Below are 57,671 nucleotides of genomic sequence, written 5' to 3' on the forward strand. Positions count from 1 at the left end.
ACCCTTGCCCCAGGTCTCCTCCAGCACCGCCGACGCCACCGAGGTGGAGGCGATGTCCTGCGGGTCCGTCATCCGGTGCCAGTCGATGACACCGAGCGTGCCGATCTGGAGCAGCAGGTAGATCGCCATGATGCCGAGGATCGAGAAGAGGATGGAGCGCGGCAGCGTACGGCCGGGATCCTTGATCTCGGCGCCCATGTAGGCGGTGGTGTTGTAGCCGAGGTAGTCGTAGATGCCGATGGTCAGGCCCGCGGCGAAGCCGAGCCAGAAGTGGTCGCTCGTGAGGTCGAAGGCGTGCGCGGGGTAGGTGAAGGCGAGGTGCGGGCTGAAGTCGGTGGCCGCCGCGACGATCACCAGCAGGACCGAGGCGATCATCACGGTCCACATCACGGCGGTGATGCGGGCGATGTGCTCGATGCCGCGCCAGAGCAGGAGCACCACCAGGGCGATGATCCCGAGGCCGATCACATCGCCGGCGGTCTGCCCCAGGTCGGGCGCCAGATAGCCGAGGTACTGGACGAAGCCGACCACGCCTGTGGACATGATCAGCGGGATGAAGAGCATCGCCGTCCACACGAACAGGAACGGCATCAGCCGCCCGGTGCGGTACTGGAAGGCCTGCCGCAGATAGACGTAGCTGCCGCCGGAACCGGGCATGGCGGCGCCCAGTTCGGCCCAGACGAGTCCGTCGCACAGTGCCAGCACGGCGCCCGCGACGAAGCCGATGGCGGCCTGCGGACCGCCGAACGCGGCGACCATCAAGGGGATCGTCACGAACGGACCGATGCCGCACATCTGGCTCATGTTGATGGCGGTGGCCTGGAACAGGCCGACGCGGCGGACGAAGCCACCCGAGGGTGGCGGGCTACCGGACATGGGGACTCCTGACGCGCGACAGGGACAGGTGCTCGCCCGGCGGGACCGAGTGGCCGAGTGGCCGATATAGTTAAGGAGACTTACTAGAGACGTCAAGTATGCGCGGGGAATGAACGAGAATGGTCCGATGTCCGCAAGTGACGCCGTAGAGCGAGCCGTAGAGCGGCCGGAGCCCTGGAACCGGCAACGCCTGCGCAGCACGAACGAGCGGCTCCTCCTCGACCGGCTGCGCGGCCTCGGCGCCGCGTCACGCGCCCAGCTGGCCCGCGAGACCGGGCTCTCCAAACCGACCGTGTCCAGCGCGCTCGCCTCGCTGAGGAGCGCGGGGCTGGTCCGCGAGGTCGGCACCCACGCTCCCGAGCGCGGCCGTACGGCGGTGCTCTACGCCCCCGACCCGGCCGCCGGGTACGCGCTGGGCGTGGACGTCGGGCGCGGCTGGCTGCGGGTGGCCGTCGCCGACCTGGACGGCACGCTGGTCGCCCGCGCCGACGTGCGCAACCGGGCCCGCGGTTCCGGCGCCCTGGCGGACCTGATCGTCTCCGCCGCCCGGCAGGTGGTGGCCAACTCCGGCGTGGAACCGGCCGACGTGGTGCACGGGGTGGTGGGCACACCCGGGGTGTACGACGAGAAGCAGCGCCGGGTGCGGTACGCGATGCATCTGCCGGGCTGGGGACGCGCCGGACTGCTGGACCGGCTGCGCGCGGACCTGGGCGTTCCGCTGGAGCTGCACAACGACGCCAACCTGGCCGCGCTGGGCGAGTACACCTACGGGGTCGGGGCGGGCAGCCGGCTGTTCGCGTACATCCTGATCGGCACCGGTCTGGGCATGGGGGTCGTCAGCGAGGGACGGCTGTTCACCGGCGCGCACGGGCTCGCCGGTGAGATCGGGTTCCTGCCCTGGCCGGGGCGGCGCGAGCCGGAACGGCTGGAGGACGCGGTGTCGGGGGAGGCCGTCGTGGAGGCGGCACGCGGGTTCGGGATGAGCGGGCAGCTCACCGCGAAAGCGGTGTTCGACGCGGCGCGGCACGGCAACCCGGCCGCGCGGCGGGCGGTGCAGCAGGAGGCCGAGCGGATCGCGCACACGGTGGCGGCGGCGGCCGCCGTGCTCGACCCGGACCTGGTGGTGCTCGGCGGGGGCGTCGGCCACAGCGTGGACCTGCTGCTGGGTCCGGTCCGGGACCATCTGCGCACGCTCACGCCGTTGCGCCCGAAGATATCCCCGAGCCGGCTGGGCGAGGACGCGGTGCTGCTCGGCGCGGTGGCGACGGCACTGGGGACGGCGCGTGACACGGTGTTCGAGCGCAGGTCGTCCGCCACGGCGTGAACCGTGTGGGCCCTGGTGGCGCGAACACGTCCGCCCACGGGCGGTGGTCATTGACACACCCCACCCGGCGTCCTAGCTTGAGCCGAGTTAGTAAAGTTTCCTAACTTTACTAGGCTTCCTGACTTTACGAGGCTGGAGACCGCCGTGTTCCCTCGCCCCGCCGCCCGCCACCGCCTCGCCACGTCCGCCGTGGCTCTGGCCCTGGTCTGCTCGCTCGACCCGGGCGCATGGGCCGGGGCCCGGCCTCCGGTGCCGCCGCCCGGGTCGTCCCGCGCCACCCGCGTCCCGGCCGCCGCGGGCACCGCCACCCCGCTCTCCGGCTGGGCGATCCAGTCGACGGCGAAGGTGGGCGACACACCGGCGGCCGTCTCCTCCCCCGGCTACCCGGCGACCGGCTGGCACCCCGCCGGGCCCCGTTCCACCGTCCTGGCAGCCCTGCTCGCCGACGGCGTGTACGCCGACCCGTTCTACTCGACCAACCAGCAGAAGATCCCGAAGGCCGACTTCCAGGTCCCGTGGTGGTACCGCTCCGACTTCACGGTCGCCGACCTCCGGCAGCGCACGTACCTCGACTTCAGCGGGGTGATCTCGGCGGCGGACGTGTACGTCAACGGTCGGCGGGTGGCCGGGGCCGCGGACGTCACCGGCGCCTACACCCACCACGAACTGGACGTCACCTCCCTCATCCGGGCGGGCACGAACACGGTCGCCCTCCGCGTCCGGCCCAACGAACCGAGCAGGATGCTGACCATGGGCTGGCTCGACTGGCTCCAGCCGCCGCCCGACCAGAACATGGGCATCGTGCGTGACGTCCTGGTCCGCCGCGGCGGCCCGGTCGCGCTGCGCGACGCGCACGTGGTGACGAAGCCCGCCGTGCCGTCGCTGGCGTCGGCCGACCTGACGGTGAAGGCGCGGGCCCGCAACGACTCCGCCGAAGCCGTCACGGCCGAGGTCGCCGGCCGCATCGGCGAGACGTCCTTCAGCAGGACCGTCACACTCGCCGCCCACGAGACGAGGACCGTCACCTTCACCCCCGCCGACGTGCCCGGCCTCCGGCTGACGGCGCCGAGGATCTGGTGGCCGGCGGCCATGGGCGAACAGCCCCTGTACGACCTGGACCTGACCGCTTCCGTCGCGGGCACGGTGTCGGACGGCACGCACGAGAGCTTCGGCATCCGCGACGTCCAGGCGACGCTGAACTCCGACGGCGCCCGCCAGTACCGGATCAACGGCCGCAAACTGCTGATCAAGGGCGGCGGCTGGTCACCGGACGAGTTCCTGCGCTGGGACTCCACCTACGTCGAGGACCGCCTGAAGTACGCCCTCGACCTCGGCCTCAACACCATCCGGCTGGAGGGTCACATCGAGCCGGACGAGTTCTTCGACCTCGCCGACCGGCTCGGCGTCCTCACCCTGCCGGGGTGGGAGTGCTGCGACAAGTGGGAGGGGCAGGTCAACGGGACCGAGAACGGCGAGAAGTGGGCCTCCGCCGACTACCCCGTCGCCAAGGCCTCGATGGCCGCCGAGGCGGCCCGGCTGCGCGACCACCCGAGCGTCATCTCCTTCCTGATCGGCAGCGACTTCGCGCCCGACGCCACGATCGAGAAGAACTACCTGGACGCCCTGGCGGCCGCCGACTGGCCGACCCCCGTGATCGCCGCCGCCTCCGACAAGTCCGCGCCACGGTCGGGGAGTTCCGGCATGAAGATGACCGGGCCCTACGACTGGATCCCGCCGCACTACTGGTACGCCAAGCGGGAAGGCGGCGCCACCGGCTTCAACTCCGAGACCAGCGCGGGCCCCGACATCCCCACCCTGGACACCCTGCGCCGGATGATGACCCCCGCCGAGCTGGACACCCTCTGGAAGAACCCGGACGCCAGGCAGTACCACCGCTCCCCGTCCGCCACCTTCGGCACGCTCAAGCTCTACGACAACGCCCTCACCGGCCGCTACGGCGCCCCGAGCAGCCTCACCGACTATGTGCGCAAGGCGCAGCTCGCCCAGTACGAGGCGGTGCGCGCCCAGTTCGAGGCCTACGGGCGCAACTCCACCGACTCCGCGAAGCCGTCCACCGGAGTGATCTACTGGATGTTCAACAGCGGATGGACGTCCCTGCACTGGCAACTGATGGATCGTTACCTCGACCAGGGCGGCGCCTACTTCGGCGCGAAGAAGGCGAACGAGCCGCTGCACGTCCAGTACTCGTACGACGACCGCTCGGTGGTCGTCGTGGACAACCGGCACGCCCCCGCCGAGGGACTCACCGTGCGGGCCACGCTCTTCGACCCCGACGGCACGCAGAGGTACGACACGACGGTCGAGGACGTGGCGGTCGACGGCGACGGCGCGCACACCACCGCACTGACGCTGCCGTCGTCGGTGGACGGACTGCCCGCCACGTACCTGGCCCGCCTGGTCCTGACCGACTCGGCCGGCACCGAGCTGAGCCGGAATGTGTACTGGCTCTCCACCAGGCCGGACACCCTCGACTGGGCCCGCACCGACTGGTACTACACACCGACGACCGCCTACGCGGACCTGAAGGGGCTCGCCTCGATGGCGCAGGCGCCGGTGTCGGCCACCGCGTCGACACGGTCCTCGGGCGACCTGTCGACCACGACGGTGACCGTGCGGGCCACGGGGAGCGCGAAGACCCCGTCGCTGATGACCGATGTCCATCTCGTGGACGCGGCGGGCCGGCCGGTCCTGCCGGTGCGGTGGTCGGACAACGACGTGAGCCTCTGGCCCGGTGAGTCGATGACACTGACCGCCACCTATCGCACGGCCGATCTGCACGGCTCCGCGCCGCGGGTACGGATCTCCGGCTGGAACACACCGGAGCGGACCGTCCCGGCGCCGTGACCGGACGGGGCCCGGCGCGGGCCGGGCCCCGGGATGCCAGCTCACCATCAGCGCCATGTCGACGACGACGAGCGACGTCCGAGGCGAACGGCGTCCGAGGGGGGGGAGCCCCTCCGTCGAACCTCCGTGAAGGGTGGGGACATCGCGGGTGCGTGTGCCAAGTCTTCGCGCGTAGAACGGACATGGGGGGGCTACACGCGTGGCGCGATCGAGGGCACATGGCGAATCTGTGCGTGAGCCATGGAGAACGGGCGACAACCGGAAGGGACTGCACCAGGCTCCAGCGGGCAGATGCAGTGCAGCGAGGGTCCGACACAGAGGGGCGGAAATGGAGATCTCCGGCATCGTCAGTGCCATCATCATCGGCATCATCATCGGTGTGCTGGGACGGCTCGTCGTTCCGGGGCGTCAGCGCATCGGCATCCTGTGGACGATCGGCGTCGGCATTCTGGCCGCGTTCGTCGGAGCGGCGATAGCCGCCGCGTTCGACGTGGCCGACACCGACGGCGTCGACTGGATCGAGTGGCTCATCCAGATCGGCCTCGCCGCACTGGGCGTGGCCGCGCTGGACCGGTCCCGGGCCCGGAGGTGAGGCGGGGCGCGACCGGCGCCACGCCGCGGTAGCCCGCGAGAGCCACGGCGGTCTCCCCGGGGAGACACGAAGGGGCGGCCCCCGCACCGGGGGCCGCCCCTTGCCACGCCTCGCCTCCCGCCGGGGCGGTGCGTCGCGGACCGGCCCCTCCCGGCCCGGGCCGCCGTAAATCCCGTTGCGGACGGCGGTCGTGTTGCAGTTGGCTGCTGCGGCTCGACCCGCCCACCGCGCCCACCGTGACGGAGCCGCCTTGTTCCCGCGCATCACCCCGCTCACCGACCCCGAACCCGGGCCGTCCAGCCGCCGCCTGGCCTGGCTGGCCTCCGAGGGGGACGGGGAGCCGGTCGGATCCGCGTTCCTGCGGCTGTTCACCCGGGCCGGACAGGAGCACCTGGCCGAGCTGGAGCTCGCGGTGCACCGTGCGCAGCGGCGGACGGGCGTCGGCACCCTCCTGCTGGACGCGGCCCTGGCCGCGGCGCGGTCGGAGGGCCGGCGGGCGGTGCTCTCCCAGGCCCGGCAGGGCTGCCCCGCCGACCTGTTCCTGGCCGCGCGGGGCTTCCGGCCGGTGCTGTCCCTGACGTACGCCCGGCTGCCGCTGGCCGACGCCGACCCCGCCGCGCTCGACGCGCTCGTCGGCCGCCCCCACCCGGGCTACCGGCTGACGGCGTGGGACGGCACCGTGCCGGCCGAGCTGGCGCGGACGTACGCCGACTCGCGGCGCGCCATGGACGACATGCCGACGCAGGACACCGACTACGGCACGGTCGTCTGGGACGTGGACCGGGTGGTCGCGGCCGCCGAGGCGGTCGCCCGGCGCGGCGATCTGCTGCACACCGTCGCCGCGGTGGACACGGCGGACGGCCGCGTCGTCGGCTTCAGCGAACTGGTCGTGCCCGGCGACGGCCTGGGCGACGGACAGCACTACGGCACGGCGGTGCTGCCGGAGCACCGCGGCCACGGCCTCGCCCGGTGGATGAAGGCGGAGTCGATCCGCCGGGCGCGCGAGCGGCATCCAGGACTGGGCGGGCTGCTCACCGACACGGCGGACGACAACGCGCCCATGCTCGCGGTCAACGACGCGCTCGGTTACGTCCCCACGCACAGGTCGGTGGAGTACCAGCACGATCTGTGAGCCGCCGGGGCACGGTCCTCACCTGGCCGCGAGCCACTCGCCGTACCAGGCCACCGTCGTGTCGACGGTCTGCGGGAGCGGTGTCGCGGTGACGCCGAAGGCCTCCTCGAAGGCGGTGGAGTCCATGATCTGCGGCTCCGTGTGCTGGTAGAACATCTCCGCGTACTCGGCCATGAACTGCTCGTCGAACGGGCCGACGGGGCGGGCCTCTTCGAGGATCGCGAGGTCCAGCGTGGCGCCCACCCGCTTCTCGATCATGGCGTGTATCTCCCGTGTGGTGACGGCGGGCGCGGTCGGCAGGTGCCAGACCCGGCCGTCGCCCTCCGGGTGCGCGCCGAGGGTGGCCAGGCCCGCGGCCACGTCCGCGATGTTCGTGTAGCTGTGCGGCAGGTCGATGTCCCCGAAGGCCATCACCTGTCCGCCGGTGAGCGCGCCGGGGAACACCGCGGCGCCCAGCGAGGAGTTGAGCACGCCCGGGCCGACGAAGTCGGCGGACCGGCCCAGGACCACCCTGGCGCGTCCCTCACGGTGCGCGTCGAGGTACTTCTCGTCGAGCTCGGCGCGCATCCGGCCCTTGCGGCTCGTGGCCCGCCACGGGGAGTCCTCCGTCATGACCGCTCCCCCGGTCTCGCCGTACGGGTAGAGCGTGTCCAGCACGACCAGCCGCGCGCCGGACGCCTCGACGGCGCTCAGGACGGCCTCCTGGATACGGGGCATCACCTCCACCTGGAGGTGATAGGCGACGTTCACGCAGTGGTACACGACCGCGGCGCCGGCCACGGCCGCCCGCGCCCCCTCGGCGGTGCTCACGTCGGCGGCGAACCGCTCCACGCCGTCGAGCGCCGGGCCCTCGCCCTTGCGGTCGACGAGGCGTACGGCGTGGCCCCGGCGGACCAGTTCGCCGGCGAGCGTGGTGCCGGCGGGACCGGCGCCGAGGACGGCGTGCAGGTCCTGCCCCTGGTTCCGGTTCACGTCGGTGACAGCAGACATGGCGATCTCCTCGGTCCGTGGTTCTCGGCTTCCGGCCCTGATGGCCAGTCGCTACAGTTAGAGACTGTAACTGTTGTGATGATGGCTAGCAAGTGTGGGGCATCCCGGCCTTCGTTAGGGTGTGTCGCGCACAGGAGAGAGGAGTCGCCGTGACCGGCACGGGGCAGAGCCCGAGGGCGCGCTATCGCGAGCAGACGCGCGCGGAGATCAAGGAGATCGCCCTGCGGCAGCTCGCCGAGGGCGGGACCGGGGCGGTGGCCCTGACCCGCATCGCCAAGGAGGTCGGGCTGTCGGGGCCCGCCCTCTACCGGTACTTCGACAGCCGCGACGCGCTGCTGACGGACCTGATCCGCGACGCCTACGCGGACCTGGCCACGGCCGTCGCCGAGGCCGCGGGCACCCTCGCCGAGGGCGGCGGGGCCCGCGCCCGGCTCCAGACACTCGCGGACGTCTGCCGTAAGTGGGCGGTGGCCCAGCCGCACCGCTATCTGCTGATCGAGGGAACCCCGGTGCCCGGCTACACCGCGCCCCCGGACACGCTGGACAGCGCGCGGGCGGTGCTCGGCCCGTTCCTGCCGGCCTTCGCCGGGGCCCGGCCGTCGGCTGCGGTGCGCCCCGTCGTGGCGCAGATGTCGGTGTGGGCGGAGCAGGACGCGGCGGTCGGCGAGTGGGCCCGCGGCGCGGTGCCCGCCGGGGACGAGGGGGTCGCGCTGGCCGGTGGGGTGCTCGTCTGGGCACAGCTGCACGGGGCGATCGGCCTGGAGGTGTCCGGCCAGTTCAAGGGCATGGGCCATGACGGGGGCACCCTGCTCACGGCCCAGGTCGACGCCCTGGCGGACACGTTCGACCTGGCCTGACCGTCACGGCACCACGGCGCGCGCCTCCGCGGCCCGATGTCCGCGTGCGCGCCCGTACCCCGGGCCTCGGCGGCCGGGGCGCGGCCCGCACCCGGTCCGGCCCCCGCCGGGCCGGGGCCGGCCGCCCTCCGCGCACACAGCGCCGCGGTGCGTCGACGGCTCGGGGCGCGAGGGCCGGTCGGGGCGGTGCCCCCTCCTGGTCCGGACCGGCGGGCTCGGCAGTCGGCCGGGTGAGGGACGGCACGGCCGTATCCGCGGGGTGCGCCATGTTCCGGCGGCGGCAGCCGGTCGGGGCGCGGCCGCTGGCCAGGCCGCTCCGGCGGGTCTCGGCGGCCGGGCGCATCGCCTCGGAGCGTCACGACACCGGCTCCGCCCCGACCGGCCGGCGGCCCGGACGCGGCCGCCCCTCCGCGCGAGCGTCGGGTGAGGGACGGCTCGGCCCTGACGCGGGCGCGCCCTCCGCGCGAGGCGGTCGTCACCGGACGACCGGCGAGGCCCGACCCGGTCGGTTCGTGAACAGGCCTCGCCCCGACCCGTCGGCGCGTCCGGGTGCTACGGCGCGTACATGTACGGCGTCGTCGTGCTCAGGGGTGTGAAGCCGAGGCGTTCCAGGATGGGGCGGCTGTCGGCGGAGGCGTCGACCTGGAGGTAGCGGTAGCCGAGGCCGGCGGCGATGCGGGCGCGGTGGGCGACCAGGGCGCGGTAGACGCCCTGGCCGCGCCAGGCCTCGACGGTGCCGCCGCCCCACAGTCCGGCGAACGGCGTGCCGGGGACCAGTTCCATGCGGGCCGAGCTCACCGGCTCGTCACCGGCGACGGCGACCACCGCCACGAGGGAGTCCGGGTCGGCGCCCAGGCGGGCGACCAATTGGTGGCGCAGCCGGGTGCCGTCCGTGCCGAACGCCTTCTCGTGCGCCTCGACCATCAGGTCGACGCCCGAGGCGTCGGTGACGGGGAGGAGGCGGACTCCGGCGGGCGGCTCGGCGTCGAGGGACAGGCTCGCCGTCTCGGCCACCACCAGCGTCTCCTCCGGCTCGGGCGTGAACCCGGCCGCCAGGAGCCGCCGCCCGAGGTCGGCCGGCAGGTCGTGGGCGTAGAGCTTCCACTCGAAGGCGCGGCCCAGCCCGGTGAAGTACGCGATCTGCTCGGCGATCGCCGCGTCCGCGCCCGCCGCGTCCAGCGCCGACCAGATGATGCCGTTCCAGCCCTGCGCGGAGGAGGCGACGTGACGGACCACCTGACCGGTGTGCTCGACGCGGGCGTCGGGGCCGTCGGGGCGGACTCCTTCGCGCATGACCCGGTCGTAGAGGGCGAGTACTGCCGCGTGATCCAAGTGACTCATGGGTCGACTTCAGCAGTCTGGACCGGCCGCCTCAACGCATTTACGACCGGCACGCCCTCGCGCCGTCCCCGGATGAGCCCCGGCGGGCCGCCCGCGGCACGTAGCCTGCGGCTCCGGATCACGGGACGGACGACGAGAGGTGTGCGCCATGGTGAAGGACGCCGAACTGCCGTATCTGCGGCGGTGCGTGGAACTGGCCGCCGAGGCGCTGGCGGCGGGCGACGAACCGTTCGGGTCGGTCCTGGTGGGCGCGGACGGCTCCGTACTGGCGGAGGACCACAACCGGGTGGCCTCCGGCGACCGTACCCGGCACCCGGAGTTCGAGCTGGCCCGCTGGGCGGCGGCGCGGATGACCGTCGGGGAGCGGGCGGCGGCGACCGTCTACACGTCCGGCGAGCACTGCCCCATGTGCGCGGCCGCGCACGCCTGGGTGGGCCTCGGGCGCATCGTGTACGTGGCCTCGTCCGAGCAGCTGGCGGGCTGGCTCGGCGGATGGGGGGTGCCCGCGCCGCCGGTGCGGAGCCTGCCGGTCGGCGAGATCGCTCCCGGGGTGGCCGTGGACGGGCCGGTGGACGCGCTGGTCGAGGAGGTACGCGCCCTGCACCGGCGCTTCCACCGCGGCGACGCCTGACGGAGGGCCCCGCCCGTGAGGCCCTCCGCCGGGCACGCCGAACCGGGGGAAACGGTTCGGTCAGCGCTCCGCGCCCGGCCGGTTACGCCGGTAGAGGGCGGCTCCGCCCAGGACCAGGGCGGCGCTGGCGGCCAGGGCGGGCAGCGCCTGGTCCGCTCCCGTGTGGGCGAGGGAGCCTTCACCGGAGTCGTACGACATGGCCCGCGGCTTCTCGGGCGCCGGCGGGATGACCCGGTCCACCGGCTTCGGGGTGACGGGCCGCACGGGCTCGGCAGGGGATTCCCCGGAGGTGTTCGTGGACACGTTGCCGACGGACGCGTTGCCCGCGCCGACCACGGTCACGGCGTTCCCGCTGACGTTCACCGGCAGGTGAACGGGGAGCTCCAGGCCGTTGCCGGAGAGGAGGCCGGGCGAATCCGCCGCCTCACCGTGCGCGACAGCGCCGCCCTTCGTCGCGGACCCGCCGGGCGCCGCCGCTCGGCCCGACGCCGCTCGGCCGGACACCGTTCGACCGGGGGCCCCGGCGCGGACCGCCCCGGCCTCGGCGGAGTCACGGTTCGCGCAGGTGTTGCCCGCGGCCGGGTTCAGCAGCCCCACCACGTTCACCGTGTTGCCGCACACGTTCACCGGCACGTGTACCGGCAGCTGAATCGCGTTGCCGGAGATCACACCCGGCGAACCGGCCGCGGAACCGTCCGCCGCGGAACCGGCGTAAGCGGGAATCGTGACCGCCATCGCGCCGGAGGCGGCGGCTACGGCGATCACACCGTTTCGGGTAACCCGTCTCATAGCTTCCCTGCCTTCCAGACATCGTCGCGGGCGCTCGCCCGCACCGGGTAGAACGCGGCTCGAACCACCGGAGTTATGGCTGATCGCCCCTTCACCCCATCGAGCGTCACGACACTCGAACTGGCTGCAATACGGTCATACCGGCGTCAACGGCGGCAGGGGGGCGAAAAGAGGATTGTTCGCCCGGAGGCGAGGATTCCGGGGTCCGCCTATCGTGAGCGGAAGTACGCGCCCCGGACCGTTGTGGGGCGCCCTGGAGGCACCGATGCCGGCAAAGCTGTCCACGCGTCCCCCGGTACGGCGCCGTGCGCTGGTCGGGGCCGTCGGGCTGGCCCTGCTGGGTGCCGGGCTGCCGACGGCGGTCGCGGACGGGGTCGAGAACGGCCTGTCCCGGTTCTACCACCAGAAGATCACCTGGTCGGCGTGTCCGGGGCACGGCATCCCCGCGGATCTGCGGTGCGGGAAGGTCACGGTCCCCCTCGACTACGCGCGCCCCGCCTCCGGCGCGCTCGACCTGGCCCTGGCCCGCTACGGGACGACGGGGAAGTCGCACGGTTCGGTGCTGCTCAACTTCGGTGGCCCGGGCGGCTCCGGGGTCGACGAACTGGCTTCCGGCGGCAAGGACTTCATGGGCCTGACGAACGGCTACGACGTGGTCTCCTTCGACCCCCGCGGCGTCGGCCGGTCCTCGCCCGTCAGCTGCGGTGCGGGCCGGCCGGATGCCCCGACGGCCACGAAGGAGACACCCAGCGGTCTGGAGGACCCCCAGGCCGCCCTCGGGCAGCTGCAACGCGCGGCGCAGGCGTGCGCCCGCTACTCCGGGCCCGTGCTGCCCCACATAGGCACGGTGAACTCCGCGCGGGACCTGGACGTCATCCGCCAGGCCCTCGGCGACAAGAAGCTCAACTACCTCGGGTTCTCCTACGGAACCCGGCTGGGCGCGGTGTACGCGGCGCAGTTCCCGGACCGGGTGGGCCGGATGGCGCTCGACGGGGTGGACACCCTGACCGAGTCGCTGGCCGAGCAGGGGGTGGCGGCGGCCGCGGGTCAGCAGGTCGCGCTGGAGGACTTCCTCCGCTGGTGCGTGAAGGACCTCTCCTGTCCGTTCGGGCAGGACGCGCGCAAGGCCAGGGAACAGATCGTGCAGGTGGTCCGCTCGCTCGACGTGGAACCGGCGCCGACCGGCTTCGGGCCGCCGTTCTCCGGCCAGGATCTCGTGAGCGCGCTCGGCACGGGGCTCTACAGCAAGAAGCTCTGGCCCCTGCTGGAACGGGCCCTGGCCGAACTCGTCGAGGACGGCGAGCCGCACGCGATCATGGGGTTCTCCTCCGGCGGCCTGAGCCTCCGAGCGCGGCACGAGAGCGGTGAGCCGCCCTCCGGGCACCGGCCCGACGGCGGCCTCGTCGACCAGGCCGACATCCCCGTCGACAACCTGTCGGCGGCACTGGTGGCGATCAACTGCGCGGACGATCCCGACCGCCCCTCCGCCGCGCAGGTCACCAAGGACCTCGACCGGCTGCGCGGCGCGTACGACCAGGCGTCTCCCGTGTTCGGCAGGTACCGGCTCGCCCAGGTGCTGATGTGCTACGGCCGCCCCAGGGGCACGGACTACATCCGCGACGACGTCAAGAACGTGGACACGCCGAAGATGCTCCTGGTCGGCACCCGCGGCGACCCGGCGACGCCGTACCGCTGGGCTCTGGAGACGGCGAAGCGGCTGGGCCCGTCGGCCGTGGTGCTCGACAACAAGGGCGACGGGCACACCGGGTACACGTCGTCGAAGTGCGTGCACGGGAAGGTCGACGCGTTCCTGCTGTACGGCTCCCTGCCGGCCGACGGCAGCTCCTGCGGCGCCGACGACGACTGACCCGGGCACACGATCCGCGCGAGACCCCACAGCGCGGATCCGTCACGGCGTCCCGCCGCTCGTCCCTGCCGGACGGGGAAGTGCCGCCTCCCGCATGCCGACCCCTACATGCCCATGACCAGGGAGCACCGCAGATGCACCGCCGACTCCGCGCGCGTAGGGCGTCACCGTCCCGGCCGCCGCGCTCCTGCTGTCCGCTGCCGCCGCCGTCCTCGGCCCGATCCCGGCCGCACCGCAGAGCCGGGCCGTCGCCGGGCCCAGCGGGTGCCCTGAGCGGGCCCTCACGCCGCGGGCCGTGTCCCGGCCCGGGAATCCGGCGGTCGTGCGCGTGAGCGTGACCGACCACGGCCGGTCCGTGTGCGCCGTGCACCGGATCCGCACGGTCGTCTTCGCCGGCCTGGACGGCGCGGCGCTGCCCCTGGCCTCCACGGCGGGCGGGACGTTCCGGCCGGCTCCGGGCCGGACGGCGTACGCGGCCGTCCGCACGATCGCCGGGCCGGCCGACCCCGGGGCCCGCGCGGTGGACACGCTGACCGTGGCCGCGTGTTCGCGGCGGCGCGGCTCGGGGCGGGCGGCGCGATCCGGGTGTGGGAGCCGGTGGCGACGTCCTGGCAGCGCTCGGCCGCGGCGGCGGACCGGGGGCTGGACCACGGCTGACGGATCACCCCGTCGCCGCTCCCCGTCCGCCGGGCCACGCGCCGGGGACGCCCACGGCGACGTCCCCGGCCGAGCCCCTTCCCCCCGCGAGACCGCCGCCCCCTCGTCGGCGAACTCGGCCCTGCCGCGCGGGCACATCCTGACCCAAAGTCAGTCGGATCTGCCACATCCTTCAATCTCCATGGAAGTTGCCTGGTCCGTACCGGAACGGGAAGGCTAGATTGCGGAGGGAAGCCGAGGGGAGGAGTCGGCGTGCTGCGGCTGCATTTCTCGGGTCACGATCTGGCCCGCACACGTATCGCCGCCGGGCCCGATCCGTTGTGGGAGGTCGTCCTCAGCACCCACCTGCTCGGCAACCGGGACGGGCCCGCCATGTTCGACCCGTGGCGCGCCCAGGCACGTGAGGCACTGCGCCCGCTGCCCGGCTGGATGCCCCGTCTGCTGCGCACGGTGGCCCCCGCCCACGGCGACTTCCCGGACTTCCTCACCCCGCAGGAGGGCCAACAGGGCCTGACCGAGGGCATCGAGGCCGTACTGAGGACACCGCGCGGCCGGCTGCGCCGGGAACTGCTGGCCCTGGGCCCGCTGTCGGATCACGCGTCGGACCTGGTGCGCGGGGACACCGAGGCGCTACGGGCCCTGGGCGCCGCGCTGCGCACGTATCACGACACGGCCCTGCGGCCGCACTGGGCCCGCCTGGCCACGCAGGCGGAGGCCGACCGGTCGGTGCGCGCCCGGGCCTTCATGCGGGGCGGCGTCGAGGCCGTCCTGAACAGCTTCCGGCCGCTGCTGCGCTGGCGTCCGCCGGTGCTGGAGGCCGACTACCCGCTGGACCGGGACCTTCATCTGGGCGGCCGCGGACTGCTCCTGATCCCCTCGGTGTTCTGCTGGCGCCGGCCGGTCACCCTGGTCGACCCGCGGCTGCCGCCCGTGCTGGTGTATCCCGTGGCCCGCACCGCCGACTGGTGGAGCGGGCCCACGCCGGAACCCGGACGGGACCGGCTGGCCGGACTGCTGGGCGTGAGCCGGGCCGCCATCCTGCGGGCCGCGGCCGACGGCTGTTCGGCCGGCGAGCTGGCCCGCCGGGCCGCGGCCTCACCGGCCGCGGCCAGCCACCACCTGCGGGTCCTGCGGGAGGCCGGACTCGTCACGGCGACCCGGCGGGGCACCACCATCCTCTACTCCCTCACCCCGGTCGGCCACGCCCTCCTCGCCGAGAACCCGGCCGCCTGAACAAGCCCGGTCCGGTGACCCTCAAGCCGCCGGGCCGGTCACGAACCGGTCGATCGCCGCGGTGAGTTCGGCCGGCTTCTCCAGCGGAAGTTCGTGACCGGCGTCGAGGATGCGGACCTCCGCGTCCGGGTACGCCTTCGCCATCCGCAGCATCTGCTGCACCGGCAGCTGGATGTCGTAATAGCCGTGGACCAGCAGGGTGGGCGTGCGGATCTCGCCGACCCGGTCCAGGACGTCGAAGGCCCGCATGGCGCCGTACAGCGTCATCACGACCTCGCGCGGGGTGTCCGCGGAGCGGCGCACGTACTGCCGGATCTCCTCGCGCGGGTACCCGGGGGCGAACGCGCGCTGGATGTTGGTGGCCACGAACAGCTTGAAGGGCACGAGGGTGGAGGCCGCCATCAGCAGGCCGCGGCCCCGGCTGTAGGTCATCCGGCTGATGGAGTTGACCAGCACCATGCGCTCGACCCGTTCGGGGTGTTCGAGGGTGATGGTCTGGGAGATCATCCCGCCCATGGAGTGACCGACCGGCACGAACCGTTCGATCTTCAGATGGTCGAGCAGGGCGAGGACGTCGTTCGCGAGTTCCGCGATCGTCCGCACCCCCGCCCCGCCGCTGTCGCCGTGCCCGCGCAGGTCGAGGCGGACCACCCGGCGCCGCTCGGCGAAATGCGCCACCTGGTGGTCCCAGCGGTGCCGGTCGGCGGTCCACCCGTGGATGAACACCAGGGGCACGCCCTCACCGTCGCGGGGGCCCTCGTCGTCGTACGTCAGGGCTGCGCCGTCGACTTCGAACTGCGGCATGGGGTGCCTCCTGGAGTGCGGTCCGGCCGATCCGGTTACCGACCGGTACGGTAACCGCCCATCCCCGTGAGCGTCACCGCCGTTCGCCGAGGAATTCCAGGATGTGTCCGAACACGTCGAGGGCGGCTCCCCGGCCCAGGAACGTGTCGAGGTGTCCGTAGCCCGGGATCTCGGTGTACGTCACGTCCAACTGCGGCTGCCGACGGGCGAGTACGTCCCGGCACAGCTCCTGCGAGTCCAGCCACAGCCCGTTCTCGCCGCCCGCCAGGAGCAGCACCGGGGTGTCGATGCGGCCGGCCGCGTCCAGCGCGTTGGGCGGCAGGGCCCGGTAGCGGTGGTCGGTGTCGTGCCAGCGGACCACGCTGCGGGCCAGCTCGATCCGGCGCAGGTGGGGCAGGATCCACAGCGGCGCGGGGCCGAGCAGCTCCGCGAGCCGGTCGTGGGTGGCGTCCGACAGGTTCTCGTGCACGAAGAGGGACGCGCCCGTGCCCCAGGCCGAGTTGTGCAGGATCTGGCAGGTCGGGTCGGGACAGTTCGCCCCGCGCGAGGCCAGCGCGAACAGCGGGGTGTACCTCGACCACAGGCCGACCTTGCGGAAGTCGACCGGGATGTGGTCGATCCGGGTCTTCAGCAGCTCCCCGGCCACCGTCATCCGCAGGGAGGTGCGGCCCGCGAGCTTCGGTGTCAGGAAGACCCCCTGGGACACCACGCCCGCGAGACCCGGCACCAGACCCGCCGTCATGCTCAGCGACAGGGTGAGGGAACCGATGCAGTGGGCGACCACGAACAGCGGGCGGTCACCGATGCGTTCGCGGATGTGAGAGACGGCCCCGGGGATGTCGTACAGGGCCACGTCGTCGTAGGTGTACCGCTGTCCGGTCTCGTTGTACGGCAGCCGGCAACTGCCCCGCCAGTCCAGCAGCCACGGCTCGTACCCCTCGTCGACCAGGACGTCGACCAGGTTCCGGGTCTCGGGCTGGAGGAACATGTCGGCGGACGCGGTGTGCCCGTGCAGGAGCAGTACGGCGGGGCGGCCGGCGTCGCCGGTCTCGACGCGGGTCAGGCCGAGGCGGACGCCGTCGGCGGCCCGCAGCGGGATCTCCTCGACGGCCGCCGGGCCGAGACGGTGGCGCAGCGGGCGCGGGGCGGTGGTGGTGCGGACCCTGCGCAGCGCCGGCCTGGCGACGGTGGAACGGGTCTTGAAGATCATCGCTGGTGCTCCGTGAGGGTGGGGGTGCGGCGCAGGTCGAGCAGGTCCGCGGCGGCCCGGGTGAACGGGCCGAGCAGCCCGAGGCCCATCTCCCGGCCGAACCAGGCCAGCCAGGTCAGCTTGGCGGCCCGCTTCTCCTGGCCGGTCAGGTGCGGGGCGACCTGGATGCCGTCGATCTGGTCGCGGACGTAGGAGTCGGCGGGCACGACGACCTCGCCCGCCAGTGCGGCCGGCGCGCCGTCGCGGCCGATCTCGACGGTCAGTGCCCGGGTCTGCCGCCACAGGTCGCGGCGGGCCCGGGCGGACTTGTGGCCCTCCAGCCACCACAGTCCGCCGTCCGCGTCACGCAACGTCAGCCGGTAGCGCAGGAGTTGGTGGCGCAGGCCGTGCCGCTGCGGGATGCCCTCCTCGGGGCGGACCCAGACGTCGCCGTGTTCGACGGTCAGCGGTTCGGGGTGGACGGCGGGGCACCGCACCTCACCGGCCACGTCCACCCGGCGCTCCTTGACCAGCTGGTACATGCTCGCGATGGAGAGCGTGAGCGTCATCGAGCAGGCGGATCCGGTGCCGCCGGTGCCACGGCCGAGGCCGCCGCCCGGGCGGTCGTCGCCGTCGTGCCGGCCTTCGTGTTCGCCTACGTCCTGGCCTTCGCGCCGGCCGTCGTGTCGGCCTTCGATCGGGCGTACGCCGCCTTCGGTGGTCTCGGTGAACCACAGGTAGGGCTGGTCGTCGCGGTGCGGGAGACGGGCCAGGCCGTCGCCCGCGAGGCTCTCGAACGTCCTCAGCTGCGCCCGGGCGTCGTAGCGGGCCGCGGCCGGCAGGCCGAGCGCCCGGACCAGCGCGGCGGTGCGGTCGTCGGCGGCGGCCGGGCCCTTCAGGGTCGCCTCGCACAGCCTGAGCGCGGTCGGGCTGGTCAACACCCGGTTGAGGAAGCCGAGTTCGGGCACGGGATCGGTTTCGAGGCGGGCCAGGGCGTCGGTGCGCCACTCGTCCCAGTCCCGCACGCGCACGTGCATGCCGCCGAACGCCATGTCCCGTACGACGTCGTCGAGGGTGTTGGGTACGCCGGTGAGGTTGTAGTCGAAGCCCCAGGCGTCGGGCTCACAGACGACGGCGACCGCGACCCGGCTGACCCAGTCCACCGGGGCCGCGTTGAGGTAACGGAAGGCGGGCACCGTGCGGAAGCGGCCGAAGGCGGAGATCAGGCCGCTGCTGAGGTCCTGCGGGTTGTAGGCGCCGGTGCCGGTGTGACCGGCGATGCCGCCGGGACGCAGCGCCGACACCACCAGGCCATGGTCGCGGGCACGCCGCAACGCGACCTCGGCGGCCCACTTGGACTGGTCGTAGCCCGCGACGAGTCGGTCGACATGGGCGAGCGGGTCGTCCTCGCCCATGGAGGTGATGCCGACCTCGTTGAAGACCGCGATGGAGGAGATGTGGTGCAGAGGCTTGGGCCTCCCGGTCGCGGCGAGTTCGGCCAGGGTCAGCGCGCCGAGCACGTTGCTGCCGCGCAGCGACGGGTAGCCGCGCAGGAAGTCGACGGCCGCCGCGACGCCGACGACGCTGTCCAGTTCGTGCGTGAGGGTGTGCCACAGCTCCTCGGACAGGCCGAGGCGCGGCCGGCGGATGTCGCCGGGCAGCACGGTGATCCGGCGGCGGACCTCCGCCGACCAGGGCAGCCGGTAGCCGCGCAGTTGCGCACCGAGCCGGGCGACGGCCGCCTCCTCGTCGGCGGCGCGGACCAGGCAGTAGACGTGCGCGTCGCTGTGCCGCAGCAGGTCCAGCAGCATGTGGCCGCCGAGGAATCCGGTGGCGCCGGTCAGCAGGATCCGCCGCGGCGGCGACGGCTCGGGCACATCGGTGAACGGCAGCCGGTCGGCGAGCGCGAGATCGGCCAGGATCTGGTCGAGATCCTCACGGCGCGCCCGGGTGTGCGGCGCGTGGGGGGCGCCGGACAAGGGGGCGGCAGCGAGGACCGCGGGGGCGGTCCTCGGGTCCGGGACGGGAAGGGTGCGGGGCGCGGAGGCGGGGAGGGGGTTCGGGGGCGCCGTGGCCGTCCGGGACACGGAGGCTGTGGGGGGCCCGGGGAGGACCGGGACGGTGGCCGCGGCTTCCGTGGCCGGAGCGGGATTCGCGGGGGCCCCGCCGGCCGCCAGCCAGCGCCGGGCGAGGCTGATCGGGCGGGCGTCGGCGAACACGTCGTCGAGGTCGAGCTCCATGCCCAGGTCGCGTTCCAGCTCCGCGACGAGTTCCACGGCGTGGACGGAGCTTCCCCCGGCGTCGAAGAAGTCGGCGTCGGGCGCGAGACGGCCCTCGGGCAGGTGGCGGCCCGCCGCGTCGGCGATGGCCGCCGCGAGCCCGTCCACGTCGGACGGCGGGGCCGGCGCCAACGCCGGAACCGAGGTCGCCGCCTCGGTCTCAGCCGAGGCCGCGACCGGAGTCCCGGCCGGAACCACAGGCGCCGCGGACACCTCCGGCACCTCAGATGCCTCGGGCGCCCCGGGCGCCGGCTGTGTCCCGGCCGTGGACGGCTGGGGCTTCGTGTCCCCCGCCGCCACCTTGGCCAGCAGGTCGGTCACGCTGAGTCCGCCGCCGCCCCGTTCGATCGACTCGGCGACCGAACGTCGCCGCCCGGCTTCCTCGTTCACGTCACGCATGAGAGCCCTTCACGTTGTGCACGGTCCTTTCCGTCATGGCCGCCTCGCCCCCGTCACCGCTGCCGCCAGGAGCGGAACGCGCGCAGGTGTTCCGGTGTGGCCACGGTCTCCAGCCGCTCGTCGTCCTGGTGACCGCCGCCCAGCGCGGCGATCAGCCGGCGGGCCGGCGCGTTGCGTTCGGTGCGCTCCGCCGTCAACCGGACCTTCGCGCAGCCCAGTTCGTCGGCGCGGTCGGCCAGCCACCGGAGCAGGCGTTCCTCGACCCCGCGGCCGAGCGCCCGGCAGCTCATCAGCCAGGCCAGTACGTCGAGCCGGTCGCCGTCGGCCCGCACGGCGAGGAGGCCGATCTGGCCGTAGTCGCCGAAGCGGTCGCGGGCCGCGGCCGTCCACACCTCGCCGTGCTGCCGCCAGCGGGCGAGGTCGCCGCCGTCGGCGGAACGGGCCCGGAGGGTGAACTGATTGGTCCGGCGCACCAGTTGCTCACCGCGGGGGATGTCCTCCGTGGACATCTCCCGGATGTCGAGCTGGAGTTCCAGCCGGGCGAGGAAGTCCTCGAACCCGCTCTCCTCGCGGACGGCGTCCCGCTCCCGCTCCTGCGCGTAGAAGCGGGCCCGCAGGGCGTCCTCGGCGGTCGCCGCGGCCGGGACCAGCGGCCACAACCGGCCGAGGAGGGCGTCCAGTTCGCCCGCGGGCGGGCAGGTCACCGACAGCACCCGCGGCAGCGCGGCCCGCATCTTGGCGATCTCGGCCGGGTTGTCGTCGAGGAACAGGAAGCTGTCCAGGCCCAGACCGAGCGTGCGGGCCGCCTCGGCGAGCCGGCCCGGCTTCGGGCCCCAGTCGGCGGAGAGCACGCTGAAGTGCTCGGCCGCGAGCACACTGTCCGGGCGGTCCAGTACGGCGCGGACCGTGGCCTCGTCGTTGTTGCTGACCAGGACCAGCAGGGCACCGGCCGCCCGCCACTGGAGCAGCCTGCGGGCGAGCAGGGCGCGCGGTCCGGTCAGGTCCACCGCGTCGGCGCCGCTCTCGCCGGCGACGCCGCCCCACAGCGTCTCGTCGCCGTCGACGGCGATCACCTTCGGCGCGGGGCGCCGCACCGCCCGTACGACCTCGGCCAGGCGCAGGGCGACCGCCGCCTGGAAGGGCGGGGTGAAGGGCAGGTGGGCCAGTCGCTCGGTCCGCGCGTCGAAGGGTTCCTCGACGGGGTGGTGCCGGGTCCACTCGTCGGGGCCGAGTACCGCGATGCCGGGCGACTCGGCCAGGTCCGCGGCGACGTCGCGTTCCCAGCGGGTGAACCGCCGCGCCAACGGGCCGCTCGGCGGGAAGCCGACGACCAGCGGCTTGCGGGTGCGCTCGGCCAGGGCGCGCAGCGCGGCCGGGTAGGCGGTGCGCAGTTCGGCGAGCACGATGTCGTCGAGCGGGCCGAAGCGCTCCAGGTCGGTCGCCCGCAGCAGCACCACGCCCACCTCGGTGGCGGGGTCGGCGAAGACGCCGGAGGGGTCCTGGAGGGCGGCGAGCACCTGGTGGTACGGGGCTTCGGCGACGCCGAGTCCGCCGTCGAGGGCCGCCTCGCACAGCGGCGGCAGGTTGCCCAGGGCGAAGGTGGCGGCGAGGGCGAGGGAGCCACGAGACGCGGGCTCTCCGCCGGCGGGGGCCGTACGGACCAGCGCCCGCGGATCGTTGGCCGCCTCGGCGAGCAGTTCGAGGAACTCCTCCCCCAGCCGGGTGGTGCTCGGTGCGTCCAGGATGTCGAGGTTGTGGTCGAGACGGACCCGGCCCGCGTCCGGGGTCATGGTGATCATCAGGTCGAGATCGGAGTAGCCCGTCCCGGCCGGCAGCACCTCCAGGTGGTCGAGGCGGCCCGCGGACCGTACGTAGTTGAAGTACACCTCGACGAGCGGGGCGTCGGGCCGGTGCAGGCCCTGTCGGGCGAGGGTGGCGAGGACGTCGGAGAACATGGCGCCCTTCGCCAGGATCCGGCGCAGCCGCTCGTCCGTGCGGCGCAGCACCTCCTCGACGGTGTCGTCGGGCCGGGCCTGGGCCGGGAACGGCACGGGGACCCCGTAGAAGCCCACCGCCCCGAAGGCGTCGGCGTGGATCCGGGTGTCCACGGGCACGGCGAGCACGAACCGCTCGCGCTCGCGCATCCTGGCGAGCAGGACGGTCAGGGTGCCGAGGCAGAAGGCGGCGGGGGTCACGCCGAGGCGGCTCGCGACCGTCGAGACACGTTCCAGGAGGCCGTCGGGGAGAGCGACGGTGACACTGCCGGCCCGGTAGGTCCGGGTCGCGGGGCGAGGCGCGGCGAGGGTGAGGTCGAGGCGCTCGCTGCCGTGGAACGCCTCGCGCCAGTCCGCGCCCGCGCCCTCACCGCCCTGCTGGGCCTCGATCAGCAGGTCGACGTCCCGGTTGGTGACCGTCGCGTCGAGCACGGTCCCGGAGAGCTCGGCGTCGATCTCCGCGGCCACGAGCAGCAGCGACTGGAGGTCGCTCACCGCGTGGTGGGCGCCGAACACCAGGATCTGGCCCGCCGCCGCGTGGTCGAGCAGTTCGAACCGCCACAGCGAGGTGCGCGCCAGGTCGAACGGCGGCTCCAGCAGCGCCCGGAGCCGGTCGCCGGCGTCGGACCCGTCGTCGACAGGGGTCCAGCGCAGCACCGGTCCGGCCGGTGCGCGGTCCACGCGCAGGTGCCGGGTGCCGTCGGCGGCGGTGACGACGGCGGTGCGCAGGGCCGCGTGCCGGGCGACAAGCCGGGTCAGGACGCCGGTGAGCGTCTCGCGGGTGGTGGGCACGGTGAGCCGGACGGCGAGGCCGACGGCGTGTGCCGCGTCGGGCATGCCGGGCCGGGCGCTGCGCAGCAGGCGGACCACGTCGCGGGTCGCGGGCCGCAGTTGCGTCTCGGGCACCTCGGTGGGCCGGTCGTCCGGCCGCCGCGGGGCCTCGGCGCGTTCCGGCAGAACGTCGGCGAGGGTGCGGGCGAGGCCGCGGATGTCGGCTGCGGCGAACAGGTCCGCGGCGGGCAGTTCCACGCCCAGCTCGCGGGCGAAGGCGTTGCGCAGCCGCACCAGCATGAGGGAGTCCAGGCCCAGTTCCTTCAGCGCGGTGGTGGCGGCGGCGTCCACGAGCCCGCCGGACACCTCGACGACCCGGGCCCGTACATAGGTCTCCAGCCAGGCGACGCGGTCGTCGGCGCTCGCCGCGAACACCTTCCTCACGAGGTCGTCCGAGGCGGTCGGGCCCGTCGGGGCGGTGACCAGGTCGGCCAGGATCGGGCGGGTGCGGACCGCGTCCGGGTCGAGGGCCAGCAGCTCCCGGTCGAGGGCGACGGGGGCGAGCTGGCGCCGGGAGGTGCCCAGGACGCGTTCGAACAGCTCGCCGCCCTCCTCCGGGGAGAAGGCGACGAGCCCCGAACGGCCGGTCTCGGCGGCACGGGTGTCGGATCCTGCCACCATGCCGACGCCGGCCCAGGCGCCCCAGTCGAGGCTGAGCGCCCGTCGGCCGGTGCGGGACAGGTGGTGGGCCCAGGCGTCGAGGAAGGCGTTGGCCGCCGTGTACGCGCTCTGTCCGGCGGAGCCGAGGAGGCCGGCCACGGAGGAGAAGAGCACCATGTCGTCGGCCTCGGGGGCCAGTTCGGTGAGCAGCGCGGTGCCGAGCACCTTGGGCGCGAGGACCCGCAGGACGCGTTCGTCGGTGAGGTTGGCGAGGGTGGCGTCGTCGAGGACACCGGCCGCGTGCACGATCGCGGCCGGCGGACCGCTCTCGCGTCGTACGGCGTCCAGGGCGGCCGTCAGAGCGGCGCGGTCGGCGACGTCGGCGCGGGCGAGGTGCACGGTGACACCGCGCGCCTCGATGTCCTGGATCCAGCGGGCGGTATCCGCGTCGGGCGTGCCCCGGCTCAGCAGGGCCAGCCGGCGGACGCCCCGCCGGACCAGCCGTTCGGCGGCGACCCGGCCGAGGCCGCCGAGGCCGCCGGTGATCAGGTGGACGCCGTCCGGGGCGGTCGCGCGGCCCGCGTGGTCGTCGGGGCGGGTGCGGGCCAGCCGGGGCACGAACCGGCCCGCGTCGCGGACGGCGACGAGGCGTTCGTCGTCGGCGTGCCACAGCTGTGTCCACAGGGCGTCGGCCCCGCCGTCGGCGGGCAGGTCGACCAGCGTGGTCGCCAGCTCGGGGTGCTCCTGCGCCACGGTGAGCGCGAAGCCCCAGGCGAGCGCCTGTTGAGGGTGCGTCACCTGAGCGCTGTCACCGACGGGTTGGGTGCCGCGTACGACGACGAAGAGGCGGGGTGCGCGAGCGGCCCGCGGACGGTCGGCGAGCGCGCGCACCAGGTGCAGGGTGCTCAGGCAGCAGGAGCGGGCGGCTTCCTCGGCGGTACGGATGTCCTCGATCGCGGGGGCGTCGAGGGCGGCCAGCTGGACCACCCGCTCGGGCGGCCCGTCCGCGAAGGCCTCGTCCAGGAGGCGGGCCAGTTGCCGGGGGTCGGTGGTGTCGAGGACGTAGCGGCCGGGTCCCTCAGAGGCGTAGGCCCGGCCCCTGCGGGCGATCACGTGCGGTACCGAGGTGCCCAGCCGCCGGGCGAGGTCGGTGGCGGTGCCGGTGTCGTCGGCGAGGATCAGCCAGCCGCCCGTGGCGGGCGGTTCCTGGGCGACCGGGCGGGGCTGCCAGCGGGTCTCGAAGAGCGCGCCGTCCAGCGGGGAGAGCGCGGCGAGGCGGAACTCCGACGCCTCCAGCAGCAGTTGACCGTGCTCGTCCCACAGCCGCAGGTCGAGGGTGGCGGTGTCCCCCGTCATCGAGCGCAGGGCGCAGGTCACCCAGGCGGGTGTGGTCCGCGGTCCGGTGTGCCGCAGCCGTCCGAACCCGGCGGGCACGAAGGCCCGGCCCTGTGGCGCGTCGCCCGGCAGGGCGGCGGCGTGGAAGGCGGCGTCGAGGACGGCCGGATGCACCAGGTGTCCGGCGGCGGGGCGGGCACTGAGGCGGCCGACCGCCTCGGTGGCGGTGCGGTGACCGGCTTCCAGACCGCGGAAGAGCGGTCCGTAGTCGATGCCGAGGGCGGCCAGCCGGGCGTAGACGGCCGGGATGTCGACCTGCTCGGCGCATCGCTCGCGCACCTCGGCGAGCGATGTGCCCGTCGTGGTCCACGTGGCGGTGACGGCGACCCTGCCCTCGACGTGCCGTTCCCAGCGGGCGCGCGGCTCACCGGCCGGCCGGGAGGAGACGGTGAAGTCCCGGAAGCCGTCCTCGGCGGGCCGCAGCAGCAGTTGGAGCCGAACCGGCCGGTCCGCGTCCAGCCGCAGGGGCTGGACGAAGCGGACGTCGGCGAGCGTCACCTCGCCGCCGTCCTGGAGCGTGGCCGCGGCCTCCAGTGCCAGGTCGAGGAAGGCGGCGCCGGGCAGCCAGACCTCTCCGGTGACCTGGTGGTCGGTCAGGTAGGCGAATCGGCTGTCGCGCAGGTCGATGTCGCTCTGGAAGAGGTGCCGGCCGGGTTCGTCGCTGGCCTCGACGTGGGTGCCGAGCAGCGGCGAGCCGCCGGAGGGGGCGGCCGGTGCGGGGGCGAGCCAGTGGCGTTCGCGGGCGAAGGCGTAGGTGGGCAGACCGGACCGGCCGCCCTCGCCGTCAGGGAACAGCGCGGTCCAGTCCGGTGTGTGCCCGGCCGCGTACAACTCCCCCGCCCTGCGCAGGAGTACGGCGGGCCCGTCCTGCTGCCGGCGCAGGGAGCCGACGCCCACGGCGTCGATCCCGGCTTCGGCCGCGACCGCCTCGACGGCGGGGAGCAGCGAGGGGTGCGGGCTCAGCTCGACGAAGTAGCGGTAGCCGTCGTCCAGCATGCGCCGGATCGTGTCGGCGAAGCGGACGGGGCGGGCGAGGTTGGCGTACCAGTAGGCGGGGTCGAGGCGCTCGCCCGGTACGGGCTCGGCCAGCACCGTCGAGTACAGGGGCGTGCTGGTGCGTGAGCCCCGGACGCCGTGGATACGGTCGAGGAGTTCGTCGCGCAGGGGGTCCATCAGGGGGGTGTGCGAGGCGAACGGGGTCGACAACGGGCGTACGGTGACGCCCTGTTCGTCCAGTCGGCGGCGGAGTTCGGCCAGCGCGTCGGCGTCCCCGGAGATCGCGGTGGAGCGGGCGCTGTTGACGGCCGCGACGAACAGCCGGTCCGGGTGGGGCGCGAGGAGTGCCTCGGCCTCGGCGGCCGGCAGGTCCACGGCGAGCATGCCGCCCCGCCCGACGAGGGGGACGACGGTCTGGGCGCGGCCGGTCACGACGGTCACGGCGTCGTCCAGGGTGAGGGCGCCCGCGCAGTAGGCGGCGGCGATCTCACCGAGGCTGTGTCCGACGACGGCGTCGGGGGCGACGCCGAGAGCACGCCAGGCGGCGGCGAGCGAGGCGTTGACCGCGAAGAGGACCGGTTGCAGGTACTCGGTCCGCTCGAGCGGGGAGAACTCCTCCGGTGCCCGCAGCACGTTGCGGACGGACCAGCCCGCCTGGCGGTGGACCGCCTCGTCGATCCGGGCGAGCTCCGCCCGGAACGGCCGCGACCCGGCCGCCAGTTCCACGGACATGCCGGGCCACTGCCCGCCGTGTCCGGCGAACACGAAGGCCACCTTGCCGGTCCGGTCCTCGCGGGGCGCGGCGACGGGCGCGCGCCCGGACGCCAACGCGTCCAGATGAGCACGGAGTTCGTCGTGGTCGCCCGCGACGAACGCGGCGCGCCGCTCGAAGTGGCTGCGGTGCCGGGCGAGGGTGTGGGCGACGTCGGGCAGGGCCGTGTCGTCGCCGACGTGCCGGGCGAGCCGTGCCGCCTGCCCGCGCAGGGCGGCCTCGGTCCGCCCGGACAGCACGAACAGCCGCTTCCGCGCGCCGGTCTCGGGCCGTGCGGGGCGTGCGGTGGGCGGCGCCTCCTCGACGATCACATGGGCGTTGGTGCCGCTGATCCCGAAGGCGCTGACACCGGCCCGCCGGGGCCGCTCCCCCGTGGCGGGCCAGTCCACCGGCCGGCGCAGCAGTTCCAGTCCGCTGTCGTCCCAGTCGACGTGGCGGCTGGGCCGGTCCGCGTGCAGGGTGGCGGGCAGCGTCCGGTGCCGCAGGGACTGGATCACCTTGATCAGTCCGGCGACGCCGGAAGCGGCCTGGGTGTGACCGATGTTGGACTTCAGCGAACCCAGGTACAGCGGGCGGCCGGTGGGCCGCGAGGCGCCGAAGACCGCCGCGAGGGCGTTCGCCTCGATCGGGTCGCCCAGGGTGGTGCCGGTGCCGTGGGCCTCGACGTGGTCGATGTCGGCGGGGTCGAGCCGGGACAGCTCCAGGGCGCGGCGGATCACCTGTTCCTGTGCGGGGCCGTTCGGCGCGGACAGGCCCTGGCTGCGGCCGTCCTGGTTGACGGCCGTGCCGCGCAGCAGGGCGAGCACCTCGTCGCCGTCCCGGCGGGCGTCGCCGAGCCGCTTCAGTACGAGCAGGCCGGCGCCCTCGGCCCAGACGGCGCCGTCGGCGTCGTCGGAGAAGGAGCGGCAGCGGCCGGTCGTGGACAGTCCGCGCAGCCGGCTGAACTCGACGAAGGTCTGCGGCGTGACCATCAAGGTCGCCCCGCCCGCGAGGGCTAGGTCGCACTCACCGGAGCGCAGTGCCTGGGCCGCCAGATGGGTGGCGACCAGCGCGGACGAGCAGGCCGTGTCCACGGTGAGCGCCGGACCGTGCAGGCCCAGCGCGTAGGCGAGCCGGCCCGAGGCCACGCTCAGCGCCGACCCGGTGCCGACGTACCCGTCGAGCTGGTCGAGCCGGGAGCCGGACAGGTAGTCGCTGCCGAACATGCCGACGTACACACCGGTGGTGCTGCCCGCCAGGTCGGCGGGGACGATCCCGGCGCGTTCCAGGGACTCCCAGGCGAGCTCCAGGAGCAGGCGCTGCTGGGGGTCCATGGCGGCGGCTTCCTTCGGGGTGATGCCGAAGAACCCCGCGTCGAACGACTCGATGTCGTCGAGGAAGCCGCCTTCGCGGGCGTAGGTCTTGCCCGGGGCGTCGGGGTCGGGGTCGTAGAGCGACTCGACGTCCCAGCGCCCCGCGGGGAACGGGCCGATGGCGTCCTGTCCGTCGACGACCAGGCGCCACAGGTCGTCGGGGTCGCCGACGCCGCCGGGGAGGCGGCAGGCCATGGACACCACGGCGATCGGCTCGTCGGCGGCCGTGGCCGGGGTCCGGCGCGGGACGCTCGGGCGGAGCGCGCCGCTGTCCTGTGCGAGCGCGGTGCTGAGCAGGTACGCGGCGAGGCGGTCCGGGCTCGGGTGGTCGAAGAGCAGGGTGGCGGGGAGCCTGGCGCCGATGCGGGTGGCGATGCGGTTGCGGAGTTCGACGGCCGTCACCGAGTCCATGCCGAGGTCGCGCAGCGGCTGGTCGGGGCGGACGGAGTCGGCCGAGCGCAGGCCGAGGGCGCGGGAGGCCTCTTCGCGGACCAGGGCGACGACGCGTTCGGCGCGTTCGGCGTCGGGCAGCAGGGCCAGGCGCTCCGCCAGGCCTCCGGGCCGGCCGGTGGTGCGGGGCGCGGGAAGCAGCGACTGCCACAGCGCCTCGTCGGCTGCCGCGCTCTCGCGCAGCCGGGGCAGGTCCAGCACCCAGGCCACGAGGTGCGGGGAGCCGCGGCGCAGGGCGAGGCCGGTGAGGTCGCGGCCCTGTTCGGGGGTGAGGGCGCGGTGTCCCGCGCGGGCCATCCGCTCCAGGTCGGCGTGCTCGGCGGCCAGTCCCTCGCCGGCCCAGGCGCCGAAGGAGACGGCGGTGCCGGGCAGGCCCAGGGCCCTGCGGTGGTGGGCGAGTTGGTCGAGGAAGACGTTGGCCGCCGCGTAGTTGGCCTGCCCGGCGGTGCCGACGACCCCGGCCGCCGAGGAGACCAGCAGGAACAGGTCGAGCGGCAGGTCGGCGGTGAGCCGGTGAAGGTGGGCGGCTCCGTCGGCCTTGGGGCGCAGGACCCGGGTGAGGCGTTCGGGTGTCAGGTCGGCGATCACTCCGTCGTCCAGGACGCCCGCGCAGTGCACGACCCCGCGCAGCGGCCGCTCGTCGCCGATGGCGGCGAGCACGGCGGCGAGGGCGTCCGGGTCGGCGACGTCGCAGGCCGCGACGGCGGCCTCGGCGCCGAGTGCGGCGAGTTCGGCCAAGGCCTCGGCCGCGCGCGGGTCGGCGGCTCCCCGACGGGAGGTCAGCAGCAGGCGTGGCACGCCGTGTTCGGCGAGCAGGCGGGCGAGATGGCGGCCGACCGCGCCCAGTCCGCCGGTGATCAGCACGGTGCCGTCGGTGGGGAGGGGACCGGCCGGCTCGGTCGCGCGGGCCCGTACGAGTCGCGGGGCGAGCGGCGCGCCCGCCCGGACCGCGATCTCGGGCTCGGCGGGATGCGCGAGGGCGGAGGTGACGTCTTCGGGGACGGCGTCGTCGAGGTCGAGCAGGGTCAGCCCGAGGCCGGGGTGCTCGGTGCGGGCGCTGCGGGCCAGGCCCCACAGCACGGACTGGGCGAGCCCGGGTACGCCGTCGCCGTCACCGGCCGCGACCGCTCCGCGCGTCACCCACACGGTGCGAGCCGGCGCCTCGCCGGGCGGCAGGGCGATCAGCGCGCGCAGCTCGGCGAGCGCGGTGGCCGCCAACTCGTTCGCCACGAGACTCGGTTCCGCGTCGTGCGGGGGGCGCGGCCAGATCCTTACGACGACGTCGGCGTCCGTGTCACGCACCGGGACGCCCGCCGTGGCAAGGGCGCGCAGGGTCGATCCGACCAGCGGGTCCGACGGCTCGCCGCGCACGGTCCACGTGCCGCCGTGCGGCTCCGCCGGTGCCACCCGCGTCCAGGCCACCTCGTACAGGTGGCGGCCGTTGTCCGCGCCGGTGTTCAGGTCCGCCGGGTTCACCGCCCGCAGCCGTACGCCCTCCAGCCGGCCCGCCGGGAGTCCGTCGGGGTCCCACAGGGTCACGTCCAGCGTGACGTCGGTCGCCGAGGCGGCGGTCCGCCGCACGCGGGCGGTGAGGTCGTCCGCACCGCCGGACGGCAGCACGCAGCGGCCCACCGACACCGGCAGCAGCACCCGGGTGTCGGACGGGTCGAGCGCGGCGGCCACGTGCAGAGCCGCGTCGAGCAGTGCGGGGTGGACGGGGTAGGGGTCTGCCACGTCCCGGGCGACGGCGGGCAGCGACAGCCGGGCCAGTAGTTCGCCGTCGCCGGTCGGGACGGCTTCCCGCACGCCCCGGAAGGCGGGGCCGTAGCCGAGGCCGAGCGCGGTGAGGCGGTCGTAGCCGTCCGGGCTCCAGGCGGGTTCGGCGGCCTGCGGCCAGGCGGGCGGCGCCGCGGTCGTCACCGGTCCGGGCGGGGCGGCGGACGCCGTCGCGTGCAGGGTCCAGCCGACGGATTCGGCGCCGCGCGGGCGGCTGTGCACGGTGACCTCGGGCACCGGGCCCGCGGTGCTCACCTCGACGGACACCTCGACCGTGCCGGTGGACGGCAGGGTGAGGGGGCTGAGCAGGAGCAGGTCGACGACGTCGGCCGGGTGGTCCGGGCGGGCCGTGCCGAGGGCGGCGCGGCACAGCTCCAGCAGGGTCGTGCCGGACACCACGGTCCGGCCGAACACGGCGTGGTCGGGCAGCCAGTCGGTGGTGGCGGGCGACCATTCGTCGCGGAAGGTCCAGCGGGTCTCGTCGGCGGACTGGAGCTGGATGCCGAGCAACGGGTGCGCGGCACGGTCGAAGAGGCCGGGCCCGCCGGTGGCGGACTCGGGCTCGGTCCAGTGCCGCTGTGCGTCCCAGGCGTAGGTGGGCAGGTCGGCCGGACCGGTGTCGGGGACCAGCCGGCGCCAGTCGACCGGGCGCCCGTGGACGTGGAGTTCGGCCGCCGCCAGGTCCAGGCAGGAGGGTCCGTCCTCGTCGCGGCGCAGGGAGCCGACGGCGACGAGGTCGTGGCCGGCGTCCTCACCGACCGTACGCAGGGCGGTCAACAGGGCCGGGTGCGGGCTCAGTTCGACGAAGTGCCGGTAGCCGTCGGCCGCCATGCGCTCCACGGTGGCCGCGAAGCGCACGGGTTCGCGGAGGTTGGTGTACCAGTAGCCGGCTTCGAGTGCGCCGGTGACGGGTTCACCGGTGACCGTGGAGTACCAGGCGACGGACGTGGGGCAGGTGGTGACGCCGTCGAGTTCGTCGAGGATCGTCGCCCGGACCGCTTCGACCTGGGCGCTGTGGGAGGCGTAGTCGACGTCGAGGCGGCGGACGAAGACCTGTTCCCGGTCGAGGTCGGCGAGCAGGGCCTCCAGGGGCTCGACGGCGCCGGCGAGGACCGTCGAACGGCCGCTGTTGACGGCGGCGACCGAGACCGCGTCGTCGAGGCCGGCGAGCCGGGCCTCCACCTCGGTGTGCGGGAGGGCGACGACGGCCATGGTGCCGGAGCCGGACAGCCCGGTCAGGGCCTGGCTGCGCAGGGCGACCACGGCCGCCGCGTCGCTGAGACTGAGCGCCCCGGCGACGCAGGCCGCGGCGACCTCGCCCTGGCTGTGCCCGATCACCGCGTCCGGCCGTACGCCACGCGCCCGCCACACCGCGGCCAAGGACACCATCATCGCGAAGAGCACCGGCTGTACGACGTCCACGCGCTCCAGGGAGGGGGCGCCCGCGTCACCCCGCAGGACGGCCGCCACGGACCACTCGGTGAACGGGCGCAGGGCGCCGTCGCAGCGGTCGAGTTCGTCCGCGAACACCGGGTCGCGCTCCAGCAGGTCCCGGGCCATGCCCGCCCACTGCGCGCCCTGCCCGGGGAAGACGAAGGCCACCCTGCCCGCGGGGAGGGCCCGCCGGGGGCCGACGATCAGGTCGGGGTCGGCCGTTCCGGCGGCCAGCGCGCGCAGGGCGGTGCGCAGTTCGTCACGGTCTCCGGCGCGCACGACCGCGCGCTGCTCGAAGTGGGTGCGGTGGTGGGCGAGCGTCGCGCCGACCGAGGGCAGCGGCGGGCCGGGGTGCGCGTCGAGGGCGTCGAGGAGGCGGGCGGCCTGGCCGCGAAGGGCGGGGAGCGTACGGGCGGAGAGCGGGAAGAGGGCCGCGTACCGCCGGGGTCCGGCATCCGGCGAAGGGTCGGAAGCGGTGCGGGCATCGGCGGGGCGACCTCCGGCAGCGGCAGCAGCAGCACCGACACCGACACCGACACCGACACCGACACCGACAGCACGATCGCCACCGTCACCATCGGTATCGGCACCAGGGCCGTCGGCGGCACCCCCGCCGTCGGGCAGCTCCCCCGGTGCCTCCTCCAGCACCACGTGCGCGTTCGTCCCGCTGATGCCGAACGCGCTCACCCCGGCCCGCCGCACCCGGTCGGCGCGCCGCGGCCAGGACTCCGTTCCGCCGTGCACGCGCAGGCCGCCGCGTTCCCAGTCGACGTGCTCGGTCGGGGTCTGCGCGTGCAGGGACGCCGGGATCCGCTCGTGCCCGAGGGCCAGTACGGTCTTGATGACGCCGCCGATACCGGCTGCGGCCTGGGTGTGGCCGATGTTCGACTTCAGGGAGCCGACGCCGAGCGGCCGGCCGGCCGGGCGGCCCGGCCCGAAGACGGCGGCCAGCGCGTTGCCCTCGATGGGGTCGCCGAGCCGGGTGCCCGTGCCGTGGGCCTCGACGTGGTCGATGTCGTCGGGGCGCAGGCCGGCCGCGTGCAGGGCGGCGCGCAGCACCCGTTCCTGGGCCAGGCCGTTGGGGGCGCTCAGGCCCTGGCTGCGGCCGTCCTGGTTGATCGCCGAGCCCTTGACGACGGCGAGGACCCGGTCGCCGTCGCGGCGGGCGTCCGCGTGCCGCTTGAGCAGGACCAGGCCGCAGCCCTCGGCCCACACCACGCCGTCCGCGTCGGCCGAGAAGGGGCTGCACCTGCCGGACGGCGACAGGCCGCGCAGCCTGCTGAACTCGACGTGTCCGCGGGGGGTGACCAGCAGGGTCGCGCCGCCCGCGAGGGCCAGGTCGCACTCGCCGTTCGCCAGGGCCCGGGCGGCGAGATGGAGGGCGACGAGGGAGGAGGAGCAGGCGGTGTCGACGGTGACGGCCGGGCCGTGCAGTCCGAGGGTGTAGGCGATGCGCCCGGAGGCGACGCTGGACGCCGACCCGGTGCCCACGTGTCCGTCGAGCCGGTCGAGGGAGGCTGCGGCCAGGTAGCCGCTGTCGTAGAGGCCGATGTAGACGCCGGTGGAGCTGCCGTTCAGGGTCTGCGGAACGATCCCGGCCCGCTCGACGGCTTCCCAGCAGGTCTGCAGGAGCAGCCGCTGCTGGGGGTCCATGGCGGCGGCCTCGCGCGGCGAGACGCCGAAGAAGGGCGCGTCGAAGCGGTCGATGCCGTCTAGGTATCCGCCTCGCAGCGTGTAGGCCTTGCCGACGGCCTCGGGATCGGGGTCGAGCAACCCCCGCGTGTCCCAACGGCCCGCCGGCACGTCGGAGATGGCGTCCTCACCGGCGGCCAGCAGTCGCCACAGCGCCTCGGGGTCGTCGGCGCCGCCGGGGAAACGGCAGGCCATGGAGATGATCGCGATGTCGTCGTCGGGTCGTACGGGCGGCTGGGCGGACTGCGCCTGCGACGGGTCGAACTCGGCTCCACTGGTGAGCCGTTCGTCGAGGACTGCGTCGGCGAGCGCGGCGATGGTGGGGTGGCTGAACAGGAAGGACGGCTCCAGGGGGCGGCCCACCCGCTCGGACAGCTCGACGCCCAGGGCGACCAACTGCCGTGATCCCAGGCCGAACTCGGCGAGCGGCCGGTGCGGGTCGACGGTCAGCGGATCGAGTCCGGCCGTCTCGGCGACGGCCGACGCCAGCCAGGCCCGTACGCCCTCGGCGGTCGTCAGGGTCGGGTCGGGGGTCTGCTTGGGGGACTCGTTCGCAAGCATCGGGAAAAGGTGTCCTCGTGAACTGGGGCTCAGGCGGCCGTCCGTACGCCCGAGGCGTGAAGGCCGGTGGCGGGGATGCGGGCGCGCGCTGCCCGTGGGGCAGGACGGCGTACGCGGGGGCGTGAGCCGGGCCGCGGCCGGTGTCGGACCGCCGGCGCGCTCGGGGCACGTCGGCGGGGGGTGTCATCGCGGTGCGGGTGCGCCGACCGGGGAGAGGGTGCCGTCGAGGTAGGCGGCGCGGGTGGCGCGGCGCTGGATCTTCCCGCTGGACGTCTTCGGGATGGTGCCGGGGTGGACGAGGACGACGTCGTGCACGGGCAGGCCGTGGGCGTCGCCGATCGCGGCCCGCACCAGGTCGGTGATCTTCTCGGTCTCGTCCGCCGACTCGGCGGGCACCTCGGCGACCAGGACGGGCAGTTCGCCCTCCACCCCGGCGTCGACGGAGAAGGCGGCGGTGCAGCCGGGCCGCAGTGCCGGGTGGGACATCTCGGCGGCGAGTTCCAGGTCCTGCGGGTAGTGGTTGCGGCCGTCGACGACCAACAGGTCCTTCAGCCGGCCGGTGACGAATAGTTCGCCGTCGCGCAGGAATCCGAGGTCGCCGGTGCGCAGGAAGCGGCCCTCGTGGCCGGCCAGGGTGGCCCGGAAGGTCTGGCGGGTGGCGAGCGCGTTGCGCCAGTAGCCCTGGGCGACACTCGCACCGCTCACCCAGATCTCGCCGACCTCGCCCTCCGGGAGTTCGACGTGCCGTTCGGGGTCGGCGGCCACCACGGTCATGCCGGGGCCGGGCCGGCCGCAGCCGATCGCCGCCGCGTCCGCCGCACCGGCGTGCGGTCCGAGACCGTCGGCGGCGAGGAGGACCGGCGCGGTGCCGACCGTGCCGCCGGTGACCATCACGGTGGCCTCGGCCAGGCCGTAGCACGGATAGAAGGCCTCGCGGCGGAAGCCCGCCGGGGCGAACGTCCCGGTGAATCGCCGCAGGGTGGCGGCGCGCACGGGTTCGGCGCCGTTGAAGGCGACCTTCCACGAACTCAGGTCGAGGGCGTCGACGAGTTCGGGGGTGGCGTGCTTCAGGCACAGCTCGTAGGCGAAGTTGGGGCCGCCGCTGGTGTGCGGGCGGTAGCGGCTGATCGCGGTGAGCCAGCGCTCGGGCCGCTGAAGGAAGTGCAGCGGCGAGAAGAGCGTGGCGGTCACCCCGAGGTAGACGGTGTTCAGGACCGGGCCGATGAGGCCCATGTCGTGATAGGTCGGCAGCCAGCTGAGGAGCAGTTCGCCGTCGTACTCCTCGATGGTGTCGGGGGTGTGGCCCATCCGTTCGGTGATGACCCGCTCGTTGTCGAGCAGGTTCCCGTGGGTCACGGCCACGCCCTTGGGGGCGGAGGTGGAGCCGGAGGTGTACTGGAGGAACGCGACCGAGTCGGCGCCGAGGTCGGGCTCGGTCCAGGAGTCCGCCGCGTCGTCGGGTATGTCCTCGGTCACCACGAAGGTGAGGTCGGCGAGTTCGGGCAGGTGCCGGGCCATGTCGGCCAGGGCGGCGACGACTTCGCGGTCGCCCAGGATCACCCTGGCGTCGGCGTCGGCGATCAGACGCTTCATCCGGGTCAGGGCGCGGTGGTTCTGTGTCCGGCCCCGCGGCGGCACGCCCGGTACGGCGATCACGCCGGCCGAGAGGCAGCCCAGGTAGCCGGAGATGAACTCCAGGCCGGGCGGGTAGAGCAGCATGGCGCGGGAGCCGGCCAGGCCGCGGTCCTGGAGCCAGGCGGCGACGGCCCGGGAACGGCGGGCCAGGCGGGCGTAGGAGATGTCCGCTGTCTCTCCGTCACTGTCACCCGTGACGAGGTAGCGGTAGGCGATGCGGTCGGGCCGTTGCGAGGCGTGCGTGGTCAGGACATCAACCAGGGAACGAGCCATGTGACGAGATTCACCTGTCCGAATCAATGAGAAGGGAACTGGAGTTCGAGAGTCGCGTGCCGCCGGTCCGCGGAATTCGCTGTCGATCCGGCCCCCTTGCCGGATCACCCCTCTCGACAACCCGCCCGGGAAGTCGCGGCATCACGGCCGCCCACTCCCCACGTCCCCCGCTCGGCGTGTTACCAACGGGTAGACCATAGCGCGTCTGTTCGCCCGGAAGGCCGGACTCGTGTAAACCCTGCGTGTCGGCCAACTGGCCCGTGACCAGTGCTAATTGCGCGTTAAACCGTTCGTGTCGACGGATGTGCGCGGGCGTGCGCACGGGCCGTCGGAACTCGACAGAGTCCCGCACGATCGGACAGGCCACGCGGCGAAGCGACCCGGCCGGCCCGGCAGGAAGAGCGTCAAGGCAATCCGGCAGGGCGAGCGGCAGAGCAACGCGGCGGGGAGAACACGGCCCTCCGACCACGGAACGGACGACCAAGGTGGTCAAGGTCGGCACGGCCCGGCCTCGCCTCACCCACACGGGTGACCGCGAGCGACACCGGCAGCGGGCACCGCCAGCTGACACTGACAGCGAAATGCCCGGGATGATCCGCTTCACTCCCCCAAATGCCTGATACGCCGATCGGCCCTATCGTTCTGTTATGGAGCACGCACTCAGTCCCGCGACCCTCACCGAGCTGCGTCGGCCCCGCCCGTACCCGGCGGTGTCCGTCCTGACCCCGACCCACCGCCGCGAGCCCGGCAGCACCCAGGATCCGGTCCGCCTGCGCAATGTGCTGGCCGAGGCCAAACGACAGCTGGAGTCCGATCCCGCGGTCACCCGGGAGCGGCGCACGGAAGTGGTCGACCAGCTGGACCGGGCGCTGGCCGAGGTCGACCTCGCGCACGCCGAGGACGGCCTGGTGATCTTCGCCGCCCCGGGTGAGCACCAGGTGTGGTCGCTGGCCCGCGCGGTGCCGGAACGGGTGGTCCTCTCGGACACCTTCCTCACCCGCAACCTGGTCTCCGCGCAGGCCGCCGAGCGGCCCTTCTGGGTGCTGTCGGTCTCGGCGGACCGCGTCACGCTCTGGAACGGCGGCGTCGACCGCGTGGCCGAGGAACACCTCGGTGGCTTCCCGCTGACGCGGAGCAGCGAGAACTTCGACGCCGAGCGCCAGCAGCGGATCGGCGACCTGCCCAGCACCTTCCGCGACGAGGACACCCGCCACTTCCTGCGCGAGGCGGACACCGCGATGGGCAGGATCCTGCGCGGCGATCCGCGTCCGCTGTACGTCACCGGCGAGCAGGCGGCGCTGTCCCTGCTCGACGAGATCGCCGGCAGCGCCAGCGGGGACGCGGTGCACATCCCGCACGGCGGTCTGGCGCACGGCTCCCCCGAGGCGGTGTGGCAGGCCGTACGTCCCCTGGTGGCCGCCGAGGGCCGCAAGGGCGTGGACAACGTGCACCGGGAGCTCGAATCCGCCCGGGGCCGGAAGGAGTTCGTGGCCGGGGTGGACGAGGTCTGGCGCAACGCCCGGGAGGCGCGGATCCGGCTGCTCGCCGTCGAGGAGAACTACCGCGTCACGATGCGCGACGACGGTGACCATCTGATCCCGGCCGTGAGCGGCGATCTGGACGCCCGCGAGGACATCGTGGACGAGATCGTCGAGCAGTGCCTGGAGACGGGCGCGCAGGTGCGCTTCGTACCGGACGGCACCCTGGGTGACGCCCAGGGGATCGCGGGCGTGCTGCGCTACTGAGCCGGGTCCCCGCGCCCGGGCCCTCTTGACGACCATGAAACGCTGGTCGCCGTGGAGTCGCCCGAGCCGCCCCGGTGCGAACCGCCCGCGGACCTCGGTCCCGGCGCCGTGTTCGCGTGCCGGAACGCCGTGTCCGCGCGCCGGTCACCGGCGTCCCGAGCCCGCCCCGGCCGCCCGGTCGCGGCGCTCCCCGGCGCCCATGGCCTTCCCGCACGAGTGACCCTGCCCGGCGCAGTCGGCTTCGACGCGCCGGGCAGAGCCGCGTGGCGCGCCCGCCGGGAGGCCCGCTCGTCGTGGCCGGCCGGGCACGGCCGGCACCACCGGGCCGGCCTGATCGACGTACGTGACGTTCCGCGCCGGACCGCTCCGACGGGTGCGCGCGGGGCTCGGAGAGGAGGGGACGCATCGTGTCCGAACCGCTGGGAGTAGCCGTCCTGGGTGCCGGCCACATGGGGGCCGACCACATACGACGCCTCGATCAGGTGGTGAGCGGGGCGCGGGTGGCCGCCGTGGCCGATCCCGACTCGGCACGGGCGAAGGAGGCGGTCGCGGGCCTGGACGGCGTCTCGGTGCACACGGAGGCGGAGGCCGCCCTCGCCGCGCCCGGGGTCGAGGCCGTGCTCATCGCCTCGCCGGGTCCGGCACACGAGGAGGCGCTGCTCGCCGCGTTCGCCCGGGGACTGCCGGTGCTGTGCGAGAAGCCGATGGTGCCCGAGTCCGCCGGAGCGCTGCGCGTGGTCGAGGCGGAGGCACGGCTGGGCCGCAGGCTGGCCCAGATCGGGTTCATGCGGCGCTACGACGCCGAGTACGAGCGGCTCAAGTCCCTGCTGGACGGCGGGCGGCTGGGTCGGACGCTGATGCTGCACTGCGTCCACCGCAACGTCTCCTCCCCGCCCGGCTTCACCAGTGCCATGCTGATCGACAGCTCCGTGTCGCACGAGATCGACGCGGCCCGCTGGCTGCTGGACCAGGAACTGACCGCGGTCAGCGTGTTCCGGCCCCGGCCCGCCTCGGGCGCTCCGCAGGGCCTGCTGGACCCGCAGTTCGTGCTCTTCGAGACCGACGGGGGCGCGCTGGTCGACGTGGAGGTCTTCGTCAACTGCGGCTTCGGCTACCAGGTGCGCTGCGAGGCGGTCTGCGAGACGGGCAGCGCCCGGATCGGCGAGGAGCACACGATGGCGGTGACGGCCGGGGGCTCCCTCGCCCAGGACGTGCCGCCGGACTACCTCGTGCGGTTCGCGGACGCCTACGACCGGGAGGTGCGGGCCTGGGTCGAGGCGACCCGGCGCGGACGGGTCACCGGCGCGAGCGCCTGGGACGGCTACGCGGCCTCGGTCGTCGCCGAGGCCGGGGTCCGGGCGCTGGAGAGCGGCGGCCGGGAGGCCGTCGAACTGGCCCCGCGCCCGGACCTGTACGCCGGCGTCAGCCGCTGACGCTCGCCGCTCCGGTCTCCAGGTGGCCGGTGAAGCGGCGTGACCAGGTGGCGTCGGCGTCGACGGTGACCGTGAGGTCGTACCAGCCGTCCTGGTACGCGACCACGTTGAAGAAGTCCTCCGTCGAGGCGCCCGCCGCGACCGGGTAGGTCCACGGTCCGTCGCCGCGGTAGTGGTTGGCGGTGATCGTGAACGTCATCGCGGCGGCGGAGGAGTTGGTCATCTTCAGCCAGAAGGCCTGCTTCCCGGTGCCGGACTCGACGGCGTAGCGGGTGCGGACCTCGGCGGACTTCCCCGCCTTGGTCGCGTCGCCCCGGAAGCGGCGCAGGAAGCGGTTGGGGCCGGTCATGGTCAGGTCGTACTTGCCGTCTCCGTAGCCCGTGCCGATGTTGAAGGAGTCGGACGCGGTGCCGCCCGCGTCGACCGTGTACTGCCAGGGCGTGGTGTCGCGGTAGGCGTTGGGGTGGATCGAGAAGTGGGCCGCCCGGGTGGCCGGGGCGCCCTGGTTGGCCATGGTGAACCAGGCGAGGATCTTGCCGCCCGCGCCGAACTCCAGGCGCTCCAGGTGGCCGCCGGGCTGGTAGGGCAGCGCGCGGGCGGGCCGGGTGCCGGGCTCCTGCGCGGGCAGCGCGTTGGTGGTGGGCACCGGGTTGGGCAGCGGGCCGCAGGTGGCGAGGCCGATGACGCTCGTGGCGGGCAGGGCGACGGCGCCGTACACCGGGTGGGCGAAGTCGAAGACGCCGGTGAGGTCGCCGCTCACCTTGCGGCGCCAGGCGCCGATGTTGGGGCAGGCGGCGGGCTTGCCCAGGGCCGCCGTCCAGGTCTCCAGGAACCGCAGGACCGAGGTGTGTTCGAAGACCTCGGAGGACACCCAGCCGCCACGGGTCCAGGGCGAGACCACGATCATGGGGACCCGGAACCCGAAGCCGTACGGAACGCCGTTGAGGAACTCCCCGGCGGTTCCGGCGGGCGGGGCCGGCGGCGGTACGTGGTCGAAGAAGCCGTCGTTCTCGTCGTAGTTGAGGAACAGGACGGTGGAGTCGAGGACGTCGGGGTCCGCGGCCAGGGCCTGGTAGACGAGGTGCACGAAGTGGGCGCCGTCGCCGGGCGGAGCGTACGGGTGCTCGGAGAAGGCCTGGTTGGGGACCACCCAGGAGACCTGCGGGAGCGTGCCCGCGACGACGTCGGCCTTGATGGCGGCGGCGATGTCGTCGGGGGTCGAGCCGGTGACGCGGGGGACGGAGGACATGCCCCGGTCGTGGAGCGGGTTGCCCGCCGGGGCGCTCGTGAACGCCTTGAAGTAAGCGCAGCCGTTGTCTCCGTAGTTGTCCTGCGCGTTCTGGTAGACCTTCCAGGTCACCCCGGCGTTCTGGAGCGCCTCCGCGTAGTTCTGCCAGGTCAGGCCGGACTCGTCGCCGCCGTCGTAGCTCGAGGCGTCGACCTTGCCGCTCCACAGGAAGGTGCGGTTGGGTCCGGTCGCGCTGAGCGTGGAGCAGAAGTAGGCGTCGCAGATGGTGTAGTTGTCGGCGAGCGCGTAGTGGAAGGGAATGTCGGAGCGGTCCAGGTAGCCGAGGGAGCGGACGTTGCCCACGCCCGACACCCACTTGTCCAGGCGCCCCTTGTTCCAGGCCGCGTGCTGCGAGGACCACGAGTGCGGCAGATCGCCGTTGCACTGCGCGAGGGTCTCGCCGTCCGCGCCGCCCGCCGGCGGGGTGGCGCTGAGCTTCCACGGGTACTGGCGGCCGGTGCCGTTCGGCTGTTCGAAGACGGTACGGCCGCCGGCGAGCGTGATGCCGCTGCGGTCGTCGAAGCCGCGCACTCCCTTCAGCCGCCCGAAGTAGTGGTCGAAACTGCGGTTCTCCTGCATGAGGATCACCACGTGGCGCACGTCGGAGATCGTGCCGGTGGCCGCCGCCCGGGCCGCGGCGGCCGTGCCGGTCCCCGGTCCCATCGCCATGCCCGCCGCCATGGAAGCGCCGAGCCCCACGAAGCCTCTTCGGCTGATCGGTGTCATTCGCCCCGCCCTCGTCGCCGGAGTGCCCGTGCGGCACACCGCGCGCAAGGGTGCACGGGGCGTTCGTCATGGCTCATGCCTCCGCGGTGAGGCGGAGGTGAACAGAAGTCGAAAGCGTTGCCCCGCCGGGGCGGAGCGCGCTCGGACGGTACGGAAGTGCCCGCTCAGGCGGTGCGGAAGAGCTCGCTCAGGCCCTCGTCGACGGCGGCGGCGAGGTCCTCCTCGCCGGGCGCGACGACCGCGTAGGTGCGGATCAGGAAGCGGTGCAGCGCCGGGGTGTCGAACTGGAGCAGGGCCATCCCGTGCGGCGAGTGGAACTCCAGGACCGTACGGGCCCGGCCGCACGGCCAGATGTGCACGTCACCGCCGCCGGCCGGGCCCCGCAGCCCGGCCTCCAGCAGCGTACGACCGAAGGTCCAGGTGGCCCCCTCGCCGTCGAGGGAGACCTCGGGCGGGAAGTCGACGTGCACGGCGAGCGGGTCGGTGGCGGTGTAGCGGAAGACCGCGGGGACGGGCAGCTCCTGCTGCTCGGCGGTGATCAGGCGTCCGTGGCTGGGCTGTTCGACGGTGACGTCCATGGTCGGTCTCCCCCGGGTGATCGGCCGGCCTGTCGGCCGGATAGCCGTGTTGTCTTTACGACCCCGCAAGGGGCCTCTGCATTACGCGGAACCGGTAACAATTTGATGTGACCTGCGTCACTAGGGGCACGGTCCGCGTATCCGTAGAACAGAAGGGCGTCGAACAGATGGATGAGCGCGGCTCACGAGTGCCGACACTCCGTCAGATGTCGTACCTGGCCTACGACTTGTTCCCCAGATCACGTACATCATTCCCCCCGCCCCACTCCGACGGAGAGACTGTGGCATATGCCAGAAGCACCACCGGATCGGGTGTTGCCGAATCTCTTACACGGAGTCGCGGGCTGTGCAACAGTCGTAACGGTCCTTCCGTCAGCCTTGGTCGTACCGTCCCCGCATCGGAGTGCGTCATGCCGTCCCATCTCTCTGCGGACCGCCCCGCCGCCCAGCCGCCGGGACGCGGCTCGGTCGACGCGCTGATATCGCAGACGCGGCGGCTCAAGGGCGAGGTCGACGCCGTACGACGGGACGCACCGGCCGACGGGACCCACCCGGAGGGACGCTGGCAGCGCGCACTGTACGACCTGGCGCTGCACCAACTCAACGATCTCGACACGCATTTGGCGCAGCTGCGGGACGGTCCGCCGGCGGCGCCCGAGCCGTTGGCCGTCCCCGAACCCGCCCCGGCCGCGCCCGGACCCGACGCGCTGCTCAGCCGGGTCGGCAGTGCCGAGTGGAACCTGCTCACGGACGAGGCCAGTTGGTCGGGCGAGCTGTACCAGATTCTCGGCCGGGACCCCGGCGCCGCCCCGCTCACCCTCGACGAACTGCCGTCCCTGGTCCACGAAGAGGACCGGCCGATGCTGACGGCGATGGTCACGGACTGCCTCGTCGACGCCAAACCCATCGACGGGGAGTTCCGGGTCGTGCGCCCGGACGACGAGGTCCGCACCGTGCACATGATGGGCGAACCCGTGCTCGACGCCGACGGCGGCACCGTCTCGATGTGGGCCGTGCTGCGGGACGTCAGCGAACTGCGGCGCAGCCAGCGGGCGGTGAGCGAGACCCGTGACTCGCTCCAGCGCCACCGGCACCGCGCGCGGACCGAGCACCGGCTCGCGGTCGAGCTCCAGGAAGCCGTGCTGCCACCGTGGCGCGGCTCCCTGCGGCTCCCGCGCCAGGGTCCCCGGTCGCTGGACCTGGCCGCCCACTACCTCCCCGCGTCGGCCGGCGCCCGGATCGGCGGCGACTGGTACGACGCGCTGGAACTGCGCGACGGCGAGACACTGCTGAGCGTCGGCGACCTCACCGGACACGGACCGGCCGTCACCTCCGGCATGGCGATGCTGCTGGGTGCCCTGCGCGGGATGGCGATGGCCGGCACCGAGCCGGCCCAACTGATGACCCTGCTCAACCAGTTGCTCGACGCCGCCGTGCAACCCGCCCTGGGCAGCGCCATCTGCTGCCGCTACCGGCCCGCGACCCGCACCCTGTGCTGGGCCCAGGCCGGACACCCCGCCCCGCTGCTGTACCGCGGCGGAACGGGGCGCAGGCTCGACACCCCCGACGGCATGCTGCTCGGCGCCACCTCGGGAGCCGGCTACGGACAGGCCGAAGAGATCCTCGAGGTCGGCGACCTGCTCCTGTTGCACACCGAGGGACTGGTACCCGGTCACAGCCGGACGAGCGCCGTGGACCGACTCCTCGACCTGGCCCCGCGTTTCGGCCAGGCGCGCACCGCGCAGGACTGCGTACGCACGGTCGTGGAGGAGTTCGGCGGAACCGAACGGCAGGGCGACGGGTGCGTGCTGCTGGCCAGGGTGGCCTCGTAGCCCCCTAGGCCCGGGTGCTGTCAGCGCTCTTCGCCGGCTTCGGCAGCGCCAGAAGGATCTCCTCCCGCAGCTCGTGGATCTTCGGGTAGCCGGCGTACTCGGCGGTGAGCCGGTACATCTCGCGCAGCCGGTCCCAGGTGCGGTGCGAGGAGTTCGAGCCCATCGACACCAGCGCGAGCCGGGCATAACGGTCCGCCTGTTCGGGGTCGTCCGCGATGAAGCAGGCGGAGGCCATGGAGAGGAAGTCGAAGATCTTCGACCGCTGCCGTCCGTCGACGCGCAGGGCCAGGGCCTTCTCCGCGTAGTGCTGGGCGTGCGCGGCCGCTCCCGGATCGTGCTCGGCCAGCGTGCGGTAGGCCAGCGCCTGCATGCCGTACAGATCCTCCTCCTTGAACATCTGCATCCAGTCCGGCGGCTCCACGTCGGCCTTGTCGGAGACGAAGAGGTCCTCCGCCCGTCCGAGGGTGCGGCGCATCGCCTGGCCCTTGCCCATCGAGGCCTGCGCCCAGGCCTCCACGGTGTAGAGCATCGCCCTGGTGCGCGGCAGCACCTGTTCGCCGGCCCCGGACTTGGCGAGCTTCATCAGATCCAGGGCGTCGTCCGGACGGCCGAGGTGCACCATCTGGCGGGCCGCCCGGGAGAGCGCCTCCCCGGCACGCGGCCGGTCACCGCCCTCGCGCGCGGCGTGCGCGGCGATCAGGAAGTACTTCTGGGCCGTGGGCTCCAGGCCGACGTCGTGCGACATCCAGCCCGCGAGTACGGCGAGGTTGGCGGCGACGCCCCACAGGCGCCGCTGGAGATGAGAGGGATGATGGTAGGCGAGCATGCCGCCCACCTCGTTGAGCTGGCCCACCACGGCCTTGCGTTGCAGGCCGCCGCCGCGGGCCGCGTCCCAGGCCCGGAACACCTCGACGGAGCGTTCCAGCTCCTCCACTTCCTGCGCCCCGACGGGAGCGGCCTCGTAGCGGTCGAACCCGGCGGGGTCGGCGTGCAGGGGGTGGTCGAAGTGGGGAGCGTCGGCGGAGAGGGTCGGATCGGTGTGCAGCCATTCGTGCATGGCGCTGCTGAGGGCGGATCCGGCGGCGAGCGCGGCACCCGCGCCCACCAAGCCGCGTCGGTTGAGCATGAGGTCCATTCCCGTGAATTCGGTGAGGACCGCGGCAGTCCGCTCGGGCGCCCACGGCACACCGTCGGGATGCTCCACACCCCCGGCGCCCTGCCGTTTCCCCGCACGCCCGTGCCGGACCAGACCGAGGTCCTCGATGGTCACGACACGGCCGAGACGCTCGGTGAACAGGGCTGCCAGCACCCGCGGCACCGGATCGCGCGGGATCTCTCCCACGTCGATCCACCGCCGCACCCGGGAGGTGTCGGTCGACAGCTGGGGGTGGCCCATGGCCGCCGCCTGCCGGTTGACCAGCCTCGCGAGTTCACCCTTTGACCAGCCGGCCAGGCCGAACAGGTCCGAAAGGCGGGTGTTGGGTTCTCCGCTCACGTCAAGCCCCCAGGTTCTCGGCTGAGTTGACAGTAGCCCGGTGAGAGTTGCCGGGCGACTATTCGCCAGGCTTCGCCAGGGTGCGCCAGATGGTGTGCCACTGGGCGACGGGTGTCAGGTAGGAAAGCGCCACCCCGACCCGGTCGCCGAGGGACATTCCCCAGGATGCACTTGGGCGGCCGGGCGGGGCAGCGCACTGACGTCGCAGGCACACGAAGGGATCTGTTTCGCCCATGTACGCAGCATCGTCCTCCGTGTCCGCTCCGCCCCGGCCCCTGCACTCCCGCCCGGGCGGCAGCGGCCCCTACCTCGACCCCGCGCGGTCGACGGCGGCCCCCGTCATCGGGACGGGCCGGCCGCGGCGCGCCCCGGGTGTCGGAACCCAACCGCTCAGCGGGAGAATCGACTTGTCCGGCCCTCAGGGCGCCCAGCTGCGCGCGGCGATCGCGTCGGTGCACCGGATCTGCCCGGAGTTCGCCCCGGTGCAGGTGCTGCGCCGCAGCGGGCGCTCGGTGCTCCTCGTCGGCACGACGGGACGCAGCACGGCCGTCGCCAAGTGCTTACTGGATCAATCCCCCGTGTGGGCCGAGCGCTACCGGCACGAAATAGCCGCGTACCGCACGTTCGTCCGGCACCGCCCCCCGGTGCGGGCGCCGAGGCTGATCGCGGCGGACCCGGACAACTGCACCCTCGTGATCGAGCGGATGCCCGGACGAGTGGCGGCCCTCCAGCGACACCCGGCCGAGGCCCCGCCCCGGACCGACATCCGCACGGCGCTCGGCGCGATCTGCCGGCTCAACGCCTGGCGTCCGCCGGCGGGCACGTTCGACGCGCCCCTCGACTACGCGGCCCGCATCTCCCGGGACCACGAGCTGGGGCTGCTCACCGACCGGGACATGGGCGACCTCCAGAAGCTGCTGCACGGCATCTCGCTCGCCTCGGGCCGCCAGGGCATGGGGCAGTTCTGCCACGGCGACGCACTGCTCTCGAACATCCTGCTCTCACCGGCCGGTCCAGTGCTGGTGGACTGGGAGCACGCGGGCTGGTACCTGCCGGGCTACGACCTGGCGACGCTGTGGTCGGTGCTCGGGGACGCGCCGGTGGCCCGTCGGCAGATCAGCCAGGTCGCCCAGGCGGCGGGACCGGCGTCACGGGACGCGTTCCTGGTGAACCTGATGCTCGTCCTGACCCGTGAGATCCGCACCTACGAGACGGCCGTACAGCGGTCGCTGCACGAGGCGGCCCCGGCGGCACCGGGAGCGCCCTCCCAGGGGGCCGCGCCCTCCGGCGAGGAACAGCGGCTGCTGCTGCGCCGGCTGCACGAGGACTGCCAGCTGGCCCGGCGGGCCGTACGCGCGGCGGTCGGCACGCGCTGACGCGGACGTAGGGCGGCGGTGCGCACCGGGACGACCGGCGCGCACCGCCGCCCTACGTCGTATCCGACCCCATGCGCGGGGCGTTCGCCGTATCCGGCCTCTCCCACCCCGAACCTGCGCCACGTCCGCCCGCACGCACCACGAAACTTCGTCGTCTCCGGCCGTGCGCGGCACGGCCATTGGTGTAAGCCACTGACGCCCCGCAGGCCCGCGGGCCGCCGCCACGAAACTCCCCGCTCCCCACGCTGACATGGGAAAGAGCGCCCCACTGGGCATGATTGACGGATCGTCGCCGAGCCGGTAGCACTGTCACGCCCGGCCCCGCACGGCTCATCGCGCTCGACTGTCCCAGGAGGCTGCATTGCGAGGATCCACCGACCCCAACCGAACCTCCGGGCCCCGACGCGCACGCAGGACGGCGGGCACCGTAGCGGCCGCCGCACTCCTGCTGCCGCTGCTCGGCGCGGCCCCGTCCGCCGGCGCCGCGGACCCCGCGGGGAGCCTCCAGCGGGCGTTCGCCGACGCGTCCGCCGAGTACCACGTGCCGCAGAGCGTCCTGCTCGGCGTCTCCTTCCTCCAGTCCCGCTGGGACGCGCACGCGGGGGCGCCGAGCGTCACCGGCGGGTACGGCCCGATGCATCTCACCGACGCCCGCACCGCGCTCGCGCGGACACCGCACCACAGTGAGGGCACGGAGGACGCGCGCGGCGACAGCGCCCGTCCGGCCCTGGTCCCGAAGACGGAGGTGCCGCGCGACGCGGAACTCCCCGACCGGCTCAAGACGCTGGCGAAGGCCGCCGGACTGACCGGGCTGAGCGCGGAGAAGCTGCGCACCGACCCCGCCGCCAACGTGGCGGGCGGCGCGGCGCTCCTCGTCGCCGCCCAGCAGGACCTGGGCGAGCCGCTGAGCGCCGATCCGGCCGCCTGGTACGGGGCGGTGGCCCGCTTCTCCGGCGCGGACGACAGCGCGACGGCTGCGGCGTACGCGAACGACGTGTTCGACGTGCTGCGCGGAGGCCAGCAGCGCACCACGGACGCCGGGCAGGTGGTCGCCCTGACGGCGCAGCCCGCGCTCGCCCCGGACACCGCGCAGCTGGCGCGGACGGGTCTGCGCAAGGCGTCCGCCGACGGCACGGAGTGCCCGAAGTCGGTGTCCTGCGAGTGGATCCCGGCTCCGTACGAGGAGTTCGGGGACAACGACTACGGCAACCACGACCTGGGTGACCGGCCGGCGTCGCAGGGCATCCGGTACATCGTCATCCACGACACCGAGGGCGCCTGGGACGGGGTCCTCAACCTGGTGCAGGACCCGACCTATGTGTCGTGGAACTACTCGCTGCGCTCCACCGACGGCCACATCGCCCAGCATGTGAAGGCGAAGGACGTGGCCTGGCACGCGGGCAACTGGTACATCAACGCCAAGTCGGTCGGCCTGGAGCACGAGGGCTTCCTCGCCTCGCCGGACGCCTGGTACACGGAGGCGATGTACCGCTCGTCGGCGCGTCTGGTGAAGTACCTCGCCAAGAAGTACGACATCCCGCTGGACCGGCAGCACATCCTCGGGCACGACAACGTGCCCGGCCCGACCACGTCGACCGTCCCCGGCATGCACACCGACCCGGGCCCCTTCTGGGACTGGCGCCACTACTTCGAGCTGCTCGACCACCCCTTCGAGCGCGCCGCGGGGAAGAACGGCGGTCTGGTGACGATCCTCCCCCGCTACGCGGCGAACCAGCCGGTGTACACGGGGTGCGTCACCTCGGGCGAGCCGTGCGCGGCCCATGGCTCCAGTGAGGTCCGGCTGTACTCCGACCACGACACGAGCGCGCCGCTGATCAAGGACATCGGTCTGGGGACGACCCCGACCACCGGGGTGAACGATCTGTCCTCACGGGTGTCCACCGGCCAGCGGTACGCGGTCGCCGAGCGCTGGGGCGACTGGACGGCGATCTGGTACCTGGGCCAGAAGGCCTGGTTCCAGAACCCGCGCAAGCAGCCGACCGCGGTGAACGCGGCCGGACTGGTGATCACGCCGAAGGACGGTCTGGACAGCATCCCCGTGTACGGCCGGGCCTACCCGGAGGCGACGGCCTATCCGGCGGGTGTGCCCGCCCAGGCGGTGTCGCCGCTGCCGTACAAGGTGCTCGCGGGCCAGCGGTACGCGGTCGGCGACAAGGTGCCGGGCGAGTACTACTACGCGGTCACCTTCACCACCGACTCGCACAAGGTGGTCGTGGGCACGGATCTGTACTACGAGATCCAGTACGGCCACCGGGTGGAGTTCGTGCGCGCCGCGGATGTCCGCGTGGTGCGCTCCGCCCGCTAGCGGAGCGGCCTCAGCCCTGCTGGAAAAGCTCCGCCGGGAGCGGCTTCAGCAGGGCGTAGAGGTCGTCGGTGATGGGGCGGTCCCAGGCGGCGATGGTCACCAGGACGTTGTCGCTCCGGTCGAACTGGACGCAGGAGATCCGGCCCTCCGACAGCTTCAGACGGCGCACGATCAGCAGGTTGTCGCCCTGCATCACGGGCATGTCCTCGGTGCCGACGACGGTCACCTCCTCGTCGTTCTCCAGCGCGAGCAGCAGCTGGGCGACCTCGAAGGGGATCTCTCCCTCGGCGACCTCGCGGGCCGGGGAACCCTCGGGCAGATTCCCGATGATCATCGCGGGGCCGCGACCGCCGAAGAGGTCGTAGCGCAGGAAGACACCCTGGCAGCTGCCGTCGGGGGCGGGCAGCAGGCCCGCGCCCAGGTTGCCGGGCCAGTCGCCCGGGTCCATGGCCAGGACGTCGAAGTCGGGCCCGGCGGGAGTGGCGCTACGGCGGCGGAGGAACGACATGCGGCCATGGTACGTGCCCGGAGGTGTTCGGCGACGTGCGGGCGCCGTGTTCCAGCGGGCGGCCGAGCGGCTCGGCGGGACGCCGTCCGTGACCCGGGCGGTCCGGACCCGGCGGGACCGGGCCGCACCGGGCCGATCGGCCGGCGATGCCCGCCCCGGGGGCCTCCCGACGGGTCCCGGGGCACCGTGATCCGATCGGGTGCCGCCGGGTCCGGCGCGGCCGGGCCTCCGTCCGGCAGGTGATCGGGCCTCTGTCCGGCAGGTGGCCGGGACTCAGTCCGGCAGGTGGTCGGCCAGCGCGACGGGCAGTCCCGTACGGTCGGTGCCGATCTTGCGGCAGACGGCCGAGAGCAGGCGTACGACGGTCTGCTCGTCGGTCTGCAGTTCCCGGGCGATCTCGTGGTCGTCGATGCCCTGGGCGGCCAGGGTCGCCGCGGCGCGCTCGCGGGCGGTGAGGGTGTCGGTCTCGGCGGTGTGCAGCCGGCGGGGGCGCAGTCCGTTGGCGGCGAGTGTGTCGCGGGCCTCGGCGGCGAGGCCGTCGGCACCGCACTGCACCGCCGTGTCGAGGCCGCGGTAGAGATGTTCGGCGGCTTCGTCGGCGCGGCCGGCGCGGTAGAGCTCGGTGCCGAGGCAGACCAGGGCGCAGGCGAGTTCGTAGGCGGCCGGGGAGCGCTCCAGGTGGGCCACGGACTCCTCGAGGTACTTGACCCGGGCGGAGCCCGAGGAGACCTCGGCGGCGATGCGCAGCGCCTGGCCGATCGTGGACGGGGCGCCGAACTGGCGGGCGCGGGCGAGTGCTTCGAGGGCGGTGGCGACGGCGCGCTCGGGGGCGTCCTGGCTCTCGGCGCGGGCGAGGTGGAGCTGCCAGGGACACCAGGCGGGGTTGCGGATACCGCGCGGTTCCAAGCGGCGCCCGGCGGCGGCCAGTTCGGCCGCGGCCTCCTTGGTCAGGCCGCGCGCGAGCAGCAGTTCGCCGTGCACGGTCTGGGAGTCGGGGAAGACGACGGCGGCCGGGAACGGCGCCGAGAAGCAGTGCTCGTCGGCGGTCTGCGCGGCCTCGGCGACCCGGCCGCGGGCGATCAGGACCTCGATGAGGATGCCGACCGCGTACCAGTGGGCGGGGGTGTCGGGGCCGACCCGCTGGGCGAGCCGCAGGCCGGCGCGGACGAAGTCCTCGGCCTCGGCGAGCCGGCCGCGCCGGTAGCGGACGTAGGCGAGGAGGGTGTAGGCGAAGGAGAGGTGGGCGCCGCGCCAGCCCTGGCGTTCGTAGTCGGCGATGCCGGCGGCGAAGAGTTCCTCGGTGCGGCCCGGCCGGTCGGCGTACATGAAGGCGAGGGCGACCAGGACGGGCACCTCGAAGCCCCGGTCGGGTTCGGCGAAGCGCAGGCCGCCGTCCAGGGCGCGTTCGGCGTGCTGGAGGGCGACGTGGGCGGGTTCGCCGCGCTGGATCGCGTCCCAGGTGCGCAGCCCGATGATGTAGCGCTCGGTGAGGTCGCGGCCCTTGAGCCGGTCGGCGAGCCTGCTGAGGCGGCGGGAGCGGGCCGGGTGGTCGGGTTCGTCGGCGCGGAAGGCGTCCCACATGAACTCCTCCGCGACCATCCGCAGCCTGACCCGGGCGTCGTCGGTGACGCGGATCTCGCGGGCCAGGGTCTCGGAGGCCTCGGCGAGGCGGTCGCTGTGGGCGAGGACCTGGGAGAGGCGGTAGACGATGTGGTGGCGCAGCTCCGGGTCGGCGATCGGCTCCTCCAGGGCGGCCCGGAGGTGGTTGACGGTGGTCGCCGGTTCGGTGAGCAGGGAGGCGCAGCCGAGTTCGTAGAGGATGGCCGCCCGGTCCTCGGCGGTCGGGGGTTCGCGCAGGGCGCGGGCGAGGTAGCTGCGGGCGGCGTCGGGGGCGCCGGCCCGGAGGGTCTCGCCGGCGGCGGCGCGCAGCTGGTTCACGACCCAGGGGTCGCCGTCGGGGTGGGTCTCCAGGAGGTGGCGGGCGGCGGCCGCGGGGCCGAGTCCGGCGTCGACCACGCACCAGGCGGCCTGGCCGTGCAGGGCGACGCGGAACCCGGCGGGGATGTTGCGGTAGACGGCGGTGGCGATCAGCGGGTGGACGAACTCCAGGGTGCTCTCGCCGGTGAGGATGCGGGCGCCGCGCAGGGCGTCGGCGGCGTCGGCGGCCTCTTCGTGGCCGAGTCCGGCGACGGCGGCGGCGAGGGCGATGGGGATCTCGGTGCCGAGGACGGCGCAGGCCCAGGCGAAGCGGACGGTGGAGGTGCCGAGGCGCTCGATGCGGGCGATCAGGCCGCTGCCCTTGGCCGCCGCCGCGAGGTCGCGCAGCAGGTGGGCGCCGTCCTCGGTCGGCGTGAGTCCGCGGTCGCGCACCTTGGCCGTCAGTTCGACGGTCTCGAACGGGTTGCCCGCGGTGACGGCCCAGCACTCGCGGCAGAACGCGTCGTCGGCGTGGCCGCCGACCGCCTCGCGCACCAGCCGGGCGACGGCGCCGGCGCTCAGCGGCTCCAGGTCGATGGGGCGTGAGCCGGCCCGGCCGGGCAGCCGTCGGAACGACTCGGCGTGTTCGGGGAGTTCGTCGGGCCGGTAAGCGACGACGACCAGCAGCGGGAGTTCCTCGGCGCGAGGGGCGAACGCGGCCAGCCAGCCCAGGGATTCGGGGTCGGCCCAGTGCGCGTCGTCGAGCAGCAGGACCATCGGGGCGCGCCGGACAGCGAGGTGGGTGAGCACCCAGTCCAGCCCGTCGCGCAGGCCCTGCTGGTCGGGCGGGGCGCCCTCGGTCGGGGCGCAGATGCCGAGCGCGGGGCCGACGATGTCGTACCAACTGCCCAGCGAGGAGCGCAGTTCGGCCTCGGAGGCACCCGCGAACTGGGGCTGGAGGAGCTGGCGGGCGACGTGGAAGGCGACGCGCTGTTCCTGGTCGCCGCCGCGGGCGGAGAGCACGGTGCAGCCGAGGGCGTCGGCGCGGCGGCGGACCTCGCCCAGCAGGGTGGTCTTGCCGATGCCGGCGTGTCCGGCGAAGGCGAGCAGGGCGCCGCGCGGCCGGTCGGTCGGTTCGGCGCCGTCCGCGCGCAGGCCGGTCAGCTCGCTCAACGCCTCGTCGGCGGCGGCGAGTTCGCTCTCACGCTCGAAGAGGGTCCTTCTGCCGCGTGCGTGGTACTGCCCCATGGTGCACCCCCTGTCACGGTGGCCCACTCGCGCGGGGAGCGGACGGGCACCATGACCTACAGGCAGCTCAGCGTACGCCTTCCGGGGGTTGCGCGACCCGCCCTTGGGCGTTACCGGTCGAAGGTGTTCGGGCGTCCGGTCGGTGCCGTTCGTGATGGCGGGCGACCCGGGCGCGGTTGCCGCAGGACGGCTTGCACCATTCCTGGCGCGGGTGCTCCTTGAGGAAGTAGCGCACACAGCGCGGTGCGTGGCAGGCGCGCAGCCGGTGCCGGTCGGGGCCGGTGAGGAAGGCGATCGCGGCTGTGGCGAGCACCGCGGTGAGGTCGCCCCGCGCCACCGCGGCCGGGCGCCGCACGAAGGGGGCGGTGCTCTCGGGCCAGTGCAGGACGGGCACGGTGGGCCGACGGGCGGCGGCGGTGTTGAGGCGCTCGAGTGCCTCGGGCACGGGCAGCAGCCGGGCGGCGTCGGCGGGGCTCGGCTCGGCCGGCCGCACGGCGTGGGCGAAGAGCGCGCGGACGGCGGCGCGCAGGTCGTGCACGGCGGCGAGGGCGGCCGCGTCGGCGACGAAGCCGGCCGCGTCGGGTACGGCGTCGGGGTGGGCGCGGACCCAGGCGGTGAGACCGGCGGGGTCGGTCAGGTCGTCGGCGATCCCGCCGTTGCCGTCGTGCCTGAGGGTGAGCGCGAGATCGAGGGCGAGCGCGGTGTCCGTGCCGGGCGTGTCCTGCATGGGCCCGATGATAGGCGCGCGGTCTCCGGTCGGCTCCGGGGGAGGCGGCCGGCCGCTCGCGCGTCCCGGCGGACCGCTCGCGCGTCTCCGCGGACCGCTCGCACGTCACCCTTACGAGCGACGCCGGAACCCGCGTGCGGCGGTGCCGAACACCGCTTTCACGTCCTGGGGCGGCCTGCCCACGGCAATGGCCCCAGGACGGCGTACCGGCTCGCGAGGCCGCGACGGCGGGCGTGCCACGCCCGGAGCGGCCCGCGGTTCACCCCCGGCGGCTCATGTGAGGTCGAACTCCCCTTCCCGTGCGCCCGACACGAACGCGCCCCACTCCGCCGGAGTGAAGATCAGGGACGGGCTCTGTGGACGGCCGCTGTTGCGCATCGCGATGAATCCCTCGACAAAAGCGATCTGAACATCCCCCCGGCCTCGGCTGCTGGACTGCCACTCGGCGTTGCTGAGGTCCAGCTCCGGCTTGTCCCAGCTCGTGAACGGCTGCTGCTGGATGGTGCTCTCGGCCACGTCCGTGCTCCTCCCGATTCGTCGTCCGCGGGCCAGCCTAGCGATCGGTTCCTACCGCCGACAGGCCACGTGAGGGGGACCTTTCGGGAGGCGTCGGCGGGGTGCGCGCGCACGCGCTCTCAGGCGTCCGGGGGCTGTGCTCCCACGAGCCACATGGAGAAGAACTGGGAGCCGCCCCCGTAGGCGTGCCCGAGTACCCGGCGGGCCCGCTCCACCTGGTGTTCCCCGGCCTGCCCGCGCACCTGGAGCGCCGCCTCGGCGAAGCGGATCATGCCGGAGGCGCCGATGGGGTTGGACGACAGCACCCCGCCCGACATGTTGACCGGCAGATCGCCGTCCAGTTCGGTGACCCCCGCCTCGGTGAGTTTCCAGCCACCGCCCTCCTCGGCGAAGCCGAGGTTCTCCAGCCACATGGGCTCGTACCAGGAGAACGGCACGTACATCTCGACGGCGTCGACGTCCCGCCGCGGGTCGGCGATCCCGGCCTGCCGGTAGACGTCGGCGGCGCAGTCCTGTCCGGCCCGCGGCGACACCGCGTCCTTGCCGGCGAAGAGGGTGGGTTCGCTGCGCATGGCGCCGCCGAGCATCCAGGCCGGCGGCCGGGGGGCGCGTGCCGCTCCCGCCCGGTCGGTGAGGACCATCGCGCAGGCGCCGTCGGAGGAGGGGCAGGTCTCCGAGTAGCGGATCGGGTCCCACAGCATCGGTGAGGCCTGGACCTTCTCCAGGGTGATGTCGTGCTCGTGCAGATGCGCGTAGGGGTTCTTCAGGGCGTTGCGGCGGTCCTTGTAGGCGACCAGGGAGCCGACCGTGTCGGGGGCGCCGCTGCGCCGCATGTAGGCCCGTACGTGCGGGGCGAAGAAGCCGCCCGCCCCGGCCAGCAGCGGCTGCTGGAACGGGATCGGCAGGGACAGGCCCCACATGGCGTTCGACTCGGACTGCTTCTCGAAGGCGAGGGTCAGGACGGTGCCGTGCACCCGGGCCGCGACCAGGTTGGCGGCGACGAGCGCGGTGGACCCGCCGACCGAGCCGGCCGTGTGCACCCGCAGCATGGGCTTGCCGACCGCGCCGAGCGCGTCGGCGAGGTACAGCTCGGGCATCATGACGCCCTCGAAGAAGTCGGGCGCCTTTCCGATGACGACGGCGTCGATGTCGGCCCAGTCCAACTCGGCGTCGTCGAGGGCGCGTCGGGCGGCCTCGCGGACGAGTCCGGCGATCGACACGTCCTGTCGGGCCGCCACGTGTTTGGTCTGGCCGATGCCTACGACGGCCACGGGTTCCTTGCTCATCGCGGATCCCCTTCGAGTACGGCGACCAGGTTCTGTTGCAGACAGGGGCCGGAGGTGGCGTGGCCGAGGGCCCGGTCGGAGTCGCCCCGGTGGACGGCCGCGGCGGCCTCGCCGACGCGGATGAGTCCGGCGGCCATCATCGGGTTGGCGGCGAGCGCTCCGCCGGAGGGGTTGACGCGCACGTCGTCGCCGAGCCGCAGCGCCTTGCGCAGCACGACCTGCTGAGCGGTGAACGGCGCGTGCAACTCGGCGGTGTCCACGGGCCGTTCGAAGGCACCGGCCCGCTCGGCGGCCAGCCGGGCGGACGGGGAGTCGGTCAGGTCGCGCACCCCCAGGCTGTGCGCCTCGATGCGGTGGTCGATGCCGCGGATCCAGGCGGGCCGCGCGCACAGCCGCCTGGCCCGCTCCCCCGCCGCGAGGATCACGGCGGCGGCGCCGTCGCCCACGGGCGGGCAGTCGCCGGTGCGCAGCGGCTGTACGACGTAGTCCCCGTGCGGCACCGAACCCCGCAGCTGGGCGTGGGGGTTGGCGGTGGCGGCCGCTCTGTCCCGGGCGGCCACGGCGGCGAGCGCGGGCTCGTCGGTGTCCCCCGCGTCGATGAGTGCCCGTGCCTGGAGGGCGGCGAGCGCCACGGCGTCGGGCCACAGGGGGGCGACGTAGTACGGGTCGAGCTGCCGGGTCAGCACGTCGCGCAGGGAGCCGGGCGAGGACTTGCCGTACGCGTAGACGAGGGCCGTGTCCGCGTCGCCGGTGAGCAGCTTGGTCCACGCCTCGTACAGCGCCCAGGCGCCGTCCATCTCGACGTGCGACTCGGAGATGGGGGGCCAGGCGCCGACGCCGTCGAGGGCGAGCGTGAACGAGAAGGCGCGGCCGGCCAGGTAGTCGCAGGAGCCGGAGCAGGTGAAGTCGATGTCGGCGGTCTTCAGGCCGGTGTGGTCCAGTACTTCGTGCAGGACCGGCATGAGCAGTTCCACCTCGGAGAGCTCGTCGGTGGTGCGCCGGTGGTCGCTCTGGGCGAAGGCGACGACGGCGATCTCACGGCCCGGGGCCGGTTCGCGGGTCACAGCAGCTCCTTGTAGGTGTCGTAGTCCGCGTCGGGTTCGCCGGTGGGCCGGTAGTGGTCGGGGTGGCGGGAGTCCGGTGTCCACACGGGTTCGACGCGCAGGCCCATGCGCACCTGGTCGTAGGGGATGCCGCCGATGCGGCCGTGCAGCGCGAGGTCGGCGCCGTCGAGGGCGATGTGCGCGTAGACGTAGGGGACTTCGATGTCCAGGTTCTTCGCCTTGATGTTGACGATGCAGAAGGTGGTGACCGTGCCGCGTGGGCCCACCTCCACCCGCTCGGTGGTGGCGACGCCGCAGGTGGGGCAGGCGCCCCGGGGCGGGACGTACACCTTGTGGCAGGAGGGGCAGCGTTCGCCGACGGTCCGCCGCCGCGCGAGCGCGCCGAGGTAGGCGGTCTGGGCGCGGCCGGGCGAGTAGGTGTAGTCGAGGCGGGCGGGGGCGACGACACGGGTGACCGGGTCCTCGAACGTCCCGGCGCTGCCGGTCGGCCGGCCCGGCTCGCCGTCGTACGGTTCGAAGCAGGCGATGTCGGTGATGGCGCCGGTGCGCCGCTCGGCCCAGCGGATCCGCACGCGCAGACCGGTGTGCACGCGGTCGGGGCCGGGGGCGTCGAGGGCGTGCAGGAGGGCGGTGTCGGCGCCGTCCAGGCGGACCAGGACCCAGGCGAAGGGGGTGTCGAGGGGCTGGCCGCGGCGGGGGGCGTGGTTCCAGGCCCAGGTGGTGACCGTGCCGGTGGCGGCGACCTCGACGAGGTCGCGGATCTCGTCGGCGGTGACCGGGTCATACTCGACGGGCGGGACGAGGACGCGGCCGTCGCCGGCGCGCACCCCGAGGACGACGCGTTCGCGCAGTCCGGTCAGGAAGGCGCTCTGCACCGGGCCGAGGGAGCGGGTGAAGGGGAACTCGACGACGAGCGGGGCTTTGAGGACTTCGGGCATGGCGGCTCTCTCTCCTCGGCGGGTCGGGCGCGGGTCAGGCCCGCTTGTAGACGGGCGGCCGCTTCTCCGCGAAGGCGCGGGCGCCTTCCTTGGCGTCGGCGGTGTCGAAGACCGGCCAGCCGCGCTTGAGTTCGGCCGCGAGCCCGTCGGTCTCGGTCAGCTCGGCGGTCTCGTACACCGACGCCTTGACGGCTTCGACGGCGAGCGGGGCGCAGGAGTTGACGAGTTCGGCGATCTCCAGGGCCTTGGTCAGCGCCGTGCCGTCGGGGACGACGTGGCCGATCAGGCCGATGCCGGCCGCCTCCCGGGCGCTGTAGGGGCGGCCGGTGAGGAGCATCTCCAGGGCGTGGGTGCGCGGGATCTGGCGTTGCAGCCGGACCGTGGAGCCGCCGATGGGGAACAGGCCTCTTCTGACCTCGAAGAGTCCGAAGGTCGCGGACTCGCCGGCCACCCTGATGTCGGTGCCCTGGAGGATCTCCGTGCCGCCCGCGACGCAGTACCCCTCGACGGCGGCGATCACCGGCTTGCGCGGGCGGTGGTGGCGCAGCATCGCCTTCCAGTGCAGATCGGGGTCGGCCCGCAGCCGGTCGCGGTGGCGCTCGCCGTCCATGCCCTGACCGGCCAGGGCCTTCAGGTCCATGCCGGCGCAGAAGGCGCCGCCCGCGCCGGTGAGCACGACCGAGCGGACGCTGTCGTCCGCGTCGGCCTCGGTCCAGCCGTCGTAGAGGCCGACGAGCATCCCCAGCGAGAGCGCGTTCCTGGCTTCCGGCCGGTCGAGCGTGAGCACCAGCGTGGCGCCTTCGCGCCGCACGGTGAGGTGTTCGGTTCCACCCATCGCCCTCTCCCCTCTCGAAGAACGAGAACAGGTTGCAGTAGGCGGGGAGGCACTTCAAGGGTTTTCTGACAGTCAGTCAGATTTATTCGCGCGGACCCTTCACAGTTGTCGTGCCCTTTGCTCTGATGACCGGCGAACCGTCGGATGCCAGGCACGCCCGGGGTCAGGAGGAACGGTGGAGTACAACCTTGCCGACCTGTTCGAGTCGGTCGTCGACGTGGTGCCGGACCGCGAGGCGCTGGTGTAC

At 73.8% G+C, this 57,671-nt stretch carries 34 protein-coding genes (2 of these 34 running past the window's edge); 14 read left to right on the forward strand and 20 right to left on the reverse strand.

Translation table 11 applies throughout. The annotated features are described in order from the left end of the window. Positions 1-876, reverse strand: partial view of an APC family permease gene (locus tag ACWCQK_RS14540; protein ID WP_451155456.1) — the 5' portion only. It extends 579 nt beyond the left edge of the window; 876 of the gene's 1,455 nt are visible here — the first part of the coding sequence; it begins with the start codon at positions 874-876; its stop codon lies off the left edge, out of view. Between the two features lie 127 nt (positions 877-1,003). Here ACWCQK_RS14540 and ACWCQK_RS14545 point away from each other — a divergent pair, with 127 nt between their 5' ends. The 4 genes from ACWCQK_RS14545 to ACWCQK_RS14560 all read left to right on the forward strand — a co-directional run bounded on the left by ACWCQK_RS14545 (position 1,004) and on the right by ACWCQK_RS14560 (position 6,789). After that, the gene (locus ACWCQK_RS14545; RefSeq protein ID WP_451155457.1) at positions 1,004-2,200 is read left to right on the forward strand and encodes an ROK family transcriptional regulator; all 1,197 of its coding nucleotides are present in this window, start codon (positions 1,004-1,006) and stop codon (positions 2,198-2,200) included. 144 nt (positions 2,201-2,344) lie between these two features. Beyond that, the gene (locus tag ACWCQK_RS14550; protein WP_451155458.1) at positions 2,345-5,065 is read left to right on the forward strand and encodes a glycoside hydrolase family 2 protein; all 2,721 of its coding nucleotides are present in this window, start codon (positions 2,345-2,347) and stop codon (positions 5,063-5,065) included. Positions 5,066-5,393: 328 nt separating this feature from the next. Further along, positions 5,394-5,657, forward strand: a complete 264-nt coding sequence (locus tag ACWCQK_RS14555) for a GlsB/YeaQ/YmgE family stress response membrane protein (RefSeq protein ID WP_385779065.1) — start codon at positions 5,394-5,396, stop codon at positions 5,655-5,657. A gap of 250 nt (positions 5,658-5,907) precedes the next feature. Then, positions 5,908-6,789, forward strand: a complete 882-nt coding sequence (locus tag ACWCQK_RS14560) for a GNAT family N-acetyltransferase (RefSeq protein ID WP_451155459.1) — start codon at positions 5,908-5,910, stop codon at positions 6,787-6,789. A gap of 18 nt (positions 6,790-6,807) precedes the next feature. Here ACWCQK_RS14560 and ACWCQK_RS14565 read toward each other — a convergent pair whose 3' ends face one another. Then, complete coding sequence (locus ACWCQK_RS14565; RefSeq protein WP_451155460.1) at positions 6,808-7,779, reverse strand: NAD-dependent epimerase/dehydratase family protein; 972 nt, start codon at positions 7,777-7,779, stop codon at positions 6,808-6,810. A gap of 149 nt (positions 7,780-7,928) precedes the next feature. Between ACWCQK_RS14565 and ACWCQK_RS14570 the strand changes: the two genes are divergently transcribed. Continuing rightward, positions 7,929-8,636: a TetR/AcrR family transcriptional regulator gene (locus ACWCQK_RS14570; protein WP_451155461.1), complete on the forward strand. Its 708-nt coding sequence runs from the start codon at positions 7,929-7,931 to the stop codon at positions 8,634-8,636. Positions 8,637-9,188: 552 nt separating this feature from the next. Here ACWCQK_RS14570 and ACWCQK_RS14575 read toward each other — a convergent pair. After that, positions 9,189-9,968, reverse strand: coding sequence for a GNAT family N-acetyltransferase (locus ACWCQK_RS14575; RefSeq protein ID WP_451155701.1), 780 nt, complete (start codon positions 9,966-9,968; stop codon positions 9,189-9,191). 157 nt (positions 9,969-10,125) lie between these two features. Here ACWCQK_RS14575 and ACWCQK_RS14580 point away from each other — a divergent pair, with 157 nt between their 5' ends. Beyond that, the gene (locus ACWCQK_RS14580) at positions 10,126-10,608 is read left to right on the forward strand and encodes a nucleoside deaminase (protein ID WP_451155462.1); all 483 of its coding nucleotides are present in this window, start codon (positions 10,126-10,128) and stop codon (positions 10,606-10,608) included. 60 nt (positions 10,609-10,668) lie between these two features. Here the strand turns inward: ACWCQK_RS14580 and ACWCQK_RS14585 are convergent, their stop codons facing one another. Next, positions 10,669-11,397, reverse strand: a complete 729-nt coding sequence (locus tag ACWCQK_RS14585) for a chaplin (RefSeq protein WP_451155463.1) — start codon at positions 11,395-11,397, stop codon at positions 10,669-10,671. A 265-nt stretch (positions 11,398-11,662) separates the two neighbouring features. On the opposite strand from ACWCQK_RS14585, the gene ACWCQK_RS14590 reads away from it, so the two are divergent. Both ACWCQK_RS14590 and ACWCQK_RS14595 read left to right on the forward strand, forming a co-directional pair. Continuing rightward, positions 11,663-13,264 (forward strand): alpha/beta hydrolase, encoded by a 1,602-nt coding sequence (locus tag ACWCQK_RS14590; RefSeq protein ID WP_451155464.1) that lies wholly within the window; start codon positions 11,663-11,665, stop codon positions 13,262-13,264. Between the two features lie 909 nt (positions 13,265-14,173). After that, positions 14,174-15,154, forward strand: coding sequence for an ArsR/SmtB family transcription factor (locus ACWCQK_RS14595; RefSeq protein WP_451155465.1), 981 nt, complete (start codon positions 14,174-14,176; stop codon positions 15,152-15,154). 21 nt (positions 15,155-15,175) lie between these two features. On the opposite strand, the gene ACWCQK_RS14600 is transcribed toward ACWCQK_RS14595, so the two are convergent. From ACWCQK_RS14600 to ACWCQK_RS14620, 5 genes are all read right to left on the reverse strand, one after another. After that, the gene (locus ACWCQK_RS14600) at positions 15,176-15,958 is read right to left on the reverse strand and encodes an alpha/beta fold hydrolase (RefSeq protein WP_451155466.1); all 783 of its coding nucleotides are present in this window, start codon (positions 15,956-15,958) and stop codon (positions 15,176-15,178) included. A gap of 73 nt (positions 15,959-16,031) precedes the next feature. Then, positions 16,032-17,168: an alpha/beta hydrolase gene (locus tag ACWCQK_RS14605; protein ID WP_451155467.1), complete on the reverse strand. Its 1,137-nt coding sequence runs from the start codon at positions 17,166-17,168 to the stop codon at positions 16,032-16,034. After that, the gene (locus ACWCQK_RS14610; RefSeq protein WP_451155468.1) at positions 17,165-19,825 is read right to left on the reverse strand and encodes a thioester reductase domain-containing protein; all 2,661 of its coding nucleotides are present in this window, start codon (positions 19,823-19,825) and stop codon (positions 17,165-17,167) included. Before ACWCQK_RS14610 ends, ACWCQK_RS14605 begins: the two co-directional genes overlap by 4 nt. A 53-nt stretch (positions 19,826-19,878) precedes the next feature. After that, entirely contained in the window at positions 19,879-33,678 is a 13,800-nt protein-coding gene (locus ACWCQK_RS14615; RefSeq protein WP_451155469.1) for an SDR family NAD(P)-dependent oxidoreductase, read from the reverse strand. Between the two features lie 183 nt (positions 33,679-33,861). Continuing rightward, positions 33,862-35,586, reverse strand: coding sequence for a fatty acyl-AMP ligase (locus ACWCQK_RS14620; RefSeq protein WP_451155470.1), 1,725 nt, complete (start codon positions 35,584-35,586; stop codon positions 33,862-33,864). A gap of 647 nt (positions 35,587-36,233) precedes the next feature. Between ACWCQK_RS14620 and ACWCQK_RS14625 the strand changes: the two genes are divergently transcribed. Together ACWCQK_RS14625 and ACWCQK_RS14630 are read left to right on the forward strand one after the other, a co-directional pair. Continuing rightward, entirely contained in the window at positions 36,234-37,331 is a 1,098-nt protein-coding gene (locus ACWCQK_RS14625) for a baeRF3 domain-containing protein (protein ID WP_451155471.1), read from the forward strand. 407 nt (positions 37,332-37,738) lie between these two features. Next, complete coding sequence (locus ACWCQK_RS14630; RefSeq protein WP_451155472.1) at positions 37,739-38,764, forward strand: Gfo/Idh/MocA family protein; 1,026 nt, start codon at positions 37,739-37,741, stop codon at positions 38,762-38,764. On the opposite strand, the gene ACWCQK_RS14635 is transcribed toward ACWCQK_RS14630, so the two are convergent. Continuing rightward, positions 38,754-40,778 carry a phosphocholine-specific phospholipase C gene (locus tag ACWCQK_RS14635; protein WP_451155473.1) on the reverse strand — a complete coding sequence of 675 codons (2,025 nt, stop codon included), beginning with the start codon at positions 40,776-40,778 and terminating at the stop codon, positions 38,754-38,756. The two genes, ACWCQK_RS14630 and ACWCQK_RS14635, sit on opposite strands and share 11 nt — an antisense overlap. Before the next feature lie 164 nt (positions 40,779-40,942). Beyond that, positions 40,943-41,356: an SsgA family sporulation/cell division regulator gene (locus tag ACWCQK_RS14640; RefSeq protein ID WP_451155474.1), complete on the reverse strand. Its 414-nt coding sequence runs from the start codon at positions 41,354-41,356 to the stop codon at positions 40,943-40,945. 410 nt (positions 41,357-41,766) lie between these two features. Here ACWCQK_RS14640 and ACWCQK_RS14645 point away from each other — a divergent pair, with 410 nt between their 5' ends. Next, positions 41,767-43,188: a PP2C family protein-serine/threonine phosphatase gene (locus ACWCQK_RS14645; protein WP_451155475.1), complete on the forward strand. Its 1,422-nt coding sequence runs from the start codon at positions 41,767-41,769 to the stop codon at positions 43,186-43,188. A gap of 4 nt (positions 43,189-43,192) precedes the next feature. Here ACWCQK_RS14645 and ACWCQK_RS14650 read toward each other — a convergent pair whose 3' ends face one another. Beyond that, a complete protein-coding gene (locus ACWCQK_RS14650; protein WP_451155476.1) occupies positions 43,193-44,683 on the reverse strand; it encodes a DNA-binding protein NsdB in 1,491 nt (496 codons plus the stop codon). 233 nt (positions 44,684-44,916) lie between these two features. Here ACWCQK_RS14650 and ACWCQK_RS14655 point away from each other — a divergent pair, with 233 nt between their 5' ends. Beyond that, positions 44,917-46,059 carry an aminoglycoside phosphotransferase family protein gene (locus tag ACWCQK_RS14655; RefSeq protein ID WP_451155477.1) on the forward strand — a complete coding sequence of 381 codons (1,143 nt, stop codon included), beginning with the start codon at positions 44,917-44,919 and terminating at the stop codon, positions 46,057-46,059. Positions 46,060-46,420: 361 nt separating this feature from the next. Next, positions 46,421-48,385: an N-acetylmuramoyl-L-alanine amidase gene (locus ACWCQK_RS14660; RefSeq protein ID WP_451155478.1), complete on the forward strand. Its 1,965-nt coding sequence runs from the start codon at positions 46,421-46,423 to the stop codon at positions 48,383-48,385. A 10-nt stretch (positions 48,386-48,395) separates the two neighbouring features. Here ACWCQK_RS14660 and ACWCQK_RS14665 read toward each other — a convergent pair whose 3' ends face one another. From ACWCQK_RS14665 to ACWCQK_RS14700, 8 genes are all read right to left on the reverse strand, one after another. Then, entirely contained in the window at positions 48,396-48,893 is a 498-nt protein-coding gene (locus ACWCQK_RS14665) for a hypothetical protein (protein WP_351606116.1), read from the reverse strand. Between the two features lie 273 nt (positions 48,894-49,166). After that, positions 49,167-52,058 carry a helix-turn-helix transcriptional regulator gene (locus ACWCQK_RS14670; RefSeq protein ID WP_451155479.1) on the reverse strand — a complete coding sequence of 964 codons (2,892 nt, stop codon included), beginning with the start codon at positions 52,056-52,058 and terminating at the stop codon, positions 49,167-49,169. A gap of 67 nt (positions 52,059-52,125) precedes the next feature. Further along, on the reverse strand, positions 52,126-52,785 hold the full coding sequence (locus ACWCQK_RS14675) for a CGNR zinc finger domain-containing protein (RefSeq protein ID WP_451155480.1): 660 nt from the start codon (positions 52,783-52,785) through the stop codon (positions 52,126-52,128). A 273-nt stretch (positions 52,786-53,058) separates the two neighbouring features. Next, positions 53,059-53,301, reverse strand: coding sequence for a DUF397 domain-containing protein (locus ACWCQK_RS14680; protein WP_451155481.1), 243 nt, complete (start codon positions 53,299-53,301; stop codon positions 53,059-53,061). Between the two features lie 119 nt (positions 53,302-53,420). Beyond that, on the reverse strand, positions 53,421-54,587 hold the full coding sequence (locus tag ACWCQK_RS14685) for a thiolase domain-containing protein (protein ID WP_451155482.1): 1,167 nt from the start codon (positions 54,585-54,587) through the stop codon (positions 53,421-53,423). Then, a complete protein-coding gene (locus ACWCQK_RS14690) occupies positions 54,584-55,651 on the reverse strand; it encodes a thiolase domain-containing protein (RefSeq protein WP_451155483.1) in 1,068 nt (355 codons plus the stop codon). Before ACWCQK_RS14690 ends, ACWCQK_RS14685 begins: the two co-directional genes overlap by 4 nt. Then, a complete protein-coding gene (locus ACWCQK_RS14695) occupies positions 55,648-56,589 on the reverse strand; it encodes a Zn-ribbon domain-containing OB-fold protein (RefSeq protein ID WP_451155484.1) in 942 nt (313 codons plus the stop codon). Before ACWCQK_RS14695 ends, ACWCQK_RS14690 begins: the two co-directional genes overlap by 4 nt. Positions 56,590-56,623: 34 nt before the next feature. After that, the gene (locus ACWCQK_RS14700) at positions 56,624-57,424 is read right to left on the reverse strand and encodes a crotonase/enoyl-CoA hydratase family protein (RefSeq protein WP_451155485.1); all 801 of its coding nucleotides are present in this window, start codon (positions 57,422-57,424) and stop codon (positions 56,624-56,626) included. A 175-nt stretch (positions 57,425-57,599) separates the two neighbouring features. On the opposite strand from ACWCQK_RS14700, the gene ACWCQK_RS14705 reads away from it, so the two are divergent. After that, on the forward strand, positions 57,600-57,671 hold the beginning of the coding sequence (locus ACWCQK_RS14705; RefSeq protein WP_451155486.1) for an acyl-CoA synthetase. It continues 1,554 nt past the right edge of the window; only the first 72 of its 1,626 coding nucleotides appear in the window; it begins with the start codon at positions 57,600-57,602; its stop codon lies off the right edge, out of view.

The sequence above is a fragment of the Streptomyces sp. NPDC002306 genome (genome assembly GCF_053593435.1).

Coding starts and splice junctions, on each gene's coding strand:
- ACWCQK_RS14545 (WP_451155457.1), top strand. CDS start 1,004: ATGTCCGCAAGTGACGCCGTAGAGCGAGCCGTAGAGCGGCCGGAGCCC.
- ACWCQK_RS14555 (WP_385779065.1), top strand. CDS start 5,394: ATGGAGATCTCCGGCATCGTCAGTGCCATCATCATCGGCATCATCATC.
- ACWCQK_RS14565 (WP_451155460.1), bottom strand. CDS start 7,779: ATGTCTGCTGTCACCGACGTGAACCGGAACCAGGGGCAGGACCTGCAC.
- ACWCQK_RS14580 (WP_451155462.1), top strand. CDS start 10,126: ATGGTGAAGGACGCCGAACTGCCGTATCTGCGGCGGTGCGTGGAACTG.
- ACWCQK_RS14585 (WP_451155463.1), bottom strand. CDS start 11,397: ATGAGACGGGTTACCCGAAACGGTGTGATCGCCGTAGCCGCCGCCTCC.
- ACWCQK_RS14590 (WP_451155464.1), top strand. CDS start 11,663: ATGCCGGCAAAGCTGTCCACGCGTCCCCCGGTACGGCGCCGTGCGCTG.
- ACWCQK_RS14600 (WP_451155466.1), bottom strand. CDS start 15,958: ATGCCGCAGTTCGAAGTCGACGGCGCAGCCCTGACGTACGACGACGAG.
- ACWCQK_RS14605 (WP_451155467.1), bottom strand. CDS start 17,168: ATGATCTTCAAGACCCGTTCCACCGTCGCCAGGCCGGCGCTGCGCAGG.
- ACWCQK_RS14610 (WP_451155468.1), bottom strand. CDS start 19,825: ATGCGTGACGTGAACGAGGAAGCCGGGCGGCGACGTTCGGTCGCCGAG.
- ACWCQK_RS14615 (WP_451155469.1), bottom strand. CDS start 33,678: ATGCTTGCGAACGAGTCCCCCAAGCAGACCCCCGACCCGACCCTGACG.
- ACWCQK_RS14620 (WP_451155470.1), bottom strand. CDS start 35,586: ATGGCTCGTTCCCTGGTTGATGTCCTGACCACGCACGCCTCGCAACGG.
- ACWCQK_RS14625 (WP_451155471.1), top strand. CDS start 36,234: ATGGAGCACGCACTCAGTCCCGCGACCCTCACCGAGCTGCGTCGGCCC.
- ACWCQK_RS14635 (WP_451155473.1), bottom strand. CDS start 40,778: ATGACACCGATCAGCCGAAGAGGCTTCGTGGGGCTCGGCGCTTCCATG.
- ACWCQK_RS14640 (WP_451155474.1), bottom strand. CDS start 41,356: ATGGACGTCACCGTCGAACAGCCCAGCCACGGACGCCTGATCACCGCC.
- ACWCQK_RS14645 (WP_451155475.1), top strand. CDS start 41,767: ATGCCGTCCCATCTCTCTGCGGACCGCCCCGCCGCCCAGCCGCCGGGA.
- ACWCQK_RS14655 (WP_451155477.1), top strand. CDS start 44,917: ATGTACGCAGCATCGTCCTCCGTGTCCGCTCCGCCCCGGCCCCTGCAC.
- ACWCQK_RS14665 (WP_351606116.1), bottom strand. CDS start 48,893: ATGTCGTTCCTCCGCCGCCGTAGCGCCACTCCCGCCGGGCCCGACTTC.
- ACWCQK_RS14670 (WP_451155479.1), bottom strand. CDS start 52,058: ATGGGGCAGTACCACGCACGCGGCAGAAGGACCCTCTTCGAGCGTGAG.
- ACWCQK_RS14675 (WP_451155480.1), bottom strand. CDS start 52,785: ATGCAGGACACGCCCGGCACGGACACCGCGCTCGCCCTCGATCTCGCG.
- ACWCQK_RS14685 (WP_451155482.1), bottom strand. CDS start 54,587: ATGAGCAAGGAACCCGTGGCCGTCGTAGGCATCGGCCAGACCAAACAC.
- ACWCQK_RS14695 (WP_451155484.1), bottom strand. CDS start 56,589: ATGCCCGAAGTCCTCAAAGCCCCGCTCGTCGTCGAGTTCCCCTTCACC.
- ACWCQK_RS14700 (WP_451155485.1), bottom strand. CDS start 57,424: ATGGGTGGAACCGAACACCTCACCGTGCGGCGCGAAGGCGCCACGCTG.